The sequence below is a fragment of the Noviluteimonas lactosilytica genome (assembly GCF_020866925.1).
GTDB lineage: Bacteria > Pseudomonadota > Gammaproteobacteria > Xanthomonadales > Xanthomonadaceae > Noviluteimonas > Noviluteimonas lactosilytica.
Window position 1 is genome coordinate 451,679 of record NZ_JAJGAK010000001.1, and the last position, 55,134, is coordinate 506,812.

Annotated in this window: 61 protein-coding genes and 1 tRNA gene (1 of these 62 running past the window's edge); 34 read left to right on the forward strand and 28 right to left on the reverse strand. The window is 66.9% G+C overall.

The features are described from left to right. Positions 1-81: the end of a hypothetical protein gene (locus LK996_RS02180; protein WP_230525539.1), read on the forward strand. 1,353 nt of this gene lie to the left of the window's left edge; the window shows 81 of its 1,434 coding nt (coding positions 1,354-1,434); its start codon lies off the left edge, out of view; its stop codon occupies positions 79-81. Here LK996_RS02180 and LK996_RS02185 read toward each other — a convergent pair. From LK996_RS02185 to LK996_RS02225, 9 genes are all read right to left on the reverse strand, one after another. Next, a complete protein-coding gene (locus LK996_RS02185; RefSeq protein ID WP_230525540.1) occupies positions 78-344 on the reverse strand; it encodes a hypothetical protein in 267 nt (88 codons plus the stop codon). The two genes, LK996_RS02180 and LK996_RS02185, sit on opposite strands and share 4 nt — an antisense overlap. Positions 345-355: 11 nt before the next feature. Next, entirely contained in the window at positions 356-697 is a 342-nt protein-coding gene (locus LK996_RS02190) for a hypothetical protein (RefSeq protein WP_230525541.1), read from the reverse strand. Between the two features lie 149 nt (positions 698-846). Next, positions 847-1,308, reverse strand: a complete 462-nt coding sequence (locus tag LK996_RS02195) for an RDD family protein (RefSeq protein WP_230525542.1) — start codon at positions 1,306-1,308, stop codon at positions 847-849. A 30-nt stretch (positions 1,309-1,338) separates the two neighbouring features. Further along, positions 1,339-1,725: a hypothetical protein gene (locus LK996_RS02200; RefSeq protein ID WP_230525543.1), complete on the reverse strand. Its 387-nt coding sequence runs from the start codon at positions 1,723-1,725 to the stop codon at positions 1,339-1,341. A gap of 73 nt (positions 1,726-1,798) precedes the next feature. Then, positions 1,799-2,062: a hypothetical protein gene (locus tag LK996_RS02205; protein WP_230525544.1), complete on the reverse strand. Its 264-nt coding sequence runs from the start codon at positions 2,060-2,062 to the stop codon at positions 1,799-1,801. A 78-nt stretch (positions 2,063-2,140) separates the two neighbouring features. Further along, a complete protein-coding gene (locus tag LK996_RS02210; protein WP_230525545.1) occupies positions 2,141-2,920 on the reverse strand; it encodes a nuclease-related domain-containing protein in 780 nt (259 codons plus the stop codon). A gap of 100 nt (positions 2,921-3,020) precedes the next feature. Continuing rightward, positions 3,021-3,536, reverse strand: coding sequence for a hypothetical protein (locus LK996_RS02215; protein ID WP_230525546.1), 516 nt, complete (start codon positions 3,534-3,536; stop codon positions 3,021-3,023). 2 nt (positions 3,537-3,538) lie between these two features. Next, positions 3,539-4,300, reverse strand: coding sequence for a hypothetical protein (locus tag LK996_RS02220; RefSeq protein WP_230525547.1), 762 nt, complete (start codon positions 4,298-4,300; stop codon positions 3,539-3,541). 1 nt (position 4,301) lies between these two features. Then, entirely contained in the window at positions 4,302-5,339 is a 1,038-nt protein-coding gene (locus LK996_RS02225; protein ID WP_230525548.1) for a ComEC/Rec2 family competence protein, read from the reverse strand. A gap of 417 nt (positions 5,340-5,756) precedes the next feature. Here LK996_RS02225 and LK996_RS02230 point away from each other — a divergent pair, with 417 nt between their 5' ends. After that, positions 5,757-5,927: a hypothetical protein gene (locus tag LK996_RS02230; RefSeq protein ID WP_230525549.1), complete on the forward strand. Its 171-nt coding sequence runs from the start codon at positions 5,757-5,759 to the stop codon at positions 5,925-5,927. A gap of 10 nt (positions 5,928-5,937) precedes the next feature. On the opposite strand, the gene LK996_RS02235 is transcribed toward LK996_RS02230, so the two are convergent. Next, complete coding sequence (locus LK996_RS02235; protein ID WP_230525550.1) at positions 5,938-6,576, reverse strand: hypothetical protein; 639 nt, start codon at positions 6,574-6,576, stop codon at positions 5,938-5,940. Next, positions 6,576-6,851 (reverse strand): hypothetical protein, encoded by a 276-nt coding sequence (locus LK996_RS02240; protein ID WP_230525551.1) that lies wholly within the window; start codon positions 6,849-6,851, stop codon positions 6,576-6,578. Before LK996_RS02240 ends, LK996_RS02235 begins: the two co-directional genes overlap by 1 nt. A gap of 188 nt (positions 6,852-7,039) precedes the next feature. Here LK996_RS02240 and LK996_RS02245 point away from each other — a divergent pair, with 188 nt between their 5' ends. Next, positions 7,040-7,408, forward strand: coding sequence for a helix-turn-helix domain-containing protein (locus LK996_RS02245; RefSeq protein WP_230525552.1), 369 nt, complete (start codon positions 7,040-7,042; stop codon positions 7,406-7,408). Between the two features lie 123 nt (positions 7,409-7,531). Here LK996_RS02245 and LK996_RS02250 read toward each other — a convergent pair whose 3' ends face one another. Then, complete coding sequence (locus tag LK996_RS02250) at positions 7,532-9,736, reverse strand: putative bifunctional diguanylate cyclase/phosphodiesterase (protein ID WP_230525553.1); 2,205 nt, start codon at positions 9,734-9,736, stop codon at positions 7,532-7,534. A 99-nt stretch (positions 9,737-9,835) separates the two neighbouring features. Beyond that, positions 9,836-10,045, reverse strand: a complete 210-nt coding sequence (locus LK996_RS02255) for a twin transmembrane helix small protein (RefSeq protein WP_230525554.1) — start codon at positions 10,043-10,045, stop codon at positions 9,836-9,838. On the opposite strand from LK996_RS02255, the gene LK996_RS02260 reads away from it, so the two are divergent. Both LK996_RS02260 and LK996_RS02265 read left to right on the forward strand, forming a co-directional pair. Beyond that, the gene (locus LK996_RS02260) at positions 10,044-11,573 is read left to right on the forward strand and encodes an aminotransferase-like domain-containing protein (RefSeq protein ID WP_230525555.1); all 1,530 of its coding nucleotides are present in this window, start codon (positions 10,044-10,046) and stop codon (positions 11,571-11,573) included. The genes LK996_RS02255 and LK996_RS02260 overlap by 2 nt on opposite strands. Continuing rightward, positions 11,570-11,944, forward strand: coding sequence for a hypothetical protein (locus tag LK996_RS02265; protein WP_230525556.1), 375 nt, complete (start codon positions 11,570-11,572; stop codon positions 11,942-11,944). Before LK996_RS02260 ends, LK996_RS02265 begins: the two co-directional genes overlap by 4 nt. Here LK996_RS02265 and LK996_RS02270 read toward each other — a convergent pair whose 3' ends face one another. The 4 genes from LK996_RS02270 to LK996_RS02285 form a co-directional block, all read right to left on the reverse strand. Further along, entirely contained in the window at positions 11,945-12,391 is a 447-nt protein-coding gene (locus LK996_RS02270; protein WP_230525557.1) for a hypothetical protein, read from the reverse strand. After that, positions 12,372-13,136, reverse strand: coding sequence for a hypothetical protein (locus LK996_RS02275; RefSeq protein ID WP_230525558.1), 765 nt, complete (start codon positions 13,134-13,136; stop codon positions 12,372-12,374). The genes LK996_RS02270 and LK996_RS02275 overlap by 20 nt, the downstream gene beginning before the upstream one ends. A 212-nt stretch (positions 13,137-13,348) precedes the next feature. Beyond that, positions 13,349-16,783: a methylmalonyl-CoA mutase family protein gene (locus tag LK996_RS02280; protein ID WP_230525559.1), complete on the reverse strand. Its 3,435-nt coding sequence runs from the start codon at positions 16,781-16,783 to the stop codon at positions 13,349-13,351. Between the two features lie 98 nt (positions 16,784-16,881). Next, positions 16,882-17,253 carry a hypothetical protein gene (locus LK996_RS02285; protein WP_230525560.1) on the reverse strand — a complete coding sequence of 124 codons (372 nt, stop codon included), beginning with the start codon at positions 17,251-17,253 and terminating at the stop codon, positions 16,882-16,884. A gap of 95 nt (positions 17,254-17,348) precedes the next feature. On the opposite strand from LK996_RS02285, the gene LK996_RS02290 reads away from it, so the two are divergent. Further along, a complete protein-coding gene (locus tag LK996_RS02290) occupies positions 17,349-17,684 on the forward strand; it encodes a hypothetical protein (protein WP_230525561.1) in 336 nt (111 codons plus the stop codon). Here the strand turns inward: LK996_RS02290 and LK996_RS02295 are convergent. The 3 genes from LK996_RS02295 to LK996_RS02305 are packed head-to-tail and all read right to left on the reverse strand — an operon-like array spanning position 17,654 to position 19,619. Continuing rightward, complete coding sequence (locus LK996_RS02295) at positions 17,654-18,127, reverse strand: cupin domain-containing protein (RefSeq protein WP_230525562.1); 474 nt, start codon at positions 18,125-18,127, stop codon at positions 17,654-17,656. The genes LK996_RS02290 and LK996_RS02295 overlap by 31 nt on opposite strands. Then, on the reverse strand, positions 18,124-18,930 hold the full coding sequence (locus LK996_RS02300) for an MBL fold metallo-hydrolase (RefSeq protein ID WP_230525563.1): 807 nt from the start codon (positions 18,928-18,930) through the stop codon (positions 18,124-18,126). The genes LK996_RS02295 and LK996_RS02300 overlap by 4 nt, the downstream gene beginning before the upstream one ends. Further along, entirely contained in the window at positions 18,927-19,619 is a 693-nt protein-coding gene (locus LK996_RS02305) for a glutathione binding-like protein (protein ID WP_230525564.1), read from the reverse strand. Before LK996_RS02305 ends, LK996_RS02300 begins: the two co-directional genes overlap by 4 nt. Positions 19,620-19,695: 76 nt before the next feature. Between LK996_RS02305 and pdxR the strand changes: the two genes are divergently transcribed. Beyond that, positions 19,696-21,144, forward strand: coding sequence for a MocR-like pyridoxine biosynthesis transcription factor PdxR (gene pdxR / locus LK996_RS02310; protein ID WP_230525565.1), 1,449 nt, complete (start codon positions 19,696-19,698; stop codon positions 21,142-21,144). Position 21,145: 1 nt separating this feature from the next. Here the strand turns inward: pdxR and LK996_RS02315 are convergent, their stop codons facing one another. Continuing rightward, complete coding sequence (locus LK996_RS02315) at positions 21,146-22,717, reverse strand: tetratricopeptide repeat-containing sulfotransferase family protein (protein WP_230525566.1); 1,572 nt, start codon at positions 22,715-22,717, stop codon at positions 21,146-21,148. A gap of 210 nt (positions 22,718-22,927) precedes the next feature. Here LK996_RS02315 and LK996_RS02320 point away from each other — a divergent pair, with 210 nt between their 5' ends. The 8 genes from LK996_RS02320 to LK996_RS02355 all read left to right on the forward strand — a co-directional run bounded on the left by LK996_RS02320 (position 22,928) and on the right by LK996_RS02355 (position 30,484). Further along, a complete protein-coding gene (locus LK996_RS02320; protein WP_230525567.1) occupies positions 22,928-24,028 on the forward strand; it encodes a Glu/Leu/Phe/Val dehydrogenase dimerization domain-containing protein in 1,101 nt (366 codons plus the stop codon). 137 nt (positions 24,029-24,165) lie between these two features. Next, positions 24,166-25,323 carry an isovaleryl-CoA dehydrogenase gene (locus tag LK996_RS02325; RefSeq protein ID WP_230525568.1) on the forward strand — a complete coding sequence of 386 codons (1,158 nt, stop codon included), beginning with the start codon at positions 24,166-24,168 and terminating at the stop codon, positions 25,321-25,323. A 126-nt stretch (positions 25,324-25,449) separates the two neighbouring features. Next, a complete protein-coding gene (locus tag LK996_RS02330) occupies positions 25,450-26,625 on the forward strand; it encodes a thiolase family protein (protein ID WP_230525569.1) in 1,176 nt (391 codons plus the stop codon). A gap of 122 nt (positions 26,626-26,747) precedes the next feature. Continuing rightward, the gene (locus LK996_RS02335) at positions 26,748-27,125 is read left to right on the forward strand and encodes a hypothetical protein (RefSeq protein ID WP_230525570.1); all 378 of its coding nucleotides are present in this window, start codon (positions 26,748-26,750) and stop codon (positions 27,123-27,125) included. Positions 27,126-27,320: 195 nt separating this feature from the next. Beyond that, the gene (locus LK996_RS02340; protein ID WP_230525571.1) at positions 27,321-27,701 is read left to right on the forward strand and encodes a hypothetical protein; all 381 of its coding nucleotides are present in this window, start codon (positions 27,321-27,323) and stop codon (positions 27,699-27,701) included. A 134-nt stretch (positions 27,702-27,835) separates the two neighbouring features. Beyond that, entirely contained in the window at positions 27,836-29,443 is a 1,608-nt protein-coding gene (locus LK996_RS02345) for a carboxyl transferase domain-containing protein (RefSeq protein WP_230525572.1), read from the forward strand. A gap of 158 nt (positions 29,444-29,601) precedes the next feature. Then, positions 29,602-30,123 carry a bactofilin family protein gene (locus tag LK996_RS02350; protein WP_230525573.1) on the forward strand — a complete coding sequence of 174 codons (522 nt, stop codon included), beginning with the start codon at positions 29,602-29,604 and terminating at the stop codon, positions 30,121-30,123. A 1-nt stretch (position 30,124) separates the two neighbouring features. Then, a complete protein-coding gene (locus LK996_RS02355) occupies positions 30,125-30,484 on the forward strand; it encodes a hypothetical protein (protein ID WP_230525574.1) in 360 nt (119 codons plus the stop codon). A 45-nt stretch (positions 30,485-30,529) separates the two neighbouring features. On the opposite strand, the gene LK996_RS02360 is transcribed toward LK996_RS02355, so the two are convergent. The 3 genes from LK996_RS02360 to LK996_RS02370 are packed head-to-tail and all read right to left on the reverse strand — an operon-like array spanning position 30,530 to position 32,864. Next, positions 30,530-30,769 (reverse strand): DUF6587 family protein, encoded by a 240-nt coding sequence (locus LK996_RS02360; RefSeq protein WP_230525575.1) that lies wholly within the window; start codon positions 30,767-30,769, stop codon positions 30,530-30,532. Further along, positions 30,769-32,622 (reverse strand): ferrous iron transport protein B, encoded by a 1,854-nt coding sequence (feoB, locus tag LK996_RS02365; protein WP_230525576.1) that lies wholly within the window; start codon positions 32,620-32,622, stop codon positions 30,769-30,771. The genes LK996_RS02360 and feoB overlap by 1 nt, the downstream gene beginning before the upstream one ends. Next, positions 32,619-32,864, reverse strand: coding sequence for a FeoA family protein (locus LK996_RS02370; protein WP_230526806.1), 246 nt, complete (start codon positions 32,862-32,864; stop codon positions 32,619-32,621). Before LK996_RS02370 ends, feoB begins: the two co-directional genes overlap by 4 nt. Positions 32,865-32,981: 117 nt before the next feature. On the opposite strand from LK996_RS02370, the gene LK996_RS02375 reads away from it, so the two are divergent. The 11 genes from LK996_RS02375 (at position 32,982) to LK996_RS02425 (ending at position 44,372) form a co-directional block, all read left to right on the forward strand. Then, positions 32,982-33,773, forward strand: coding sequence for an enoyl-CoA hydratase-related protein (locus LK996_RS02375; RefSeq protein ID WP_230525577.1), 792 nt, complete (start codon positions 32,982-32,984; stop codon positions 33,771-33,773). 27 nt (positions 33,774-33,800) lie between these two features. Continuing rightward, complete coding sequence (locus LK996_RS02380) at positions 33,801-35,810, forward strand: acetyl-CoA carboxylase biotin carboxylase subunit (protein ID WP_230526807.1); 2,010 nt, start codon at positions 33,801-33,803, stop codon at positions 35,808-35,810. A gap of 5 nt (positions 35,811-35,815) precedes the next feature. Then, positions 35,816-36,715, forward strand: coding sequence for a hydroxymethylglutaryl-CoA lyase (locus LK996_RS02385; protein WP_230525578.1), 900 nt, complete (start codon positions 35,816-35,818; stop codon positions 36,713-36,715). Beyond that, complete coding sequence (locus LK996_RS02390) at positions 36,712-39,195, forward strand: sensor domain-containing protein (protein ID WP_230525579.1); 2,484 nt, start codon at positions 36,712-36,714, stop codon at positions 39,193-39,195. Before LK996_RS02385 ends, LK996_RS02390 begins: the two co-directional genes overlap by 4 nt. Continuing rightward, entirely contained in the window at positions 39,188-39,691 is a 504-nt protein-coding gene (locus LK996_RS02395; protein WP_230525580.1) for a GNAT family N-acetyltransferase, read from the forward strand. The genes LK996_RS02390 and LK996_RS02395 overlap by 8 nt, the downstream gene beginning before the upstream one ends. A gap of 2 nt (positions 39,692-39,693) precedes the next feature. Beyond that, on the forward strand, positions 39,694-41,001 hold the full coding sequence (locus LK996_RS02400) for a metal-dependent hydrolase family protein (protein WP_230525581.1): 1,308 nt from the start codon (positions 39,694-39,696) through the stop codon (positions 40,999-41,001). A 39-nt stretch (positions 41,002-41,040) separates the two neighbouring features. Next, positions 41,041-41,811 carry an SDR family NAD(P)-dependent oxidoreductase gene (locus LK996_RS02405; protein ID WP_230525582.1) on the forward strand — a complete coding sequence of 257 codons (771 nt, stop codon included), beginning with the start codon at positions 41,041-41,043 and terminating at the stop codon, positions 41,809-41,811. A gap of 4 nt (positions 41,812-41,815) precedes the next feature. Further along, positions 41,816-42,382, forward strand: coding sequence for an elongation factor P-like protein YeiP (gene yeiP, locus LK996_RS02410; protein ID WP_230525583.1), 567 nt, complete (start codon positions 41,816-41,818; stop codon positions 42,380-42,382). A gap of 138 nt (positions 42,383-42,520) precedes the next feature. Continuing rightward, positions 42,521-43,255, forward strand: a complete 735-nt coding sequence (locus tag LK996_RS02415) for an energy transducer TonB (protein ID WP_230525584.1) — start codon at positions 42,521-42,523, stop codon at positions 43,253-43,255. Further along, positions 43,252-43,521 (forward strand): hypothetical protein, encoded by a 270-nt coding sequence (locus LK996_RS02420; RefSeq protein ID WP_230525585.1) that lies wholly within the window; start codon positions 43,252-43,254, stop codon positions 43,519-43,521. The genes LK996_RS02415 and LK996_RS02420 overlap by 4 nt, the downstream gene beginning before the upstream one ends. A 152-nt stretch (positions 43,522-43,673) precedes the next feature. Next, entirely contained in the window at positions 43,674-44,372 is a 699-nt protein-coding gene (locus LK996_RS02425) for a L,D-transpeptidase family protein (RefSeq protein ID WP_425493728.1), read from the forward strand. Between the two features lie 18 nt (positions 44,373-44,390). Here LK996_RS02425 and LK996_RS02430 read toward each other — a convergent pair whose 3' ends face one another. Further along, positions 44,391-44,939: an NUDIX hydrolase gene (locus LK996_RS02430; protein WP_230525587.1), complete on the reverse strand. Its 549-nt coding sequence runs from the start codon at positions 44,937-44,939 to the stop codon at positions 44,391-44,393. 156 nt (positions 44,940-45,095) lie between these two features. On the opposite strand from LK996_RS02430, the gene LK996_RS02435 reads away from it, so the two are divergent. The 4 genes from LK996_RS02435 to mtnC all read left to right on the forward strand — a co-directional run bounded on the left by LK996_RS02435 (position 45,096) and on the right by mtnC (position 48,655). Beyond that, positions 45,096-46,622 (forward strand): amino acid permease, encoded by a 1,527-nt coding sequence (locus LK996_RS02435; RefSeq protein WP_230525588.1) that lies wholly within the window; start codon positions 45,096-45,098, stop codon positions 46,620-46,622. 133 nt (positions 46,623-46,755) lie between these two features. Further along, positions 46,756-47,394, forward strand: coding sequence for a methylthioribulose 1-phosphate dehydratase (locus tag LK996_RS02440; protein ID WP_230525589.1), 639 nt, complete (start codon positions 46,756-46,758; stop codon positions 47,392-47,394). Beyond that, positions 47,391-47,954 (forward strand): 1,2-dihydroxy-3-keto-5-methylthiopentene dioxygenase, encoded by a 564-nt coding sequence (locus tag LK996_RS02445; RefSeq protein WP_230525590.1) that lies wholly within the window; start codon positions 47,391-47,393, stop codon positions 47,952-47,954. The genes LK996_RS02440 and LK996_RS02445 overlap by 4 nt, the downstream gene beginning before the upstream one ends. Beyond that, positions 47,951-48,655, forward strand: coding sequence for an acireductone synthase (mtnC, locus tag LK996_RS02450; RefSeq protein WP_230525591.1), 705 nt, complete (start codon positions 47,951-47,953; stop codon positions 48,653-48,655). Before LK996_RS02445 ends, mtnC begins: the two co-directional genes overlap by 4 nt. Positions 48,656-48,678: 23 nt before the next feature. Here mtnC and LK996_RS02455 read toward each other — a convergent pair whose 3' ends face one another. Genes LK996_RS02455 through hisS form a run of 3 tightly spaced genes read right to left on the reverse strand, consistent with a single transcriptional unit; the run spans position 48,679 to position 53,206 of the window. Continuing rightward, complete coding sequence (locus tag LK996_RS02455) at positions 48,679-49,947, reverse strand: calcineurin-like phosphoesterase C-terminal domain-containing protein (RefSeq protein ID WP_230525592.1); 1,269 nt, start codon at positions 49,945-49,947, stop codon at positions 48,679-48,681. Next, positions 49,947-51,842 carry an HAL/PAL/TAL family ammonia-lyase gene (locus tag LK996_RS02460; protein WP_230525593.1) on the reverse strand — a complete coding sequence of 632 codons (1,896 nt, stop codon included), beginning with the start codon at positions 51,840-51,842 and terminating at the stop codon, positions 49,947-49,949. Before LK996_RS02460 ends, LK996_RS02455 begins: the two co-directional genes overlap by 1 nt. Continuing rightward, positions 51,839-53,206, reverse strand: a complete 1,368-nt coding sequence (hisS, locus tag LK996_RS02465) for a histidine--tRNA ligase (protein ID WP_255656202.1) — start codon at positions 53,204-53,206, stop codon at positions 51,839-51,841. Before hisS ends, LK996_RS02460 begins: the two co-directional genes overlap by 4 nt. A 124-nt stretch (positions 53,207-53,330) precedes the next feature. Between hisS and LK996_RS02470 the strand changes: the two genes are divergently transcribed. The 4 genes from LK996_RS02470 to LK996_RS02485 all read left to right on the forward strand — a co-directional run bounded on the left by LK996_RS02470 (position 53,331) and on the right by LK996_RS02485 (position 54,976). Beyond that, positions 53,331-53,407 (forward strand) — tRNA-Pro (locus tag LK996_RS02470). A gap of 106 nt (positions 53,408-53,513) precedes the next feature. After that, the gene (locus LK996_RS02475) at positions 53,514-53,792 is read left to right on the forward strand and encodes a hypothetical protein (RefSeq protein ID WP_230525594.1); all 279 of its coding nucleotides are present in this window, start codon (positions 53,514-53,516) and stop codon (positions 53,790-53,792) included. Between the two features lie 70 nt (positions 53,793-53,862). After that, positions 53,863-54,594 (forward strand): hypothetical protein, encoded by a 732-nt coding sequence (locus tag LK996_RS02480; RefSeq protein ID WP_230525595.1) that lies wholly within the window; start codon positions 53,863-53,865, stop codon positions 54,592-54,594. A 37-nt stretch (positions 54,595-54,631) separates the two neighbouring features. Then, positions 54,632-54,976, forward strand: a complete 345-nt coding sequence (locus tag LK996_RS02485; protein WP_230525596.1) for a hypothetical protein — start codon at positions 54,632-54,634, stop codon at positions 54,974-54,976. Positions 54,977-55,134: the final 158 nt, after the last annotated feature.

The following is a 55,134-nucleotide window of genomic DNA, read 5'->3' on the forward strand; positions in this document are numbered from 1 at the left end:
GCGAAGGACGGCGCGCTGGCGAAGTCGGTGTTCGAGCGTGCGAGCGGCGTGTTCCGGCCTGCGGCGGGGTGGGACGCCTAGGCCATCCGCGTCGCCGGCTTCAACTCGCACGCCTCGACGAACGGCCCGTCGATCGACCACCGCACCGCCCCCTGCAGCGCGGCGAGGCACCCCGCTTCGTCGATCGCCGTCGCCGCGATTTCGACATCGCCCAGCGGATCGCGCAGCCAGATCATGTCGTGGTCCACATCGGGCCGCAGCACCAGGCGGCCGACGCGCACCGGACGCCCGCGCCGCAACGTGCGGCAGGCACGTGCGACATCGCAGGGGTCGAACGCATGCATCGTCGACGCCTTCAGTGCCGCTGCATCGCGACGGCGTCGAACACGTCGCCCAACAGCGCCTGTCGCGCAAGGCACAACAACAACACGCGCGATCGCGTGCGCGTATCGACTTCGCGCAGCTCGAGGTCGCGCGCGGCGATCTTCGCCATCATGCGCAGCTCCGCGGAGGCCTGCGCGTCGATCAGGCGCTCGATCCACCCCGCGCCGCCGTGATCGAGCAGCGACACGACGACGGCGACCGCATCGGCGAGCGCCTGGTCCGGCGTGCGGCCGGCGAGCATGAAGATCGCGCGCAGGCTCTTGAGGGCGTTGTCGCTCGCGAAGGCGAAATCGTGGTCGTCTTGGTCGTGCATGTCGAAACAGTTCCAGCGGTGGTGGCTGGAAGTTGCGCCTGCACGACGCGCGTGTCAGTCGTCCCTTGGGGCAAGCGACGGGGATCCGAATGAAGGTGTCTGGGTAGGAATAGTCCCCGGCCGGATGCCGATGCAATCGCCGTCCACGATCACGTGCGATCGAATGCGACTACCGCCCGCTTGCGCACGACCACCGTTCCGGCCATGTGATCGTGCCAGCCCTGCTTCTTCGGATCGAACCCGACCCAGAGGAAGCCGATGAACAAGCCGAGCATGCTCACGAAGTAACCGATGTAGCGAATGACGGCCTTGCCGACGGTGACTGGCGCGCCGGTTTCAGCATCGACGACCATCGCGCCCACCGCACGCTTGCCCGGCGTCGCCCCGCCCTGCGCAACCCAGAACCAGATCACCGCCACTGCGGGGAGGACCCAGCTGATCAGGAAGTCGGCAGGCCCCCTGACCAACGAAATGTTCTCGTCGGTGATGTATGCCGCGCCGTAGATCCAGAAAAGCAAAGGCCACGTCACGATCAGCAGCAGCACGGTATCGATGATCGACGCCACGAAACGGCGCCAGAAGCCGACGTACTCGAGTTCGGAATGCATCATTCAAAGTCCCTCGGACATGGACAGGAGTCTTTACTCTTCGCCTGCACTCAAGATCTTTTCGCGCTCTTCGAATGCAACGTAGTCGCCCGACGTGAAGTCCATCCAGAGCAAACTCCCGGTCTCTGCCTCGACGGCGAACCGATCACGCACGGGACTCGTTCCCGGATCACCCGGGCAGCCATCGCCATGCTTCTCGTGGACGGCAAAGTCGAAACGCGCGGGTGCCGCGGCGCCTTCCTGCTCCGCGGTTTCCGGGAAGATCTGGATGCATCCGTCCGGATAAAGGTTCTCCGCGGAGAGGCGCTTCTCCAGGACCGCCAAGGCAGCTTCTTCCGACGAGACACCAGGCTGTGCCGCAATCGAACATGCGGCGACGAGCAGAAGCGGCACGAAGACCGCAGGCTTGTAACCCTTCAAAGCATTCCCCTTGGTGCGCTCCCCAGCGCGACCTGCGAAACGTAACGGATGACTGCCCGTCGAGCAACGTCGATCAGCGCCCGCCGTACGCCAACCCGTCCATCATCTCGGCGAAGCGCGTCCAGTCGATGCGCTTGCGCAAGTGGCGATTCGCGCCGCGCCAGTAGATCGAACCACGCCCGACTTCGAGCTCGCCGAGCTTCTCGCGACGCACGAAGACTTCGAGCTTCAACGCCGACTTGGCCTTGACCAATTCGACGTTGGTCAACTCCGCGCGGACTTCGTGGACGCGCACCGCGGCGGCGGGCTTTCGGGTCGTACGCTTGCGGGTGGCCATGGCGCGTCCCTCCAGCGGGGGCGCGCCATGCTGAGCCCGGCAGGCGTAACTGCCGCGTGATCGTCGCCGGCGTTTCTCTCAGTCCTCGGCGACGACGTTGGGGTAGCGCTCGACCAATACGTGCGCAATGCGCTTTCGCTTCGACTCGCTGAGTTCGTCTCCAAAGTTGCGGCTCGCCATCAAACGGGGGTTATGGCAGTTATTCACGACGATCTCGGGGCGAGGCACTGTTTGCTCAACGTACCAACCCGGGAGGGCAAGCACAGGAATCACACGAACCGGTTCGCCCACGCCGCTGGACAGGAACTTCTCGAGCCACCTTGCCTGCGCGAGCGCCTGCTCGAGCGGCCTTGTCTCCGAATGACTTGGAAACTCGAGACGGCGACCGTCGTACCGCACGCGCGCCGCAGCGGACCCTCGCTCAGGTGGCTTCTTGCGCGCCTTAGTTTCGACCGAAAACACAGCGGAACGACCAATGACCACGTGGTCGATGTTGAAACCTTCCGCAGGGAAGTCGTGAAAAACACTCAACCCATCCGCCATCAATGGCATGAGCGCTTGCGCGACGGCGAGTTCTGCCGCCAACCCCTCCTTGTATCTTCGCCGCGCGGCGGCATGGCGAAACAGCCGCGCACTGGTGATCCCCAGGAAGATGGCGAGGCCGACGACGATCACGACCTCGCCGAGCCCCAATCGGACCGATCCCCAATCGATTTGCTGGATCGTCGCTAGCCATGCTGCCAACGTGATCGGCCCCACAACGACGATCAAGGTCAAGGTTTCGTCGAATGCCTCGTCGTGGCGGGCGATCGACTTCCGCAGACCTTCGCCGGGAAGGTTGATGACCTTGAAGGTCAACGGGGAGCGACGACGATCTCGCAAGATCCAGGTGCGCCGAATGATCGCAATACCGAGAACAATGAGAAAACAAGGGCCGCGGCCACGAGGATCAACGCAGTCATACCGGGATATCCCTGGTAAGGTGGTGCAACTCCTTGCTCGCTCGCAGAATATTGTCGCGAAAGGTCAGCAGGTCGTGTGGGCGGTAGTCATTGACCATCTGATCCGCAGCGGGGAGGCCAACGACGTTAACCGCCGTCCCTTCCATGGCTTTGAAGCCCCAGCGGCCATGCACAAGGCAATTGCGAATCTTGCGCAGGCCATTTACCTCGTCGATCCAGTTCGCGTATCTCTCGAATTCACTGGACGCTGACCCGAACTTGCGTTTCGCCAGGTCCCCCAATGTCGCAACGCGCGCCGCAAAGTACATGGCGGCCGCAAGTTCGGAGTTTTGCTCTTCTTCGCGCCCACCGTCCTGCCAAGCGAGGAGCATCGCGACGTCAAACTCGAGACGCGTGAAAGCAATGACAGTTGACCCGAGCGCCATGGAGATATCACGTTCGAGCTCACGCCGCGCCTTGGCAACCTCCCGACCCGTCCAGGCTTTCTCGTCGTGGGATGTGATGTCGTTCACTCCTACATCTCCGGTGTAGTCGCCTCGAGGATTCGCATCGCCTCTTCCTGTTCCTTGCGGCGGTCACGTGCCTGATCGCTCGCGCGCGCTTGCGATGCCTTGTGCTGCACCCGTGTCTCGGGCGCAATTACATTGAGGTCGCGCTTGGTCTGCAGCAACGCGCGGTCGCCCGGTTCGAGTTGGCAGTTGCGGCTGAGGACTTCGAGCTCGTCGCCACTCGTCGCAGCGCCGCTCTGCAAATTGACGACAACGGCAAGCGTATCGCCCAAAGGTTCGAGCGCCAGGCAGATCTCATCGATGGTGGCGTAGGTGCGTGCCTCGTTCCGGTCGACGATCACAAGGAGATTCGCCCGGTCTACCCACGCAACCGAGCGGACGCCGGATACGCCCCGGATCACTGCGCGCGCCTGCTCTCGATCGATCGGACGGCGGCCGTCGGCGAGCTTCATCGAGCGACGCATGTCCTCCTGCATCCCCTCCACGTTGCGCTGCAAACCTTCCTTGTCGCCAACGAGCGCTTGGCCGCGCATCGCGACGATGCGGGCGGCAGTCTTCGTCGGGTCGAGCGGTTGGCCGGCCTTCTCCGGCAAGCGCTCCAGCGTCGTCGGTTCGGTCTCGCTCGCACATCCCGCCATCGCGAGCGCGAGCAGCCCGCTCCAAACGAATTTCGGCACGTGATCGCTCCCCCTGAGCAACGGCTTGTCGCCAACGATACACAACGCCACGCGATCGATCGCGAGGACACCCGCCACCAGAAGGGGCACCCTACTCCCCGCAATCCTCCAACTGATCCTCCGCGGCCCCATCCACATGCACCGCCATCCGCCCGTCCGGATGCGCGAGCAGCACGATGTTGCCGTCCCAGCCCGTGCCGAAGATCGCGTGGTCGAGTTCGCGCGGGTGCGGCTCGCCGTGGGCCTCGGAGTATTCGTGCACGACCGCGTGCTGACGCCTGCAGGTCACGCCGAGCGTGTCGTCGGTGAGCAGCGCGAGCGCGAGATCGCGCGGGTGGCCGTAGCCCTTCGCTTTCGAACTCTCGTCGTCGCCGACGCCGATCAGCGCGATGCGCGGCGTCATCGCGCGCAGCAGGTCTTCGCTGATGCCATTGGGTGAAGCGTGGTGGCCGACTTTCCACACGTCGACGTCGAAGATCGCCAGGTCCTCGCCGTAGTAGTAGAGCATCTCCGGGATGCCGCCCTTGCCGTGTTCGTCTTCCAGGTCGCCTGTGAAGAGGAACGACGACTCGCCCCAGTCCACGCGCAACACGACCGAGTGGTCGTTGGCTTTCTTGAAGCCGCCGGTGTCGAACGACCAGCCACCGGAGACCACGCGAAAGGTCGGATCTTCGTCGTTGGCGTCGCACCCTTCGATCGGGTCGATCGTGTCGTCGGTGACGCCGTCGGTGAACTCGATGCTCTCGGTCTTCACCGAGCGCGCGGTGCCGCCATGGCGCTTCACCCACGCGCGGAACAGTCGCTGGCGATCGGCGCCTCCGTCGAGATCCTTGCCCGAGTCCACGACCGCGCCGACATCGAACTTGGGGTCGGCGCGCAGATATTCGACGCCGCGGTTGTGGTCGTCGTGCGAGTGACTGAGCACGACGACGTCGACGAAGCGTTGCCGCTCCGGCCGCGCATCGAAAAACGCATCGAGGTACGCGGCGAAACGCGCGTTGTCGCTGTCCTCGCCGCCCGCATCGACGAGCGCCGTGCCGCACGGAAACTCGAGCAGCGCGGCATCGCCCTGGCCGACGTCGATGAAGTGCAATGCCATCCAGCCGGCCGGCGGTCGCATCCCGGCCATCGCGGGCACTCCACCGGGTTGTGTCCTGCGCGAAGTGCGCGGGGCGGCGGTCGCCCTGAAGTCTGCGCCCTCGTCGGGAGCGGCTTCGGCCTCGAAGACCGCCTCTGCTTCCCGCGGAGGCGGAAGTGGAGGCGCTTCGTCGCGCACCCGCTCCTGCGCCCCCTGGCAACCCGTCAACAACACGCATGCGACCAACAACACGTGGTGGGCGCGCATCGCGGTAGCTCCTGGCGCACGTGCGCCGTGGGATGGCTACCGGCTGCTTACGAAGCGGCGGGAGCATGCAGGCCAAATGTGCGCTGGTGATCTCCGGGAGAGCGGTGTTCACGTCCGGTCGCGCGTCGCCGGATGGGTTCACCTTCCATCGATGGCAACGCGAGTGAAGTACCCCCAGGTCACTTCATCGGAGGAGCCGCCATGCGCAAGATGATGCTGTTATTTGCGATCGCCCTGCTGGCGACCGCCTGCACGCGGAAGAGCGCCGAGGACACCGCGATGACGCCGAATGCGATGACTACGACGCAGCCGGCGACGACAGGCACAGCCTCCGCACCGGCGTCGGCAAGTACGGTGGCCCCGGGCTATTGAAGCGTCGGCTTCAACGACGCCGCCACATCTCGATCATGGCCGCGGTCCTGGCCTCTTCGGCCATCAGGTCCAGGACGCGAAAATAGCCGAGCACGCATGCATCGTTTCTCAAGGCGATCTGCAGGTGCGTGTCGCTGCGAATGCCCGATGCGCGCAACACCGGTTCCCCTTCCACGAACGGGCCTCGCACGGCGTCATAGGCGGGCTTGCCCGCGTGCTCCCGGCGACGATGTAACTCGTTGAACACCTGTCGATCCAGCGAGCGCAGCATGAAGTCTGCATCATCGTCGCGGGCCCGTCGGTTCTCCTCGAGGGGAGCGCCTTCCGCAAGGAGGCTTGCGTAGGCCCGCTCGAATTCGGCGATGCCCTTCTGTGTAGACATGTCCAACCAATGGCTGACACGCAGGATGGCGCCTACAACCGCTGGGGCGTGGATCCGCTGCGTCGTCAGATTCGCCGAACGCCGGTCGCGCACCATCGACGCGAATCTGTACGCTCGAAGCCAATCACCTTCGAAGAAGTACACACCGTCGCCCAACCAATCGTAATGGTTGCCGCTGGGACGAAGCCGGGTCTTGCCTGCGAGCAGGCGCTCGCAAGTGGTGACGTCGCACCCGTGGTACGCCACCACCAAACCTGGCGCGGCCATCAGAACAGCCTTTCGCCGGCGCGTCGCTTCACGCCGAACCGCTCGCACACGTAGTCGTGCACCTCACCGGGCGCGAGGGCCTTCTCGATGCAGATGCGCTCGATCCCGCGACCGGTCTGCACATACATCACCTTGCCGATCTCGGCCGTGCGAATCATTTCCTCCATCGAGATCACGGCGCGTTTTGGCTTCTTGCCGAGGCGCTTGGAGCTATCTGTCTTTTTGGGCATCGCGGAGCACTCCGCATGAGGCCACGAATCGTGCATGTCGTCCATAACACCTCCGTTGTCAATTCATCTGCATCCCCCGAGCAACGACGTGCAGCGACATTAGCACTCGCATGCGCGTGCATCTTCGGCATTTGTCCCGATAGATGCTGCGGCGAATTCTGCTTTTCGACGGCTGGCGGAATTCGCTGCGAATCGAACGCTAGATTACGCAGGCGCCCAACGAACAGCGAAACATGACGACGCCATTTCCCGCGGCAATCACCTCCACGCACCAACACGACAACTACCTTGCGTTAATGGATTGGCTTCTGGACCGCGGCGCGATTCGCCGGCGCCACGCCTTGCACGGCCTGCTCCAGACTTCCGTCGATCTCGTTCATGACTACGAGCAGCGCCACTGGCGAATGCGCAGGGTGAGCGCTGCCGAGATGTTGCGCTTCCTGATGGAACAACATGGCCTGCAACGATGCGACCTTCGCGACGAGATCGGGCCAAGGCGCCTCGTGACGGAAATTCTCGACGACAAGCGCGAACTCACCGCGCACCAGGTGGCGGCCCTTGCGAAGCGATTCGGGGTCAGTCCTGCGGTGTTTCTCGACTAGTCCCTCTACGGACAATTACACATCCTCCCCGCCTCGCAAACAATTCCCGCGCAACGACAACCCGTAACGCGCTTAGCGTTCTCGCCCGGACACCCGAGAACTTCAACAGGCCGCCACAAAAGGTCACCCTGTGCGCTTTTCGGCATTTCCCCGAACTCCCTCGATAAGCGCAACCGCATCCACCGCCCTCCCCACCCCATACCCCTGCGCGTTCTCACACCCCGCCTCCCGCAACCAAGCCAGCGTGGCCTTATCCTCGACGCCCTCCGCGGTCACCACAGCATTCACCGCATGCGCCAGCTGGATCGTCGACCGCACAATCCGCTGATCCGCCTCGCTCCCCAGTAGCCCGGTAATGAAGCTCCGATCGATCTTCACCTCTTCCGGAGCCAGCCGACGCAGATAGGTCAACGACGCATTCCCGGTCCCGAAGTCATCGAGCGATATCCGCAGCCCACCCGCGCGCAGCCGTTCAACAGCAGCAAACGCCGTCTCCGGATCCCGCATCACCGCGGTCTCCGTCACCTCCAGCATCAACTGCCCGCGCACATCCCGCGCGGCCTGCACGATGTGATCGACCACCGCCGCATCCGACAAATCGTTGACGGACACGTTCACCGACAACGTCAGGTCCAACTCCTGCGCCTGCCAATCGCGGCAATGCGCGATCGCCTGCTCCACCAGGTACGTCGTCATTTCGCCGATCACGCCGGTGCGTTCGGCCAGCGGCACGAAGTCGCCGGGCGGGAGGTCGCCGTGTTGCGGGTGTTTCCAGCGCACGAGCATTTCCGCGCCGCAGATCTTCCCGGTGCGCAGGTCGAGTTTCGGTTGCAGTGCGTGGCCGAGGGTGCGGTCGCGGATGGCGGCGCGCAGGTCGGTGAGCAGCGTGAGGCGACTTGCGTCGGGCGCGAGCGATTGGTGGTAGAGCACCGCGGCGCCGGGGCGTTGCATCGCTTCTTCGGTCGCGAGGTTGGCGGCGCGCATCAGCAGGTCGGGGGTGTCGCCGTGCGCGGGGTACATCGCGGCGCCGGCGCTGGCGACGAGTTCCATCGGCACGCCGGCGACTTCGATGCGGGCCTTGATGGTGTCGAGCAGGTGGTGCATCAGGTTCTGCGCGAGCTCGGCGTTGTTCGGCGCGCCCGCGCCGGAGGTCGGGCATTGCACCGCGACCTGGAAGCCGCGGTCGTCGACCTTCGCGACGTGCGTGGACTCGGCCTTCAATCGATCGGCGAGGCCGCGCAGGAGGTCGTCGACGAACGCGGGGCCGGCCATCGCGTCGACGGCGCCGATTTCCTGCAGGTCCAGGCGCACGACGGCGAACGGTTTGCGTTGCAGGATCAGTTCGCCGAGGCGCCTGCGGAAGCCGCGGCGGTTGAGGACCTGGGTGACGGGGTCGAAGTATTCGAGGTTGATCGAGCGTCGGCGCGCGCGGCGCCACCACACGAGCAGGACGATCGCCATCGCGGTCAGCGGCACCACCGCCCACGCGGCGCGGAACAGGCCGGAGCGGAAGGTCTCCTGCGTGGGTGTCAGGTTCGCGAGGTAGTTGATGTAGATGCGTTGCTGGTCGCCGCTGCGCATGGCTTCGCGCAGGCCGGCGTTGAGTTTCGGCACGAGGTCGGGGCGGTCCTGCGCGACGGCGAAGGCGTAACTTGTTTCATAGAACGCGGGGCTGAGCGCAACGATGTCGCGCAGGCGCAGGCGGCGTTGCGCTTCGTAGCCGATGTAGGTCGGCACGATCGCGTAGTCGGCTTGGCCGGCAGCGACGGCGCGTAACGCGTCGGGCTCGTTGTCGACTTCGACGATGCGCACGCCCGGCGTGTTGTGCAGGTACTCCCACGCCATGCCGGCGCGCTGCACGGCCACGCGCGCGCCGGCGAGTTCGCCGAGGGTGCCGACGTACTTGCCGCCCTTCGGGCCGAACGCCAGGTGGTAGAAGCGCAGGTAGGGTTCGCTGAAGAGCAGGTGTCGCTTGCGTGCGTCGGTGACGAGCATCGGCACGACGTCGAGTTCGCCGGCGTCGAGGTCGTTGCGCACGCGTTGCCACGTGCCGAGGCGGATGTCGGGATCCAGGCCCGCGTGCGCGGCGACCGACTTGAACAGTTCGACGTCGTAACCGTTGGGCTCGCCTTTCGCGTCGAGGCGGCTGAAAGGCGCGTAGTCCATGTCGGCGCCGAAGCGCACGGTGTGCGCGGGCTGCGCCTGCGAATCCTGCGGCGGCGCTGCCTGCGTGCGGCGAAGCGCGACCGTCGCGGCCATCGCCACGAGCAGCCCCGCGACCAACACGATTGTCCACGTGCGCAATCCGATCGCGCGTTGCGCTGCCATGCGCATGCCACTCCACCCCTGCCTTCCGGCGTTATGACGGGTGTGGCGGCCGAGTGTCAATGATGCGCGTGGTGAAGAATGTGAACCGCGGTAGCGGCTTTAGCCTTGGTGCACGCCGTGGAATTCGATCAGGCCGGTGTAGGCGGCGAAAACGACGCCGAGGATCAGGATGACCGACAATGCGACGCGCCGCGTCAGCGCCTGCACCGTGCGCTTGCTCGAGGCGTCGTCGACGAGCATGTAGTACAGCCCGGCGCCGAGGTTGTAGAGGATCGTGCCCAGGAACGCGAGGATCAGGAGAGTCTTCATGGCGCGCAAGGCTACGAACGGCAAGCCCCGCCGTGCAGGTGCAGATGCGGTCGATTCGACCGGATCAGATGGCGGCAGTCAGGCGCCGCACGAGACCCTGTACGAGCACCTGGCGGCGGATATCGCGGCGTCGATCGAAAGCGGCACGCTGCGGCCCGGCGATCGCCTGCCTTCGGTGCGCTCGCTGACGGCCACGCGCGGCGTCAGCCCGGCGACCGTGTTCGAGGCCTATTACCTGCTGGAAGCGCGCGGGCTGGTGCGTGCGCGGCCGCGTTCGGGCTATTACGTCGCGGCCGAGCCGACTTACCGCAGCGCCGAGCCGGTCGAGATGTCGACGCCCGACTCCGCCCCGCGCGAGGTGCGGATCAGCGACATCATCTACGAGACGCTGCAGGCGACCGCCTCGCGACATGTCGTGCCGCTCGGGTCCGCGTTCCCGAGTCCCGCGTTGTTCCCGTGGCAGCAACTCGCGCGCACGCTGGCGCAGGCGGTGACGAAGCTCGATCCATGGGCCACCGTCGAATCGCTGACGCCCGGCCATGAAGGCCTGCGTCGGCAGATCGCGATGCGTTACCTCGTCGACGGCGTGCGCGCCGACATCGGCGAGATCATCGTGACCAACGGCGCGATGGAAGCGTTGAACCTCGCGCTCGCGGCGGTGAGCAAGCCCGGCGATGCGGTGGTGGTGGAAGCGCCGTGCTTCTACGCGTGCCTGCAGGCGATCGAACGCCTGGGCCTGCGCGCGATCGAAGTGCCCACCTGTCCGCGCACCGGCATCGAACTCGATGCGCTCGAGCAGGCGATCGTCACGCACAAGCCCGCGGCGTTGTGGCTGATGACGAACTTCCAGAATCCGCTGACCTCGTCGATGCCGCTGGAGAAGAAGCGCGACCTCGTGGCGCTGCTGCACAAGCATCGGCTGCCGATGATCGAGGACGACGCGTACCACGAGTTGTTCGCGAGCGAAGGCCGGCCGCCGTCGACGAAGATGTTCGACGACGAGGGCTGGGTGCTGCATTGCTCGTCGTTCTCCAAGACGCTGGCGCCGGGGTTTCGCGTGGGCTGGGTGTCGGCGGGGCGCTTCACCAAGGAAGTCGCGCAGCAGAAGCTTGCGGCGTCGCTCGCGACGTCGGTGCCCGTGCAGGCGGCGTTGGCGACTTACTTGTCTCGCGGCCATTACGAACGACATCTGCGCGCGTTGCGTGCGCGCCTGCGTTCGCTGCGCGATCAGTACGCGGAGTTGATCGCAGCGTCGTTCCCCGCGGGCACGCGCATCAGCCGGCCTGCGGGCGGCTACTTCCTGTGGATCGAAATGCCCGCGGGCGTCGATGCGTTGTTGCTGGGGCGCGAGGCCATGGCGGCGGGCATTTCGCTTGCGCCGGGGCCGTTGTTCTCCGCGTCGCGCGGCTTCGCGAATTGCGTGCGCATCAACTGCGGACATCCGTTGACCGACGAGATCGCCAACGCAGTGCGCCATGTCGGGGCACTCGCGGCGCGGCATGTCGCTTCGGTAACATCGGCCGGATGAGCATCGAGTTCCGCCTCTCCCGCGACGCCCGGTTGTTCGAAGTGCGCTACATCGGCGCGCTCGACTTCGCGATGCGCGAACGCGCGGTGATCGCGACGGAGCAGCGGTTGAAGGACTGCTGGGTGAAGGCGTTGCTGGTCGACTTCAGCCAGGCTTGGGCGGTGGAAGGCGACGAGGACGCCGACGCGATGGCGGCGTTCCGGCACACGCTGTCGCACGCGACCTTCCCTCGGGGCATGCGCGTTGCGTTCCTCAATCCGCCTGGGCGACTGGATGGGCCGGCGCGATCGATGCAGCGGTCGTTGCACTTCACGGCTCGGCGGTTCCATGATCGGAGCCATGCGTTGGCGTGGTTGCGTGGGCGGCTTTGATTACGCCGCGCCGTCCCCCGCCGGCGGAAACTCCGCAGGAAGTGCAGCTTTCAACCTGATCATGAAAGTGTTGATCTCGGCCACTCGTTTCAGGTGGGTCGTGACCAGCGTTGGCAGAACCTCGCCGTCCAGATCGTAATCCGCGCGCTTCCTCCGCGTCATCGCCACTCGATACTGCTTGGCGACGACCGCGGGATTGCCAGCGCGGTTCGCGGCTTTGCTCCAGTTGCTTGGGATCCTCCACTCCTTCAGGCGATCTGCAACCTGTCGATGAGGCATGCGATCTGCAACGTTGTGACCCGCCGCTGGCGGGAGCTTCTCCACGACCGGCAACGCGGCATGGTATGCGCAGTAGTACGCACTGCTGATTGCTGCGCGACAACTGGCTTCGTCGTTGCAATCCAGCTTCCTCGCAAAGCGGAGCAGTTCAACGGGGCGAATCGGCATGGGTGCGCTCCTCCGGTAGCACTTCGATGAAGAATGTCACGGCGCCTGCATCCTCGGCCGCCACACGGGCGTTCGCGAGATGCTCGAAGAGCGCACGCTCCAGCAAGTGCGCGGCCGTGGCATCGGCCTTGACATGAAATCCGTATGCGAGCTCCCCGGGCCCACCCTCGTCGTCTTCGATGTACTCGCAGGAGAATCTCGGGCGCACTACGCCGTTGTCGGCGAGGAACCGCCTTGCACAAACCACGGCTGCGGACAGGTCGTCCTCGGTGAAGCCGCGCGCGGACAGCACGGCATCGACACAGTTCGCTTCGTCATTGTCTACGCGCTCGCTGCAGAACTTCGCCGCGAACCGCGTCGCAGACTGCAGCAGGCCCAATTCGATCAACGCGTTCATGGCCGCGGCATGCGCATGAGGATTGGCAGGAAAGCGCGCCCCGATCTTGAAGGCAAGATCGCGAACGCGCGCCGAGTCGCCCAGAATCATCAGCGAGACGAGGTAGTTGCACCAGGCGTCAAGCCGCATTGGCGAGACGTGAATGGATGCTTCGTGATTCAGCGTCGCCGCCTCGGCATCGCCCTTCGCTGCCGCGCACGCGCCCAACAACATGTACCCATCCAATGGCTCGGCTGCGCTGATCCCGCGCGCCATGCGCTCCATGCGCGCCAGGCCGACGAGATCTTTGGCCGCGAATGCCGCGACAAGTTCGTCGAGCATCGACGTATCGAATTTGGGTTGCGGCATGAGTCCTCCGTTTGCAATCGCCTGAGCGACGGAGCCTGGCACACCGTTTGGTCGAAATAACCGGCATCCAACCGCGAGAGAACCATGCCCTCGAGATTGGGGCAGAACCGGCGTCGAATCGTGACGTGTTCCGATAAGTGCACCAACGAAAACGGCGACCTCGCGGTCGCCGTTCGTCTGCCTGGACCCGCTTTCGCGGGGATGACGGCCCGTTACATATTGCGACGATACTCCCCGCCCACGTCATACAACGCGTGGCTGATCTGCCCCAGCGAGTGCGTCTTCACCGCCTCCATCAGCGACGCGAACACATTCTTGCGATCGCGCGCCGTCTTCTGCAGGAACCCAAGTCCAGCGTCGCCGTTACGCAGCTGCTGGTAGTTGCCGACATTCTCGATCTGCTGGCCTTTCTCGCTCTCGGTCGAGCGGATCAACTCGATCTCGGTGACGATGTCGCCGCCGTGGTCCTTCGGCAGGAAGGTGTTGACGCCGATCAGCGGCAGCGAGCCGTCGTGCTTCTTGTGTTCGTAGTACAGCGACTCTTCCTGGATCTTGCCGCGCTGGTACATCGTGTCCATCGCGCCGAGCACGCCGCCGCGCTCGCTGATCGCCTCGAACTCCTTGTAGACGGCTTCTTCGACGATGTCGGTGAGCTTGTCGACGATGAAGCTGCCCTGCCACGGGTTCTCGTTGAAGTTCAGGCCCAGTTCTTTGTTGATGATCATCTGGATCGCGACGGCGCGGCGCACGCTTTCTTCGGTCGGCGTGGTGATCGCTTCGTCGTAGGCGTTGGTGTGCAGCGAGTTGCAGTTGTCGAACAGCGCGTACAGCGCCTGCAGCGTCGTGCGGATGTCGTTGAACTGGATTTCCTGCGCGTGCAGCGAACGGCCCGACGTCTGGATGTGGTACTTCATCATCTGCGAACGCGGGCCGGCGCCGTAGCGCTCGCGCATCGCGCGCGCCCAGATGCGGCGGGCGACGCGGCCGATCACCGTGTATTCCGGATCCATGCCGTTGCTGAAGAAGAACGACAGGTTCGGCGCGAAGTCGTCGATCTTCATGCCGCGCGCGAGGTAGTACTCGACGATGGTGAAGCCGTTCGACAGCGTGAACGCGAGCTGCGAAATCGGATTCGCGCCCGCTTCGGCGATGTGGTAACCGGAGATCGACACCGAGTAGAAGTTGCGGACCTGCTTGTCCACGAAGTACTGCTGGATGTCGCCCATCATGCGCAGGGCGAACTCGGTGCTGAAGATGCAGGTGTTCTGCGCCTGGTCTTCCTTGAGGATGTCGGCCTGCACCGTGCCGCGCACGGTCTTGAGCGTGTCTTCCTTGATGCGCGCGTACGTGTCGGCGTCGATGATCTGGTCGCCGGTGACGCCGAGCAGGCCGAGGCCGAGGCCGTCGTTCGTTTCCGGCAGCATGCCGCCGTACTCCGGACGCTTGCGACCTTCGAACATGCTTTCGATCTTGGCGTGCGCCTCGTCCCAGCGCGACTGATCCTCGCGCAGGTACTTCTCGACCTGCTGGTCGATCGCGGTGTTCATGAACATCGCGAGGATGATCGGCGCCGGGCCGTTGATCGTCATCGACACCGACGTCGTCGGCGCGCACAGGTCGAAGCCGGAATACAGCTTCTTCATGTCGTCGAGCGTGGCGATGTTGACGCCCGAGTTGCCGATCTTGCCGTAGATGTCCGGGCGCACGGCGGGGTCTTCGCCGTACAGCGTGACGCTGTCGAACGCGGTCGACAGGCGCGCGGCCGGCTGGCCGACGCTCAGGTAATGGAAGCGGCGATTGGTGCGTTCCGGCGTGCCTTCGCCGGCGAACATGCGGATCGGATCCTCGCCGGTGCGGCGATACGGATACACGCCGCCGGTGTACGGGTAGTAGCCCGGCAGGTTTTCCTTCTGCAGGAAGGTCAGCAACTCGCCCCAGCTGCGGTACGTCGGCGCGGCGATCTTCGGGACCTTCTGGTGCGACAGCGATTCGCGGTAGTTCTCGACGCGAATGACCTTGTCGCGCACCTTGTATTCGTTGACGTCGTCGGTGATCGACTTCAGGCGCGCGGGCCATTCGCGCAGGAGCTTCAGCGCTTCGGAATCGAGCGCGTGGATCGCATCCTGGTAACGCTGGCGCAGCGTGGTCAGCGACTTGTCGCCCGGCTCCACCACGTCGTCGGTGCCGTAGAGATCCAGCGCCTTCGGCAGCTTCGCGTCATCGAGGTCGCGCAGCGACTGCCAGTAACTCTGCGCGCGGTCGGCGATTTCGCTCTGCGATTCGATGCGCGTGTTGATGCCGCGGCCCTGCTCGGCGATCTCGGCGAGGTAACGCACGCGCGCGCCGGGGATCAGCACGGTGGCGCGCGGTTCCTTCAGCGTGGTGTCGATGTGCGGCGTCCACGCATCGATCGGCAGCTGCAGCTTCTCGCGCAGCAGGCGCGTCAGGTTCGCGAACATCCAGCTGATGCCGGGATCGCTGAACTGGCTCGCGATGGTCGGATAGACCGGCACGTCCTCGTCCTTCGTCTGGAAGGCGACGCGGTTGCGCTTCCACTGCTTGCGCACGTCGCGCAGCGCGTCTTCGGCGCCGCGCTTGTCGAACTTGTTGAGCACGACGAGCTCGGCGAAGTCGAGCATGTCGATCTTCTCCAGCTGGCTCGGCGCGCCGAAGTCGCTGGTCATCACGTACATCGGGAAGTCGACGAGGTCGACGATCTCCGAATCGCTCTGGCCGATGCCCGCGGTCTCGACGATCACCATGTCGTAGCCGAGCGACTTCAGGAACGCGATGCAGTCCTTCAGCACGATGTTCGTCGCCATGTGCTGTCGGCGCGTGGCCATCGAACGCATGAAGACGCGCTTGCTGCGCAGCGAGTTCATGCGGATGCGATCGCCGAGCAGCGCGCCGCCGGTGCGGCGACGGGTCGGGTCGACCGAGATCACGGCGATGCGCATCTCGGGGAACGACGCAAGGAAACGGTTCAGCAGTTCGTCGGTGACCGACGACTTGCCGGCGCCGCCGGTGCCGGTGATGCCGATGACGGGCGTCTTGCCGCCGGCGAGCTGCCATTGCTTGCGCAGGTGCGTGAGTTCGGATTCCTCGAGCGCGCTTTCTTCGATCGCGCTGAGCATGCGGCCGATCGCGATTTCGTCGGACAGATCCACGAGGTGCGGTTTCTCGACCGGCATGCGCGCGGCTTCGGCGCGGCGCACGACGTCCTCGATCATCGCGACCAGGCCCATGTGCATGCCGTCGTTCGGATGGTAGATACGCTCGACGCCGTAGTCCTGCAGTTCGCGGATCTCTTCCGGCGTGATCGTGCCGCCGCCACCGCCGAACACGCGGATGTGCGACGCACCGCGCTCGCGCAGCATATCGACCATGTACTTGAAGTATTCGACGTGGCCGCCCTGGTAGGACGACAGCGCGATCGCATCGGCGTCTTCCTGCAGCGCCGCGCGCACGACGTCTTCGACCGAACGGTTGTGCCCGAGGTGGATCACTTCCGCGCCCTGCCCCTGGATCAGGCGCCGCATGATGTTGATCGCGGCGTCGTGGCCGTCGAACAGGCTGGCGGCGGTGACGAAGCGCAGCGGGCTCGTCTCGGTCTGCGGCTGGGGAACGCTGGCGGCGGGGGTGCTCATGGGGCGGCGCGCTCAATACGGTGAAGACGAATCCCGAATTGTAGCGCCTCGGCCGTTAAAGGCCCTGCCCGGGGCTGCCTGCCTGCGGCCGGACGCGCTCAAGCGCACTTGCTCACGCTGCACAACAGGAGCATCCCGCCGACGGCGAACACCGGCACGATCACGACCCACGCCGCCGCGCTGAGTACGAACATCTGCAGAAACGAGGCGCCCCGCGAGACGAGCCAAGCCAGTAACAGGGCCTGCGCGACGAGCAGCCCCGCGCCCCACGCGGCCCACAGGTGGATGTCACGGCCGCCGGCCACGATGGCCAGCAGCACGACGCCGACGCCCACGACAGCCAGCGCCCACTTCAGGAACCGGCGCGCTTCGAATTCCGGCGCGAAGGACCTCGCGATGGCAAGCAGCGCGGCCCATATCACGGCGAGCCCCAGGCCGAGCGACGACGTGAACAATTGTGCGAGCAGCATCCCTGCAATCCCGATGGCCTCGAACAGCCAACGAGGCGCGCGGCCACCTTCGGTCACCTCCTCGTGCGGCGCGGCGGATCGTGCAAGATGGCGCCATGAGCCCCGCACCCGACTACTTCCATCGCGCGCAGCTGCTGTTCCTCGGCGAGTTCGTCGCGTTCGTTACGCTCAGCATGCTCGCGCACGAATTCGGCCGTGCCGGTGCGGCGGACTACGTGTTTGCCGGCGTGCTGGTGTTCCACCTCGTCACTGCCTGGCATTTCGCGCTGGCGGCGAAGCAGATGGGCCGTTCGCCGTGGGCGTGGGGCCTGCTCGCCAGCGTTCCGCCGGGCGCCATGCTGGCGTGGTTGCAGCTTCGGATGTCGCAACTCGCCATCGACGACGATCGCCGGGGCCTGCGTCAGCCTTCGCGCAGGTCGCGCATCGACTGACCGTGCTCCTGGCACCAGCGCGCGTACTCCGCACGCTGCGTCTGCACGTTCGCGACGCCGAGCACTTCGCCGCCGGGGCCGATGAACTCGACGTCGCCCGTCACCACGACGAACGCCACCATGTCTTCGTCGCCGACGATCTTCCACCAGTCGACGTGGCCCGCGGGCTCGAACACGTAGTCGCCAGCACCGAGGATTTCGCCGGTGCACAACTGGCGCTGGCCCGCGAGTTGATGCACGTGCACGTCGCCGGTGTGGCGATGCAGCGGCATCACCGTGCCCGGCGCCATGCGCAGGAGTTCGACGAAGCCGCGCTCGCCGAGGAAGCGCAGCGGCTTCGCCCATTTGCCCGGCGTCGACGCGGGAATCCACGGCAGGTCTTCGGCCGCGACCACACGCGTCGGCAGTTTGCCGTGCATCGCGTCGTGCAGGAACGCGTTCACGCCGCGACCCTGCGCAGGTAATTGTCGAACGAGGCTTCGACCTGCGCGCGCCCGTTGCCGAGGATGTTGCGCCCCCACGAGAAGCCGAACACATCCTCGTAGTCGAACGGCGCGAGCAGCGCGCGCATGCGACGCACGGCCGACGGCGCCATCGGCGTTAAGTTCGGCACGCTGTGCATGAACGTCACCTGCTTGCGGTCCTGCGTCACGTGCGGCGAGTCGCCGGGGAACAGCGTCTGGCCGCGCGGGCCCTGCTTCCAGTGCAGCGCGGTACTGCTGTCGAAGTGGCCGGCGGTGTTGATCAGCGTGACGTCGTCGGACAGCGCGAGCGTGTCGCCTTCCCAGAAACGGATGTTCGGCGACGGGCGATGCACCCACGATTCGTCGCCCGCGTGCAGCAGGATTTCGACGCCGCCGAGCGCCTCGCTCCACTCCACCATCGACGAATAGAAATGCGGATGCGAGAGGATGATGCGATCGGCGCCGCCCGCCTTGCGCAGCGCGTCGACGCCTTCGTCGGTGACCAGGCTGATCGATTCCCACAGAATGTTGCCGGCATCGGTGCGCAGGTGCAGCACGCGCTGCGGGATCGCGAACATGCCGTCGATGGCGATCGACAACAGGCCCGCGTCGTCGCCGATGCGCAGCTTGAAACGCTTCGCGAGCTCGGCGTGCGTGGTCCATTGCTGGCCGTTCCAGTCGACGTACTGGCGGTCGTCTTCGCAAACCGGGCACGACGCGGGCGGTGCGTCGGACGGCGCGTACTGCGTGCCGCAGGCGTTGCAGATGTAAGCGGTGCTCATGCGGTGATCTCCTCGTCCTTGTGGATGCCGTACTTCGAATGCAGGTACGGGTCCTGGTAATCGGCAAACGCGCGTTGCGTGGCCAGGCGGTTGCGGATCGTGTCGAACCAGCGCGCGAGATTCGGGAAATCCGCGAGCGATTGGCCGTGGCCCTTGTGCGAAACGATCCACGGATAGCAGGCGATGTCGGCGATCGAATACGCGTCGCCCGCGATGAACGTGCGGCCTTCGAGGCGACGATCGAGCACGCCGTACAGGCGACGCGTTTCGCGCGTGTAGCGGTCGATGGCGAACAGGTCTTCCTGCGTCGCGAGCCTGCGGAACCAGCCGCTCTGCCCCGCCATCGGACCGAGACCCGCGACCTGCCACGTGAGCCATTGCAGCGTGTCCCACTTCGCGCGCGGATCGCGCGGCACCAGGTGGCCCGTCTTATCCGCGAGGTACTGCAGGATCGCGCCGGATTCGAAGATCGGCAGCGGCGCGCCGCCGTCGGCGGGGGCGTTGTCGACGATCGCGGGAATCTTGTTGTTCGGCGAGATCGCGAGGAATTCGGGCGTGTGTTGCTCGCCCGCCGACAGCTGCACGACGTGCCAGCGGTGCGCCGGTGCGTCGCCGAGCTCGGCAAGTTCTTCCATGAAGAGCTTCAACTTCATGCCGTTGGGGGTGCGGGCGAAGTAGAGGTCGAGCATCGGGGGCTCCGGGGTGTCCATGGGGCGATGTTGCGCGTAATCTGGCTCCTCGTTCAGGCCAGTTCCGGGAGATTCCATGGAGCCAGTCCTGCCCTTCGCGCCGGACCTGTCGGGCGCCGCGGGCCATCTCGCGGGATCGCTGCACCAGCAGTTGCGCGCCGCGATCCTCGACGGGCGCATCGCGGCCGGCGCCGCGCTCCCCTCGTCGCGCAACCTCGCGGCCGAACTCGGGATCGCGCGCAACACGGTGGTCGGTGCGTACGACCTGCTCGTTGCGGAGGGCTACGTGTTGCCGCGTCGCGGTGCGAAGGCGGTCGTCGCCGACCTGCGCGCGCGACAGGCGACGCGCGGACCCGCGACCGCGCCGCCGATCGAAGACCCGCGCCTCGCCCCGTTCTGGCGCACGCCGTTCCTGCGGCCCGCGCCGCGCCCGTTGCCGGAGACCAGCTTCCGCGTCGGCGTGCCCGACTGGCGCCACTTCCCGCACGAAACCTGGCGCAAGTTGACGGCGCAGGCGTTGCGCCACTTCTCGAAGACGCCGTTCGGTTACCCGGCGTCGGAAGGCTTGCCGGAATTGCGCGCGGCGATCGCGCAGCACGTCGCGTTCGCACGCGCGGTCGCATGCACGCAGGAAGACGTGATCGTGACGTCGGGCGCGCAGCAGGCGTTCGACTTGCTCGCGCGGTTACTCGTGACCCCTGGCGTCACGCGCGTGGCGGTCGAAAATCCCGGCTATCCGCCGTTGCGCGCGGCCTTCGCCGCGGCGGGCGCCCAACTCGTGCCGGTGCCGGTCGACGATGAAGGCCTGTGCGTCGAATGCCTGCCCGACGACGTGCAGATCGTCATCGTCACGCCGTCGCACCAGTCGCCGACGGGCGCGGCGCTGTCGTTGCGCCGACGCGTGCCGTTGCTCGAATACGCGCGCACGCGCAACGCGGTGGTGATCGAGGACGACTACGACGGCGAGTTTCGTTTCGGCGGCCGGCCGCTGGATGCGTTGCAGACGGTGGATCGCGACGGCCTCGTGTTTTACGTCGGCACGTTCTCCAAGAGCCTGTATCCGGCGTTGCGCAAGGGCTTCGTCGTCGCGCCTGCATGGGCACGCGAACCGCTCGCCGCGGTGAAGCATTGCGCGGATTCGCACAGCGACGCGGTGACGCAGGCGGTGCTCGCGGCCTTCATTCGCGAAGGGCATCTCGCGCGACACGTGCGTCGCATGCGCGGGATCTACGCCGAACGGCGCGAGGCGTTGATGGAAGGCTTCGATGCGCTGGGCGAATGGCTCGAGCCCATTCCGTCGGAAGCAGGCCTGCACGCGGCCGCGCGCATCCGCGACCCGGATCAGGCGCAACGCATCCTGGCGTTGGTGCGCGAACACGCACCCGGTGCGCAGTCCACGAACGAATACGCGATGGCGCCGCTGAAGCAACCCGCCATCGCGTTCGGTTACGGCGTGATCGACGCGGCCGAGATCCGAACGCGGTTCGGAGCGCTCGGCCGCGCGTTGCGGCGCGTGCCGGAATGAATCAGCTGCGCGCGGAGTAACCGTAGGAGCCGAGGCGTTCCTTCATCGGCGCGAGCTGCTGTTCGTAGCGGCGCCACTGTTCCTTCGAGCGCTGGTGGATCGGCTCGCGCACCTGCGTGGCGCTGGCGGTCGCGACCGAACCGGTGCGGGCCGCGGGATCGAGCACCGCGTCCTCGAACGGCAGGCCGAGGAACTCGCACACTTCGGTCATCACGTTCTTCGTGTCGACCGTGAGTTCGCCGTAGCGCACGTCGAGGATGCGATCCGGATACAGGCGGCGCCAATGCGCCATCAACTGGCGATAGCCCTTGTAGTAGTCCGCCATCTCGGCCTGGTCGTAGGTGTGGCCGTAGAAGCCGGCGAAGTGCTCCTTGAGGTTGGAGAAGCACGTGTCCATCGGATCGCGCATGACGTGGATGAACTTCGCGTGCGGCAACGCGCGCGCGATGTAGCCGACGTTGAGGAAGTTCGCCGGCATCTTGTCGGTGAAGAACGCCTTGTCCTGCGTGCGCCAGCGTGTGTGGTCGAGGTAGCGGCGACCGAGTTCGGCGAAGTCGACGGCGTCGGCCTTCTTCGCGAGCGCGAGATCGAGTTGCACCGGCCCCTGCAGGTTCGCCATGTAGCGCAGCTGGCGGGTGAAGTCGTGCAATTCGCCGGCATCGGCGACTTGCGTGTGTGCGCCGAGCATGTGTTCGAGCAGCGTGGTGCCCGAGCGCGGCATGCCGACGATGAAGATCGGCGTGGCGTCGCCGTCGCGCTTCGCGAAGTCGGAGTCGCCACCCTTGTATGCGCCGAGATGGTCGAACAGCGCCTGCGCGTTCGCGGCGTCGAACGGCACCATGCGGCGACGCAGGCGCATCGCGGTTTCGAGCACGGGCCAGGCTTCGTCGGCGCGGCCGAGGTCGTCGAGTTCCTTGAACAGCGCGTAGTGGAACAGCGCCGATTCCTGCTTGTTTTCGCCGACGCGCGCGATGTCGGCGCGCAGGCGTTCGACGTGGTTGTTCGATGCGGTCCACGTGCGCAGCTTGGCGAGCGACCACGCGGCGTGCGCGAAGTCGGGTTCCAGGCGCAGCGCGTCCTCGAGTTCGTGTTCGGCGCGGTCGATCTCGCCCGTCTGCATCAGCGAGAGGCCGAGCAGGTAGCGGATCGGACCGTTGTCGAGGCCGATCTCCATCGCGCGGCGCAGCAGGACCAGCGCCTGTTCGGGGAGCATGGCGTCGGACATCAGCTTCGCGAGCTCGGCGTGGATGACCGGATTGCGCGAGGTCAGTACGGCGTCGTACGTCGACACGCCCGCGGCGAGTTCGAGTTCGCCGACCGAGAACAGGCGCTTGGCGATCATGTCGAGCAGGTCGGCGTCGGTCTGGCGCGCTTCCCACGCCTTCACGGCGTGCTGCGTCGCTTCCTGCAGGCGACCCTGGCGGCCCGCGATCAGCGACAGGCGCAGGTGCGCCATCGGGGCGAGCTCGCGGTCTTCGATAAGGGTGGCGTAGGCGGCGCTCGCCTGGTCGAACTGTTGCGCGTTCAGCAGGCGCTCGGCGCTCTGCCAGGCCTGCAGGGACTGCGATTGCATGGAGGTATCCGTCGGGTCGAACCCGGGATTGTAGCCATGCCTACACGGGACCGAACCGAGGGATTGGAGTACCATGCGCCGCCTGCGGAGGCCCCATGGCCGCGTACCTCGTCCGCAGTCTCCAGGAATCTCAACGACTTACCTCGACTTGTCGGCGTCGCCTGTGATGCGCATTCCCGCGCATCGGCGCGATGGCGACCGGAGCTCCCGATGATTTTCGAAACGCTCGACACCTACGGCCACGAACAGGTCGTGTTCTGCCACAACAAGGATGCGGGCCTGAAGGCCATCATCGCCATCCACAACACCGTGCTCGGCCCCGCGCTGGGCGGCACGCGCATGTGGCCGTACAAGACCGAGGCCGACGCGCTCAACGACGTGCTGCGCCTCTCGCGCGGCATGACGTACAAGAACGCGGTCGCGGGCCTGAACATCGGCGGCGGCAAGGCCGTGATCATCGGCGATCCGGCGAAGGACAAGTCCGAAGCGCTGTTCCGCGCCTTCGGCCAGTTCGTCGAATCGCTGGGCGGTCGCTACATCACCGCCGAAGACGTCGGCATCGACGTCAACGACATGGAATACGTGTACCGCGAGACCGAGTACGTGACCGGCGTGCACCAGGTGCATGGCGGCTCGGGCGATCCCTCGCCGTTCACCGCCTACGGCACGCTGCAGGGCCTGATGGCGACGCTCAACAAGAAGTACGGCGACGAGGAAGTCGGCAAGTACTCCTACGCCGTGCAGGGCCTGGGCCACGTCGGCATGGAGTTCGTGAAGCTGCTGCGCGAGCGCGGCGCCAAGATCTTCGTCACCGACATCAACAAGGCGCTGGTCGACAAGGCCGTCAACGAATACGGCGCCGAAGCCGTGGGCCTGGACGAGATCTACGACGTGCCGGTCGACGTCTACTCGCCGTGCGCGCTCGGCGCGACGGTCAACGAGCAGACCCTGCCCCGCCTGAAGGCCAAGGTCATCTGCGGCGCGGCGAACAACCAGCTCGCCAACACGCAGATCGGCGACGAAGTCGAGAAGCGCGGCATCCTCTACGCGCCGGACTACGCGGTGAACGCGGGCGGCGTGATGAACGTGTCGCTCGAGATCGACGGCTACAACCGCGAACGCGCGATGCGCATGATGCGCACGATCTACCACAACCTCGCGCGCATCTATGAAATCAGCGAGCGCGACGCGATCCCGACGTACAAGGCCGCCGACCGCCTCGCCGAAGAGCGCATCACCGCGATCGGCAAGCTGAAGCTGCCGCTGGGTCGCGCGCAGCCGCGCTTCCAGGGTCGTATCCGCGGGCATTGATTCCTGCGGAATCAATGCCGCCCAAAGTTTGCGGCGCAAACTTTGGGCCCCCGGGGCATGCTGCCAAAACCCCGCCGCTATCGCGGCGCCCCCTTTACTAAAGGGGGCTGAGGCACCAGACACAACGAGGTTGTTACATGCGCGCTTTTCCGCTGGGTGAAGACATCGATGCACTGCGCGACGCGGTCCGCCGCTTCGCCGATGCCGAAATCGCGCCGCGCGCGGCGCAGATCGACCACGACAACGTCTTTCCGCAGGACCTGTGGCCGAAGCTCGGCGAGATGGGCCTGCTCGGCATGACGGTGCCCGGCGAGTTCGGCGGCAGCGACATGGGGTACCTCGCGCACCTCGTCGCGATGGAAGAGATCTCGCGTGCGTCGGGTTCGGTCGGCCTGTCGTACGGCGCGCATTCCAACCTGTGCGTCAGCAACCTCTACGCCAACGGCACGCAGGCGCAGCGCGCGAAGTACCTGCCGAAGTTGTGCAGCGGCGAGTGGAAGGGCGCGCTTGCGATGAGCGAGCCCGGCGCCGGTTCCGACGTCGTGGGTTCCATGGGTTGCCGCGCCGAACTGCGCGGCGACAAATGGGTCGCCAACGGCAACAAGATGTGGATCACCAACGGCCCCGAGGCCGACGTGCTGATCGTCTACATGCGCACCGCCGGCAAGGATGCGGGTTCGTCGTGCATGACGGCCTTCCTCGTCGAGAAGGGCATGCAGGGATTCAGCACCGCGCAGAAGCTCGACAAGCTCGGCATGCGCGGTTCCAACACGTGCGAGCTGGTGTTCGAGAACTGCGAGATTCCGCAGGAAAACGTCCTCGGTGAAGTGCACAAGGGCGTCAAGGTCCTGATGTCCGGCCTGAACACCGAGCGACTCGTGCTCACCGGCGGTCCGATCGGTCTGATGCAGGCCGCGATGGACATCGCCCTGCCCTACGTGCGCGAGCGCAAGCAGTTCGACGCGCCGATCGGCACGTTCGGGATCATGCAGGCGAAGATCGCCGACATGTACACGCAGCTGCAGTCCTCGCGCGCGTTCGCCTACCAGGTGGGCCGCGATTACGACGCCGGCAACAAGTCGCGCATCGATGCGGCCTCGTGCCTGCTGCATGCCTCCGAAGCGGCCGTGCAGGTGGCGCTCGAAGCCATCCAGACGCTCGGCGGCAACGGCTACATCAACGAGTACCCGACCGGCCGGATCCTGCGCGACGCCAAGCTGTACGCGATCGGCGCGGGCACCAACGAAATCCGCCGGATGCTGATCGGCCGCGAATTGTTCGACGGCAAGAGTTGAGGTCTGCGGTCCCCGCCTCCGCGGGGATGAGGCGTGAGGTTTGCGGCGGTGCAACATGCCGCCCTAGAATCGGGATTCTTCCGGCACCACCTTGCCGGTCTGACACATCCCGAGGCTTAGACCCCCATGTCCGACATCGTCATCGTCGGTGCCAAGCGCACCGCCATCGGCTCCCTGCTGGGCCAGTTCACCGGCGTTCCCACCCCGACGCTCGGCGCCACCGCCATCGCGGGCGCGCTCGACCATGCCGGCGTCGCGCCGGACCAGGTCGATGAAGTGATCATGGGCTGCGTGCTCCCCGCCGGCCTCGGCCAGGCGCCGGCGCGCCAGGCCGCCATCGGCGCGAAGATCCCGACCGCCGCCGGCGCCACGACCATCAACAAGGTCTGCGGCTCGGGCATGAAGGCGGTGATGCTCGCGCACGACCTGATCAAGGCCGGTTCGGCGAACGTCGTCGTCGCCGGCGGCATGGAATCGATGACCAACGCGCCGCACCTGCTCAACGGTTCGCGCACGGGCATCAAGTACGGCTCGACCGAAATGCTCGACCACATGGCGTGGGACGGCCTGACCAACCCCTACGACAAGCAGGCGATGGGCGTGTTCGGCGAATCGTGCGTGTCGAAGTATTCGTTCACGCGCGAAGAGCAGGACGCGTATGCGGCCGAGAGCGTGCGCCGCGCGCAGGCGGCCGTCGCCGACGGTGCGTTCAAGGCCGAAATCGTTCCGGTCGTCGTCAGCGGCCGCAAGGGCGACGTGAGCATCGACACCGACGAACAGCCGGGCCGCTGCGACATCGCGAAGATCCCGTCGCTCAAGCCGGCGTTCAAGAAAGACGGCACGATCACCGCCGCTTCCTCCTCCAGCATCAACGACGGCGCGGCCGCGACGGTCGTCATGTCTTCTTCAGAAGCCGTTAAACGCGGCCTCACGCCGCTCGCACGTATCGTCGCGCACGCTACGCACTCGCAGGCGCCGGAGTGGTTCACCACCGCGCCGGTCACTGCGATCGCGAACGTGCTGGACAAGGCCGGCTGGAAAGCCGAGGAGGTGGACCTGTTCGAAGTGAATGAAGCTTTCGCGTGCGTGGCGATGGCGCCGATGCGCGAACTCGGCATTCCGCACGAAAAGCTCAACGTCAACGGTGGTGCGTGCGCACTCGGTCATCCGATCGGTTCCAGCGGCGCCCGCCTGATCGTCACCTTGCTCCACGCGCTCAAGGCGCGCGGTGGCAAGCGTGGTGTCGCAGCCCTGTGCATCGGTGGCGGCGAAGCCACGGCGATCGCCGTCGAGCTCGCGTGAAGCCTGCAACGACGAAGCTGAAGTTTTCCGGCCAAGCCACTTGACACGCGACAACTGCCGGTTGAGATTGTTATTGGCGCGCAGTTGCGCGTTGCCAATCCTAACGACGAGGAATGACGACTATGTCCATCAATAAGGCTCTGCTCGCCGCCGCCCTGGGTCTCGCCCTGGCCGCTTGCACCAACTCGCAGCAGGCTGCCGATTCGGCCGCCGAAGCCACTGAAGCCGCGGGCGAAGCCCAGCAGGCCGCCGACAACGCCGCCGCCACGGGCGACGCCGCGTCCGCCGACGCTGCGCAGGCCGCTGCCGACACGGCCGCTGCTGCTGCCGACGCCGCCGCCACCTCCGCCGACGCCGCGACCGCCAACGCTGGCACGACGGAAGCCGACGACGCGGCCGACGCCGCCGAGAACGCCGCCGACGCCGCCGAACAGGCGCAGGACTCGGCTGAAGAAGCGGCTGCCGCTTCGGATGCCAAGACCAACAACGACGGCAAGTAATCCAATTCAGGTAGCCTCTTCACGGCGCTGAATTGTGGTTACAATGAGAGGCCGCCGGTTCACGCCGGCGGCTTTTCTCGTTTCAAAGCTCGACAGTGAACGAATGAAGCCCGCCGGAACTCAGCGGGACTGCCACGGCCACTGGCGTTGCCTGACCCGCTAGCATCCTTCAGACAACTCCTCCGGAGAGATCAAATGAACACGAAGCTCTACGTCCTCCTCGTCGCCGGCGTCCTCGCTCTCGCGGCCTGCCAGAACGAAACCGCCACCGCCCAGACCGAAGCCGCCCAGGCTGCTGACGCCGCCGCTGCTGCCGGCGACCAGGCCGCCGCCGCTGCCGACGCCGCTGGCACCGCCGCCGCCGAAGGCGTCGACGCCGCTGCCGCCGCCACGGGCGAAGCCGCTGCCGAAACCGGCGCCGCCGTGAGCGAAGCCACCGACGCCGCCGCCGCTGCCGCCACGGAAGCGACCGCCGACGCCGCCGCTGCCGCCGCCGACGCTTCGGCCCAGGCTGCCGACGCCGCCGCCGCGACCGCCGACAAGGCCGACGCCGCTGCCGAAGAAGCGAAGAAGTAATCCTTCTGCTTCTTGCGTGACCCGGAAGACCCGCCCTCGTGGCGGGTCTTCTTTTTTTGCGCATCCGATCGAGCGCTGCGCGGCCTGCTGAGCCGCGCGTTATCCTTCGCGCCATTCATCACGACGCGCCGCACATGCCCGCACTCGCTTCCAGCCTCGACCCGCGCTCGCAAGACTTCCAGGACAACGCGGCATACCACCGCGCACTCGTGGAGGAACTCGATGCGCGCCTGCAGCGCGCGGCGGAAGGCGGTGGGCAGAAGGCGCGCGACAAGCACACCGAGCGCGGCAAGCTGCTCGTGCGCGATCGCATCACCGCCCTGCTCGACCCGGGCTCGCCGTTCCTCGAAATCGCACCGCTCGCCGCCGAAGGCATGTACGACAACGCCGCGCCCGCCGCGGGCATCGTCGCCGGCATCGGCCGCGTGCATGGACAGGAAGTGGTGATCGTCGCCAACGACGCGACGGTCAAGGGCGGCACGTACTTCCCGATGACGGTGAAGAAGCATTTGCGCGCGCAGGAAGTCGCGCGCGAAAACAAGCTGCCTTGCGTCTACCTCGTCGACTCCGGCGGCGCGTTCCTGCCGTTGCAGGACGAGGTGTTCCCGGACAAGGAACACTTCGGCCGCATCTTCTACAACCAGGCGCGGCTGAGCGCGGAAAACATCCCGCAGATTGCCGTCGTCATGGGCTCGTGCACCGCGGGCGGCGCGTACGTGCCGGCGATGTGCGACGAATCGATCATCGTGCGCGAGCAAGGCACGATCTTCCTCGGCGGCCCGCCGCTGGTGAAGGCGGCGACCGGCGAAGTCGTCGACGCCGAATCGCTCGGCGGCGCCGACGTGCACACCAGCGTGTCGGGCGTCGCCGACCACTTCGCCGAAGACGATCGCGACGCGCTGCAGATCGCGCGCAACCTCGTCTCGCACCTCAACCGCACGAAGACCGTGCCGGTGACCACGCAAGCTTCGCGCGACCCGTTGTTCGCGGCCGAGGAGTTGTACGGCATCGTGCCGAAGGACACGCGGCGCCCGTTCGACATCCGCGAAGTGATCGCGCGCATCGTCGACGGCAGCGAGTTCCAGGAATTCAAGGCGCGCTACGGCAAGACGCTGGTGTGCGGCTTCGCGCACATCCATGGTTACCCGGTCGGCATCGTCGCCAACAACGGCATCCTGTTCTCGGAGAGCGCGCTCAAGGGTGCGCACTTCATCGAGTTGTGCAACCAGCGCGACATCCCGCTGGTGTTCCTGCAGAACATCACGGGCTTCATGGTCGGTCGCAAGTACGAGAACGCGGGCATCGCGAAGGACGGCGCGAAGATGGTGACCGCGGTGGCGTGCTCGCACGTGCCGAAGTTCACCGTCGTCATCGGCGGCTCGTTCGGCGCGGGCAACTACGCGATGTGCGGCCGCGCCTACGGCGGTCGTTTCCTGTGGATGTGGCCGAACGCGCGCATCAGCGTGATGGGCGGCGAACAAGCCGCGAGCGTGTTGTCGACGGTGAAGCGCGACGGCATCGAAGCGTCGGGCAAGTCGTGGTCGGCGGACGAAGAAGAAGCCTTCAAGAGCCCGATCCGCGATCAATACGAATCGCAGGGCAATCCGTATTACGCGAGCGCGCGCTTGTGGGACGACGGCATCATCGATCCCGCCGATACGCGTCGCGTGCTGGGCCTCGGCCTTGCTGCATCACTCAATGCGCCGATCGAAAAGGGACGCTTCGGCATCTTCCGCATGTGATGTCGCGTTGCGCGCGAGTGTGACCGCGCGCACCGATGAATGCGCAGCGTGCGCGAAGTTCCTGTCCGTTTGCTGAAGGCGTTGCACGTTCGGGCAGCATCAACACTGCGTGACGAGTGCTAGCCTCGGGTTTCCACCACGCAGCAGGACGTTTCGACATGGCTCTCTGGAAAGACCAGTCTCCCGCCAAGCCCGCCGGCAATGCGCCTTCGCCCACGCAGGAGCCCGCGCGCTTCCAGCCCGAGACCATGGCGCCGCCGACTGCGCCCGCGCCTGTCGCCGCGGCACCTGCCGCAGCGCCCGCGCCGGCCGCGAAGCCCGCGCGCCAGGTGAGCGAATCGATCATCGCCGCCGATCTCACCATCGAAGGCAAGATCCACGGCACCGGCCACGTGCGCATCGCCGGCCAGTTCAAGGGCGACGTCAACGTCGAAGGCGATCTCACCATCGAGAAGGGCGCGAAGCTTACCGGCGGCGTGCGCGCGGCGAAGATCACCATCGCGGGCGAACTCGAAGGCAATGTCGATTTCGCGCAACGCGTCGACCTGCTCGACAGCGGCGTGCTCAACGGCGACCTCAAGGCCAACCAGTTCACCGTCGCGGCGGGTTCGCGCATGCGCGGTTCGGTCGAATTCGGCGGCGACGACAAGTCGGGCCGCAAGTCGGGCAACGACGCCTGACATGAGCGTCCGCCCGGGACAGGCAGGCGCCACGCGCACCTGCCCCCATTGCAAGGCGACGATCCTCGAAAGCGCCAGCGTGTGCCCCGCGTGCCGGGGCCACCTGCGCTACGACGACGCGGCGATCGCGCGCGCGAAAACCGCGATCCACCCGCTGCAGATCGAAGGCACGATCACGCCGCCCGACGGCGACATCGTCTACGAGTACTCGATGGTGTTGTCGATCAAGAACGACCGCGGCGAAGAAATCGTCCGCCAGGTCGTCGGCGTCGGCGCATTGCAGCCCGACGAGAAGCGCACGTTCGCCGTGCAGGTCGAACTCACCGAAGCGACGGGCGCCAAGGCCAAGCGCCGCCACTGACGCGAACCACGCGAAGCGAGTTTTGGGTTCGCACTAGCCCACGGGCTAATGCGAGCAGCCCCCGCAGCTGTCGTTCCCGCATGCCGCCGCGTTCATCGCGGCGGGCGCGATCCACTTCCCCACCGCACGCACCCACTTCGGCCGCGTCTCGCGCACCAGCGGCAGGGCGCACGCAATGCGCAAGCGACGCACGCCCGCAGGCCAGCGCGAATTCAGCACGAACGCCGCGCTCGCGACGACCGCGATGGCGATGACGACGTACTGCGCGACCAGGCCGACGTGCATCAGCCGCCTCCCATCGCGACGGCGACCTGGTAGGTCACCAGCGACGCGAGGTACGCCAGCGCGAACAGGTAGCCCGCGCTGATCGCCATCTGCTTCCACGAATTGGTTTCGCGCTTGATCGTCGCGAGCGTGGAGAGGCACTGCGGCGCGTAGATGTACCAGACCAGTAGCGACAGCGCGGTCGCGAGCGACCAGCCGCTGGCGATGATCGGCTCGAGCGCCTGCGAAGCCGCCGCGTCATCCGCGGCCTGCAGCGCGTACACCGTCGCGAGCGACGACACCGCGACTTCGCGCGCGGCCAGCCCCGGGATCAGCGCAATGCAGATCTGCCAGTTGAAGCCGATCGGCGCGAAGATCGTTTGCATCGCGCGACCGATCTGGCCCGCGAAACTCTGCGTCACGTCGCCGCCGCCGTTCGGGAAATACAGCAGCACCCACAGCAGCACCGTCATCGCGAGGATGATGCCGCCCACGCGCTTGAGGAAGATCATCGCGCGCTCCCACAGGCCGAGCAGCAGGTCGCGCGGATGCGGCATGCGATACGACGGCAGCTCGAGCATCAGCGGATGCTCGCTCTTGTCGCGGCGCCACTTCTTCATCACCCACGCCACCGCGAGCGCACTGAGGATGCCGGCCGCGTACAGCGCGAACAGCACCAGGCCCTGCAGGTTGAACCAGCCAACCGGTCGCGCAGGAATGAAGGCGGCGATCAGCAGCGTGTAAACCGGCAGGCGCGCTGAACACGTCATCAGCGGCGCAACGATGATCGTCGCGAGGCGATCGCGCGGATCCTGGATCGAGCGCGTCGCCATGATCCCGGGGATCGCGCACGCGAAGGACGACAGCAGCGGAATGAAGGAGCGCCCCGACAGCCCGGCGGACGCCATCAGGCGATCGAGCAGGAACGCCGCGCGCGGCAGGTAACCCGATTCCTCGAGCGCGAGGATGAAGAGAAACAACACCAGGATCTGCGGCAGGAAAACGATCACGCCGCCTGTGCCTGAAATGATGCCGTCGGCGAGCAGGCTGGTGAGCGGACCCGCTGGCAACGTCGCCTTGGTCCATTCGGCGAGCCATGCGGTGCCCGCATCGATCAGGTCCATCACGGGAGTCGCCCACGAAAACACAGCCTGGAAGATCAGGAACATCACGACCAGCAGTGCGGCCAGCCCCAGGACCGGATTGAGCAACCACCGATCGAGCGTGTCGTCGATCTCCGCCGTGCGACGCGGCATCGTCACCGCGACCGACAGCAGGCGCCGCGTTTCCGCATGCAGCGCATCCGGATCGATGTCGAACGGCGTCGACACCGGCGCCTGCGCGGCGGGCTGCATCGAATCGAGCATCGCGACGAGTTCGCGCGCACCGTGGCGATGCACCGCGATCGTCGGCACGACCGGCACGCCGAGTTCGCGCGACAGCACCGAGAGGTCGACGTCGATGCCGCGGCGCTTCGCCACATCCATCATGTTGACCGCGAGCACCATCGGCCGGCCGAGCGCGCGCACTTCGAGCGCGAAGCGCAGGTGCAGGCGCAGGTTGGTCGCATCGACGACGCACACGATCACGTCGGGAGCCGGTTCGCCGGGATAGAAGCCGCGGCACAGGTCGCGCGTGATCGCTTCGTCCAGGCTCGCCGCATGCAGGCTGTACGCGCCGGGCAGATCGAGCAACGCGTAGCTGCGGCCCGACGGCGCATGGAAGCGGCCTTCCTTGCGTTCGACCGTCACGCCCGCGTAGTTCGCGACTTTCTGGCGGCTGCCCGTCAGCAGGTTGAACAACGCGGTCTTGCCGCAGTTCGGATTGCCGACGAGGGCGATGCGCAAGGTGTCGGGTGCGGCGGCGGCGCTCATGCGGCGGCCCCCGCACGCACGACGACGCGCTGCGCTTCGGCGCGGCGCAACGCAAAGCGGGTGAAGCCGATCTGCACCAGCAGCGGTTCGGCGCCGAGCGGTCCGGCCGCGAGCACTTCCACCTGCTCACCGGCGACGAAGCCGAGTTCGCGCAGGCGACGCGCGATCGCGTCGTTGGGCATGTGGTCTTCCACGCGCTCGACGGCGGCCGCCATGCGGCGCGGCAGGTCGCTGAGCTTCAGGGTCGGCAGGTCGGTCAGCCTCACGGGCGGGGGTCCGGACAAATAAGAACTGTTCTCAAGAATACCACCGCGGCGGGCCGGCTTATTATTCGGCTCCTTTCCCTGACGGACGGCCCGATGCGCGACAGCCTGCAGTTGCACCGCGAGGGCGCCCTCGCCCGCCTGCGCCTGGCCCGGCCGCAGCTGCACAACGCCTTCGATGCCGCGCTGATCGCCGATCTCACGCAGGCGCTCGACGGCCTCGCGGCCGACCCTGCCGTGCGCGTGGTGGTGCTCGAAGGCGACGGCCCCTCCTTCTCCGCCGGCGCCGACCTCAACTGGATGCGCGGCATGGCCGCCGCGGGCGAGGCCGAGAACCGCGAGGACTCGCTGCGACTGGCACGCCTGATGCGCACGCTCGATGAACTCCCGAAGCCGACCATCGCCCGCGTGCATGGCGCGGCCTTCGGCGGCGGCGTGGGGCTGGTCGCCTGCTGCGACATCGCCATCGCGAGTTCGAACGCGACCTTCGGCCTCACCGAAGCCCGCCTCGGCCTGCTGCCCGCGGTCATCTCGCCCTACGTGATCGCGGCGATCGGCGCCCGCCAGGCGCGGCGCTGGTTCGCCACCGCCGAGCGCTTCGACGCGTACGAAGCGCTGCGCATCGGCCTGATCCATCGCCTCGTCGACGACGAAGCCAAGCTCGACGAAGCCGTCGCCGAACAAGTGAAGCTGCTGTTGCAGGCCGGCCCCGTCGCGGCAGCAACCGCGAAGTCGCTCGTGCGCCGCATTGCAAACGCGGGCGACGCCACCACCATCGACAACGACAACGCCACGCTGATCGCCTGGTTGCGCGTGTCGCCCGAAGGCCAGGAAGGTTTGGCCGCATTCCTCGACAAGCGCCGCCCGAAGTGGACGGAGAACACCTGAGTGTCCCCGATGCCCCGCACGACCAAGATGTTCGACACCGTCCTCATCGCCAATCGCGGTGAGATCGCGTGTCGCGTGATCCGCACCTGCCGCCGGCTCGGCATCCGCACCGTTGCGGTGTATTCCGACGCCGACGCCGACGCGCAGCACGTGCGCCTGGCCGACGCGGCGCACCACATCGGCGGTTCGCGCCCGCAGGAGAGCTACCTGCGCGGCGACGCGATCATCGAAGCCGCGAAGCAATCCGGCGCGCAGGCGATCCACCCCGGCTATGGCTTCCTCAGCGAGAACGCCGACTTCGCCGACGCGGTGGAAGCGGCGGGCATCGTCTTCATCGGCCCGCACGCGGCGTCGATGCGCAAGATGGGCAGCAAGGCCGGCGCGAAGGAACTGATGCAGGCCGCGGGCGTGCCCGTCGTCCCCGGGTACACCGGCGCCGATCAATCACCGAACGTGCTCGCGCACGAAGCCGCGCGGATCGGGTTCCCGCTGATGATCAAGGCCGCACACGGCGGCGGCGGCAAGGGCATGCGCATCGTGCGCGTGCTCGACGAATTCATGGCGAACCTCGAGTCCTGCCAGCGCGAAGCGCGCAACGCGTTCGGTCGCGACCGCGTGTTGCTCGAGCGTTACGTGAGCCGTCCGCGCCACGTCGAGATCCAGGTGTTCGCCGATACCCACGGCAACGCGATCCACCTCAACGAGCGCGAGTGCTCCGCGCAGCGCCGCTATCAGAAAGTGCTCGAGGAATCGCCGTCGGTCGTGCTCACGCCGGAGCTGCGCAAGCAGATGGGCGAAGCCGCGGTCGCCGCCGCGCGCGCGATCGACTACGTCAACGCCGGCACCTGCGAGTTCATCGTAGAGTCGAACGAAGACGGTGTGCCTACCGGCTTCTACTTCATGGAAATCAATACGCGCCTGCAGGTCGAACATCCGGTGACCGAAATGGTCACGGGCCTCGACCTCGTCGAATGGCAGCTGCGCATCGCGGCCGGCGAAGCGCTGCCGCTCGCGCAGGAGCAGGTCCGCCAGGACGGCCACGCGATCGAAGTGCGCCTGTATGCCGAAGATCCGGAAGCGGGCTTCCTGCCGGGTTCGGGCAAGCTCGAACGCCTGCACCTCCCGCAGTCGGACCAACACGTGCGCATCGATTCGGGCGTCGTCGCCGGCGACACGGTGACGATCTTCTACGACCCGATGATCGCCAAGCTCATCGTGCACGACATCGATCGCCCGACCGCGCTGGCCCGCATGCGCGACGCGCTGGCGCAGTGCGAGATCGGCGGACCGAAGTCGAACATCGAATTCCTCGAACGTCTCGTGCGCCATCCGGCGATCGTGCAAGGCACGATCGACACCGCATACCTCGATCGCCACCTCGATGAGTTCATGCCCGACGCGCAGATCGATCGCGGCCTGCTCGTCGCCGCCTCCACCGCGCAACTGCTCGCGCAGGAACAGGCCGCGCGCGATGTCGCCGCCGCATCGACCGACCCGACGTCGCCGTGGGCGATCGCCGACGGCTGGCGACTCGGCCATGCCGGCAAGCGCGACCTCGCGTTCCTGCATCGCGGCGAGCGCCTGCTGGTGTCGGCGCACGGCAGCGGCGGCGATTACCGTGTCGACGTCGACGGCGCGACCGTCGAGGTCGCCGGCGCGCGCATGGCCGACGGCACGCTCAGCGCACGCTTCGACGGCGAAGGGCGCAGGTTCGCGGTCGATCTCGACCCGCAACGCACCGTCGCCCACGATGGTCGTCGTCGACTGCGCCTTGAGCCGGTCGGGGTGTATCGTCGCGATGCAGGCGCCGCGGGCGACGGCGGCAACCGCATCCTCGCGCCGATGCCCGGCCGCGTCGTGGTGGTGAAGAAGGCCGCCGGCGACGACGTGCAGGCCGGCGAGGAGGTCCTGGTGATCGAAGCGATGAAGATGGAACTCAGCCTCAAGGCGCCGCGCGATGGCCGCATCGCGGAAGTGCGCGCGACCGCGGGCGACTTCGTCGATGCCGACGCCGTGCTGGTCCTGCTGGAAAGCTGATCGCCATGTCCACTTCGGATTTCGTACGCATCGTGGAAGTCGGCCCGCGCGACGGGCTGCAGAACGAAAAGACGCTGGTACCCACGCCGGCGAAGATCGAACTGATCGATCGCCTTGCCGCGACGGGCCTGTCGACGATCGAAGCCACCAGCTTCGTCAGCCCGAAGTGGGTGCCGCAACTTGCCGACGCCGCCGACGTGTTTACCGGCATCACGCGCAAGCCAGGCGTGCGTTACCCGGTACTCGTGCCCAACGAACAGGGCTACGACCGCGCGCGCGCCGTCGGCGTGGACGAAGTCGCGGTGTTCACCGCGGCTTCGGAAGCCTTCAACCAGAAGAACATCAACGCGACGATCGACGAATCGATCGAGCGTTTCCGCCCCGTCGTCGAACGCGCGCGCGCCGACGGCGTGCGCGTGCGCGGTTACGTGTCCACCGTGCTCGGCTGCCCGTACCAGGGCGAGGTGGCGGTGTCCGACGTCGTGCGCGTCGCGAAACGCATGCACGACCTGGGCTGCTACGAAGTCTCCCTCGGCGACACCATCGGCGTCGGCACGCCGGCGAAAGCGCGCGCGATGCTGCGCGCGGTCGCCGGCGAAGTGCCGATGTCCGCGCTCGCCGTGCATTTCCACGATACGTACGGCCAAGCGTTGCCCAATCTACTCGCGTGCCTGGAAGAAGGCGTGCGCGTCGCCGACGCCTCGGTGTCGGGCACCGGCGGCTGTCCGTATGCGAAGGGCGCGAGCGGCAACGTCGCGAGCGAAGACGTCGTGTACATGCTGCACGGCATGGGCATGCAGACCGGCATCGATCTCGATCGCCTCGTCGAAACAGGCCGATGGCTCGCCGCGCTGCTCGGGCGCGCCACCGGCAGCAAGGTCACGCAGGCCACGGCGGCGGCGTGAGCGACGAGGCGCTCCGCCGCAAGCTCGCCGAAGCGCAAGCCGCGCTGCAGGCCGCCACGGCCGCGCTCGAAACCGAACGCCACCGCTTCCGCGTCCTCTTCGATGCGGTCCCCGACCCGGTCAGCATCATCGACTGGGACGGCACCGTGCTCGACCTCAACAAGGCCGGCATGGCCGCGTACAGCCGCCCGCGCGAAGACATCATCGGCAAGGGCATCGAGACGCTCAACCCCGACCTGCCGCGCGACCACCTCGCGCCGGTGTGGGAAGTGCTCAATCGCGGCGGCACGTACGTCGTCGAAGTGACGAACATGCGCGCCGACGGCACGCGCTTCCCGGTCGAAGTGCATTCGGCCGGGTTCGACGACGAAGGGCGCCGCTGCATCGTCGCCGTCGCGCGCGATCTCAGCCGCCGCCATGAAGCGGAGGTGCGTTACCGCGAACTGATGGAAGTGATCGACAAGGGCATCCTGGTGCGCGGCGCCGATGGCCGCGTCACCTACGCCAATCCCGCGGCGATGCGCATCCTCAAGATGCCGCCGGGCGCGAGCCTCGCCGAAGAATTCGCGCCCGGTCGCTACCTGGTGTTCGACGAGCACGGCAAGGAACTGCCCGACCAGGAACTCCCGAGCTTCCGCGCGTTGCGCACGGGCATGACGTCGCCGAGCACCGTGCTGGGGTTCTTCAACCTCACCACGAAGCGCCTGACGTGGCTGTCGATCACGTCCGTGCCGCAGTTCGCGCCGGGCGCGGACAAGCCGCACCAGGTGTTGTCGATGTTCTCGGACGTCACCGCGTTCAAGCGCGACATCACGCTGTTCGATCGCGTGCAGGATCTCGCGCACATCGGCGGCTGGGAATGGGACGCCAACAGCGAGCTCGTCTATCTCACCAACGAAGCGCAACGCATGCTCGGCCTGGCGCGCGCGACCGCGAGCATGGGCGAGTTGCAGGCGTGCCTGCGCGAAACCGAACGCAAGCGCTTCCACGAGGCGCTCATGCGCGCGGTGGAACACGGCGAAGGCTTCGAGATGGACCTCCAGGGCATCGGCGCCGACGGCCACACGCTGTGGATCCGCATCATCGGCGAATCCGAGGCCGCCGATCCCACCGGCACGCGCCTGACCGGCACGTTCCAGGACATCACGGAAACCAAGCAGGCCGAGGAAACGCTGCGCGTGCAGGCGCGCACCGACCCGCTGACGATGCTGCTCAACCGCGACGCGGTGCTCGAGGAACTCGAAGCGCGCCTCTCGGATCCCTCGCACGCCGATGTCGCCGTGCTGTACATCGACCTCGACCGTTTCAAGATCGTCAACGACGTGCTCGGCCACGCCGCTGGCGACCAGGTGATCGCGAGCGCGGCGCGCCGCATCCAGCGCGCGGTAGCGACCGAAGGCCTGATCGCACGTTTCGGCGGCGACGAGTTCCTGGTCGTTTGTTCGACCAGCGACGACGCCGCACGTCCACAACGCCTCGCCGCCGCGATCCTCGCCGCGTTCGGCGACGCATTCCGCATGGCCGGCGAAGAATTCACCATCACCGCGAGCATCGGCATCGCACGCGCGCCGGACCATGGCGACCGCCCGCAGGTGCTGATCCAGAACGCCGACGTCGCGATGTACGACAGCAAGCGTCGCGCGCGCAACGGTTGGCAGGACTTCAGCCCTGCCCTCGCCGAACAGCAGTTGCAGCGCCTGCAACTGGAAACGCACCTGCGCCGCGCGGTCGACAACCGCGAACTCAAGCTCGTCTACCAACCGCAGGTCGAACTCGCGACGGGCCGCGTGTTCGCCGCCGAAGCGCTGATCCGCTGGCGCAACGACACGTTGGGCGAAATGCGCCCCGATCATTTCATCGGCCACGCCGAAACCACCGGCGACATCGTGCGCATCGGCGGCTGGGTCTTGCGCGAAGCGTGCCAGCAGATGCGTCGCTGGCGCGATGCGGGCCTGCCGATCGAACGCATCGCGGTGAACGTGTCGTATCGCCAGTTCCTCGCCGAGGATCTGTCCGAGACGGTCGCCGAAGCGCTCGCGAGCGCGGGCTTGCCGGGCGATGCGCTCGAACTCGAATTCACCGAACGCGTGCTGATCGAAGACGCGCCCGACACGCTGTCGACGTTCGCCGCATTGCGCATGCTCGGCGTGCTGCTGAGCATCGACGATTTCGGCGAAGGCTACAGCGCGCTCAACTACCTGCGCCGCTTGCCGATCCACGGATTGAAGCTGAGCCAGCAGTTTCTGTCCGGCGTGCCGCACAACACGTCCGACGTCGCGATTTGCCAAGCCGTCGCCGGTATTGCGCAGAGCCTCGGCCTCGGCCTCGTCGCCGAAGGCGTCGAGAACGATGCGCAGCGGCAGTTCCTCATCCGCCTTGGCGTGAAGCTCGGCCAGGGATTCCTGTATGCGCCGGGCCTCACGCCCGACGAATTCGCCATGCGCGTCACGCGCCAGATCACCAAAGAAGCACATGCCTGAAACCACCGCGTCTTCCCGCGTCGCCATCCGTCCCATCGAAGCGCGCGACGACGCGCGCATGGCCCAGATCATCCGCACCGTGATGCCCGAGTTCGGCGCGAGCGGCGCAGGTTTCGCGATCAACGATCCGGAAGTCGACTGGATGAGCCGCGCGTATTCGCAGCCGCGTTGCGCGTACTGGGTGGTCGAACACGACGGCGTCGTGGAAGGTGGCGGCGGTGTCGCGCCGCTCGAAGGCGGCGATCCCGATACGTGCGAACTGCGCAAGATGTACTTCCTGGCGTCGGTGCGCGGCCTCGGTGCGGGCGCGCAAGTGATGCGGCTCGCGCTCGACGCGGCGCGCACGTTCGGCTTCAAGCGCTGTTATCTCGAAACGCTGAGCGGCATGGACGCGGCGATGCGCCTGTACGAGCGCAGCGGCTTCCGCCGCATCGACAAGCCGATGGGCGATACCGGCCACGGCGGTTGCAACACCTTCTACCTCATGGAGTTGTGACCATGCGCGTGCTCGCGTTGTTGCTGTGCCTGTTCGCTTCGCAAGCGCTGGCCGCCGACGCGAAGCCGGCCGCACCGAAGGGCACGTTCCTGCTGCAACCGGATCGCGTGTGGACCGGCGACGGCGCGTCGCATGCCGGCTGGGTCGTGCTCGTGCGCGACGGCGCGATCGTCGCGGTCGGCGATGCGAACACCGTCGACGCGCCCCCTGATGCGCAACGCATTGCCCTGCCCGGCGCGACGCTCGTGCCCGGCCTGATCGACCTGCACTCGCACGTCTTCCTGCACCCGTACAACGAGACGCTCTGGAACGATCAGGTGCTGAAAGAGCCGCAGGCCGAACGCGTGCTGCGCGCAGCGCGCCACGCGCACGACACGCTGCAGGCAGGCTTCACCACGCTGCGCGATCTCGGCACCGAAGGCGCGGGCTTCGACGACGTCGCGATCAAGAAGGCGATCGACACGGGGATGATCGACGGGCCGCGCTTGTTCGTCGCGACGAAAGCGATCGTCGCGACATCGAGCTACGGGCCCGGCCCGAAAGACTTCCGCGACGATCTCGCTTTGGTGCGCGGCGCACAGGAAGTCAGCGGCGTCGAAGCCGGCATCGCCGCGGTGCGCGACCAGGCCGGCCACGGCGCCGACTGGATCAAGCTCTACACCGACTTCCCCATCGGCGCGGATGGCAGCGTGCAGCCGACTTTCAGCGCGGAAGAATTGAAGGCGATGGTCGACACCGCGCATCGCAGCGGCCGCCCCGTCGCCGCGCACGCGATGAGCGACGCAGGTGTGCGCATGGCGGTCGATGCGGGCGTCGACACCATCGAGCACGGCTACAACGTCTCCGACGCAACATTCCGCCGCATGCGCGAGAAAGGCATCGCGTGGTTGCCCACGCTCACCGCCGCAGAAGCCTACGGCGTGTACTTCGAAAACTACGTGCCCGGCCAATCGCAACCGACGCAGGACATGCAGGATGTCGCCGCAGCCTTCTCCCGCGCGCGTAAAGCCGGCACGACGATCGCGTGCGGCAGCGACGTCGGCGTGTTCACGCACGGCGACAACTGGCGCGAACCCGAATGGCTGGTGCGCCTGGGCATGACGCCGGTCGAAGCGATGCAGGCATGCACGACGGTCGCGGCGAAAGTGTTGAAGCAGCAAGGGACGTTCGGGTCCGTCGCAACCGGCCTGCGCGCCGACCTGGCCGCTTTCACGGGCGACCCGACGACGGATATCGCCGCGCTCCGCCACCCGGTGTTCGTGATGAAGGACGGCGTCGTGGCCCGCCAGCCGCCTGCCTCCGGTCCCTGAGCTAAAATCCCGGGTCTTTCCGCCCCGCAGGGACCCCCCATGCAATTGTCCGCAACCCGCGCCATCGTCACCGGCGGCGTCTCCGGCCTCGGCTTCGCCGTCGCCCAGCACCTGGTCGCCAATGGCGCGAAGGTCGCGCTGTTCGACGTCAACGAAGAAAAGGGCGCGGCCGCCGTCGCGCAACTCGGCGCCGGCAACGCGACGTTCTTCAAGACCGACGTCAGCGATGAAGCGAGCGTGGTCGCCAATGTCGCCGCCGCGAAGGAATTCCTCGGTGGCCTCAATGCCGCGATCAACTGCGCGGGCATCCTCGGCGCGGGCCGCGTGCTCGGCAAGGAAGCGCCGATGCCGCTGTCGCTGTTCAGCACGACGGTGATGGTCAACCTCGTCGGCAGCTTCAACGTCGCCAAGGCCGCGGCCAACCTCATGCAGCACAACGACGCGGGCGTCGACGGCGAGCGCGGCGTGATCGTCAACACCGCATCGGTCGCGGCGTACGAAGGCCAGATCGGCCAGGCCGCGTATTCGGCATCGAAGGGCGGCGTGGTCGCGATGACGTTGCCGATGGCGCGCGAACTCTCGCGCTTCGGCATCCGCGTCATGACCATCGCGCCGGGCATCTTCTGGACGCCGATGGTCGATGGGATGCCGGAAAACGTGCAGCAGTCGCTCGCAGCGTCGATCCCCTTCCCATCCCGCCTCGGCAAGCCGGAAGAGTTCGCCGACCTCGTCGCGTACATCCTCGGCAACACCTACCTCAACGGCGAAACCATCCGCCTCGACGGCGCCACGCGCCTCGCACCGAAGTGATCCCATGAAGGCTTACGACATCAAGAAAGGCAACGTCGTCGAACACAACGGCGGCGTGTACCAGGTCCGCGACATCGAACGCAGCTCGCCGCAGGGCCGCGGCGGCAACGTGCGCTTCCGCTTCGTCATGTACAGCATCCCCGGCGGCACCAAGCTCGATTCGAGCTTCGACGGCGACGACGACCTGCGCGAAGTCGACATGAGCCGCCGCCAGGCGACGTACTCGTACAAGGACGGCGACGCGTTCGTGTTCCTCGACGACGAGGACTACACGCCGTACACGCTCGACGCCGATGCGATCGGCGACGCCGCCGGCTACATCGTCGACGACCTCACGGGCATCTACGTGCAGCTGATCGAAGACGCGCCGGTGGCGATCCAGTTGCCGCAGAGCGTCGCGATCGAAATCGTCGAGACGCCCCCGGAACTCAAGGGCGGCACCGCGACCAAGCGCCCGAAGCCGGCGAAGCTCGCCACGGGCATCGAGATCATGGTGCCGGAGTACATCGGCAACGGCGAGAAGGTGTGGGTGAACACCACGACCGGCGAGTTCGCCGGACGCGCCGACTGAACGCAGACGGCGGCCGAAAGGCCGCCGTTCCTGCATCTGATCCGGTCATTCCCGCGACATCTGCATCTGATCGCCGCGAAGTGCCGCTCGTAACCTGCGTGCGCCCGCCCTGAGGGCGTCGTTACGAAAGGACTCGCCATGCAGCACCTTCGCCTGGTTCGAGCGGGGCTCGCCGTCCTGCTCGCATGGGCTGCCTTCCCCGCGTCGGCCGAGAAGCTCGCGCGCGATATCGATATCGCAAGCGAGGGCGGAATCGCCACCGATTGGCGCGTTGCCGACGGCAGCCGGATCGTCGCGCCACCGTATCCCGCGGAATACGACGGCGACGCACGCCCCGACGCGTGCATCGCGATGCAGTACACGATCTTCCCCGATGGCACGACCGGCGATTTCCGCGTGCTTCGCGCATGGAAGAGCGGACCGCCCGTGCACGGCGCGTTGTCGCCGTTCTGGATCCGTTTCGCACGCGCCGGCGTCGCGGCGGTGGGACAGTGGAAATTCGAGCCCCGGGATCCCGCCCACGTTCGTCCGGTGACCACGGTCGCCACGCTGTCCTTCTTCGGCGAGACCGCGTGGGACGCCGCGGAACTGCGGGCGCACTGCAAGATCACGGATCTCGCGGTGTTGATTCGCGACTTGCAGCGTCGCGACACGCTTGACCTCGAAGCTCATCGAGGGCGAGAACCGCAAAGCGAACGCTGCGATTCGCGCCCGGGTGGGCTCCAACTAGATTTTCGAAAGATGCGCAAGCGTGCGGTTTGCCGCGTTTTCACAGTCCATCAACATATCCGAGCGTCAACTGAATGCCTGTCATGGCACCGGCCAAAAGGCCGCTATATTCCCGCGACACCCGACGAAGGAGGATTGGAATGATTCCGACCAAGCAACAGATGACAACCGCGCGTACCCTCGGCGTGGCGCTCGTCGCCGCCCTGGGTCTTGCCAGCTGCGCTTCGTACGATGACGAGTTCGCGACGATCAACTCGCGCCTCGACCAACTCGACACGAAGGTGCAGGGCGCGGCCCAGAGCGCCGAAGCCGCCAACCAATCCGCGCAGCAGGCCAACCAGCGCCTGGATGCATTGGAAGGCCGCGTCCAGCAGCTCGAAACGGCACCGCCCCGCAAGCCGCGCGGTTAGTCGCTCTTGCACTGACGAGGTGTGTGAACCCGGGACCCGGTGGCCTTTGCTGGCCACGGGTCTCTTTGCTTGACCCAAACATCGTTCAAAGGAATCGCCCCATCCGCATGTGCATCTCCCCTGCGATCAAGACCGCTTGTGGCGCGCTGGTGTTGACGCTGGCGTTCGCAAGCGTCGGCGTGGCCCGCGCCCAGGATGCCGCCACGCAACCCGTGGCCTCCGCCGAACCCGTGGTCGCCGTCGACCTGCTTCCGGAAGGCCAGCAAGTCTCCGACACGGTGATCCAGCTCGCGGGCTGGGTGGTCGCGAGCCGCGACAGCGAAGGCTATCCGTTCGCGATCATGGACAAGGCCGCTGCACAGATCCTGGTGTTCGGCGGCGACGGCCGGCTTCGCGGCGCGGCACCGGTGCTCATTGGCTCGGCGACCGGCGATCACATTGCCCCCGGCATTGCCGGACTCGCGCTTCGCGAGATCCCGGGCCGCGATCGCACGACGCCGGCGGGTCGCTTCGTGGGCGGATTCGGCCCGTCGACCGATGCCGGGCGCGTGCTGTGGGTGGACTACGACTCCGCGATCTCCATCCACCCGACCGCCACTGGCGTGCCGGCGGAGAAACGCCCCGAACGTCTTGCATCGCCTTCGCCGGACGACAACCGCGTCACGCATGGCTGCATCAACGTCGCGCCCGAGTTCTACGAGCAGATCCTGCGTTCGACGTTCGAGCGCGGCGGGGTGTTCTACGTCTTGCCGGATGAGGCGACGCTGGCGGAGACATTCCCGGAGTTCGCGCAAAGTCGCGCGCATGCGGAACCCGAGGATGGAGCAGGCGCACGGCCCGACCGCCAGTGAAGGGCGCGTCGGCCTGGATCAGCGCGACAACCACTTCGCCGCCATCCGCCGCAACGACGGATCGGCGTCTGCGTCATCGACGAGCGCATCGATCTCGCGCCACGCCAACGCGTGCGATTCGTCGCTGACGACGAAGTCTTCGTTCGCTCCCGCACGCACGACGAAGCGCACGTCGTAATGGATGTGCGCGGGCACGCCCTTGTGTTCGGGAATGTCGTGCGCGTCGAGGTCGAAGATCTCCGCGTCGACCGTGAGATCGGTCAGGCCTGACTCTTCTTCCGCTTCGGTCAACGCCACGCGCGCGAAGTCGCGCACGCCATCGGCGTGGCCACCGAGTTGCAACCAGCGGCCCAGCTTCCGGTGATGCGTGAGCAGCACGCGCGTGCCGCTTCGATCCACGAGCCACGCCGACGCGGTGAAGTGACCGGCCAGGCGCTCGCGCAGGAACGGGTCCTGCGTGTCGTCGAGCAGGTCGGCGAAGCGCCCGATCGTCGCCGCTTCGGCCGGCCAGCGCGCGAGGTAATCGGCGAAGAGCGCGCGGTGGGAAGCGGGGTCCGTCCTGTTCATTCGGGGGTTCCTGACGAGTGGGCGCGCATTATCCCCGCATCCCAACCTGCGGACCTTGTGCCGTGAAGGCGGCGCAATGTAAGGTCGTCCGGTTCGCGGTGGCCCCACCCACCACGTCTGTGGCCATGGCCTACCGCATCCCCGGGGATTGACACGATGCTCTTTGAACGCAGGAAACCGCTGGACCTGATTCTGGAGACCGCCGCCAAGCGGTCGTTGACGCGCCAGCTCGGCGCATTCGACCTCACGATGCTCGGCATCGGCGCGGTCATCGGCACGGGCATCTTCGTGCTCACCGCCGTCGCCGCCAACAAGGCCGGCCCCGGCATGATGTATTCGTTCGTCATCGCCGGCTTCGTCTGCGCGCTGACGGCGCTGATCTACTCCGAGATCGCGGCGATGGTGCCGGTCTCCGGTTCCGCCTACACCTACTCCTACGCCGTCCTCGGCGAACTCATCGCGTGGATGGTGGGCTGGGCGCTGATCCTCGAATACGCGGTCGCCGCAGGCGCGGTCGCCGTCGGTTGGTCGGGATACGCCAACGGCTTTCTCAACGCGATGGGCATGCCATTACCGATCGCACTGACCGCCGGTCCCGGCGATACGGTCACGCTGGCGGACGGCACGGTCGCGAAGGGCACGTTCAACCTCATCGCCTTCCTGCTCTCGCTGCTCATCACCTGGCTGCTGGTGATCGGCACGTCGAAGTCGGCGAAGTTCACCGCGATGCTGGTGATCGTCAAGATCGTCGCGCTCACCGCCTTCATCATCCTGGCCATTCCGATGGTCGAGCACTCGAACTTCGTGCCGATGATGCCGAACGGCTGGGGCACCCCGCTCTCGGGCGTCGGCGTGCTCGGCGCGGCGGCTTCGATCTTCTTCGCGTACGTCGGCTTCGACGCCGTGTCGACCGCCGCGGAAGAAACCAAGAACCCGAACCGCAACATCCCGATCGGCCTGATCGGCTCGCTCGCGATCTGCACCGTGTTCTACCTGCTGGTGGCCTACGCCGCGGTCGGCGCCGTCGGCGCGCAGCCGGGTGGCGCGCTGTCGCACAGCAAGGAACCGCTGGCGTTCGTGCTGCGCGAAATCGGCTGGCCGAAGGTCGGCAACGCGGTCGCGATCGCCGCGATCGTCGCGCTGCCGTCGGTGGTGCTGATGATGATCTTCGGCCAGACGCGCATCCTGTTCACGATGGCGCGCGACGGCCTGCTGCCGGAGAAGCTCTCCGCCGTGCACCCGCGCTTCCACACGCCGCACGTCGTGACCTGGATCACCGGCATCTTCGTGTCGCTGTTCGCCGCGATGTTCCCGGTCGGCATGCTGGCCGACATCTCGAACTCGGGCACGCTGTTCGCGTTCTTCATGGTCGCCGCCGGCGTGATGGTGCTGCGCAAGACCGAGCCGAACCGTCCGCGTCCGTTCCGCACGCCGCTGGTCTGGCTGGTCGGCCCGCTCGCGATGGCCGGTTGCGTCCTGCTGTTCTTCAGCCTCGGCTGGAACCCGACGATCAAGTACTTCTGCATCTGGGCGGTGATCGGCCTGGTCGTGTACTTCATCTACGCCCGCCGTCGCAGCCACCTGGCCCCGGGCAACGAGGCGAAGCTGCACGGCCTCGCCGCCGCGCCGTCGCCGCTGACGGCCGATCCGCTGGTGCAGGAAGGCCCGAACACCGGCCCGTAACCGGCACGGCACACGCTTCACCTGGAACGGCGCGGGCAACCGCGCCGTTTCCTTTTGCGGGGCACGATCTTCTTGCGGGCACGTTTCCAAGACGTTTGCGGCGGCTGAACACGCACCGGGTAAACTCCGCTGCATGAACGCCCCCCTCCCCTACGACCGCGACGCGCTGCGCATCGCGGCCGCCGAAATCATCGGCAACGTGCGCGAGCTCGCCGCCGCCGGATGGACGCCGGCGACCAGCAGCAACTTCTCGCGCCGGATCGACGACCAGCACGCCGCGATCACTGTGTCGGGTCGCGACAAGGGCCGACTCACCGAAGACGACATCATGGTCGTAGACCTCGACGGCAACCCGGTCGCCACCGACCACCGGCCTTCCGCCGAAACGCTGCTGCACACGCAGCTTTACAAGCGCTTCGACGATGTCGGCTGCATCCTGCACACGCACTCGCGCAACCAGACCATCGCCTCGCGCCTGTACGCGGGCGCCGGATCCCTGCGACTGGAAGGCTACGAGCTGTTGAAGGCCTTCCACGGCAACCACACGCACGAGACCGAGATCGTCGTGCCCGTGCTGCCCAACTCGCAGGACATGCACACGCTCGCCGCGCAGGTCGATTGCCTGCTCGATCGCCAGCCGATGTGGGGCTACCTCATCGACGGGCACGGGCTGTACGCGTGGGGCCGCGACATGGCCGAAGCGCGCCGCCACCTGGAGGCATTCGAATTCCTGCTCGACTGCGAACTGGAACTGAGGAAGCTGCAACGATGAGCCGCCTGCGCATTTTCGAGGAAGAACATCCCGACCAGCCGGTCGTCGTCGCGCGCACGCTGGAGGAGATCTCGCGCGAGTTGCAGCCGATCGGCGTCGCGTTCGAACGCTGGGACGCCGCGCAGCAGGTGAAGGCCGGCGATGCGCCGGAAGCGATCATGGCCGCGTACAAGGCCGACATCGATCGCCTCGTCGCCGATCGCGGCTTCCGCACCGTCGATGTCGTGAGCATCGCGCCCGACAATCCGAACCGCGCGGAGATGCGCAAGAAGTTCCTCGACGAACACTTCCACAAGGAAGACGAGGTGCGCTTCTTCGTCGACGGCTCGGGGTTGTTCACGCTGCACGTCGACGGTCGCGTCTACGAGATGCTGTGCGAAGCCGGCGATCTCATCGCCGTGCCCGACGGCATGACGCACTGGTTCGACATGGGGCCGGACCCGAGCTTCGTCGCGATCCGCTTCTTCACCGAACCGGACGGCTGGGTCGGCCACTTCACCGGCACGGACATCGCGCAGCGATTCCCGCGCTTCGAAGTCGGCCAGGCGCGCGACGCATGACGGTCCGCATCCTCACCGACATCGAAGGCACCACCAGCAGCATCTCCTTCGTGCGCGACGTGCTGTTCCCGTACGCGCGCCGCGCGCTGCCGGGCTTCGTGCGCGAACGCGGGAACGATCCCGAAGTGCGTCGCTGGCTCGACCAGGTGGCCCTCGAGAACGGCGGCGTATGCAGCGACGACATGATCGTCGAGACGCTGCAGGGCTGGATCGACGAAGACCGCAAGCACACCGCGCTGAAGGCGCTGCAAGGCATGGTGTGGGACGCGGGCTACCGCAACGCCGACTTCACCGCGCCGCTGTACGCGGATGTCGCACCCGCGTTGCGCGCGTGGCGCGATGCGGGGCATCCGCTCGCGGTGTACTCGTCGGGCTCGGTGCCCGCGCAGAAGTTGTTGTTCGGACACACGGATGCGGGTGACCTGACGTCGATGTTCTCGGCGTGGTTCGACACGGCGGTCGGCCACAAGCGCGATGCCGACAGCTATCGCCGCATCGCCGCGGAGTACGGCGGCAACGCGGGCGACATCCTGTTTCTGTCGGACATCGTGGAAGAGCTCGATGCCGCGCGCGATGCGGGCATGCGCACGGTGTTGCTCGACCGCCGCGAGGATTACCCGTCGCCGCGCACCGGCGATGCGACGCATGGGCATGTGCGCGTGGAGACGTTCGCAGGGATTCCGGACGATCTGCTGACCTGATTGCGCTGCACGCTGCGCATGGGTCAGCGCGCCTCGAGGCGATAGGTCGTCTTCGCAGTCGCTTCGCCGCGCCATTCGTCGAAGGCACGCACTTCGACCGTGTGTTCGCCGGCCGCGAGCTTCGTCGGCAGCGTGCCTCGCCACAGGTGCGTCGACGGCGTCGCCTCCGGCGAGCGATCGAACCCGCGCAATGTGTCCGCCGCGTCGTCGCGCGCGTTCTCCGCGAGCAATCGCGGATCCGGCTCCACGACGCGGCGCATCGGCATCCAGTCGCCATCGTCGATGCGATATTCCACTCGCGTGCCGGCGTGGCCCATGAAGACGTTCGCGTACACGCCGAATGCGGGGTACGCATCGCGGCGCAGGACCTTCGGTGCGTGCAACGCGATCTGCGTCCCCGCCGCATCGCGCGCGGGATACCAGGCGAGCGCGTATGTGCCGTCGCGCTGCACATCGAGCGTCGCGTAACCGTTGGGCGTGCCGTCGCTCATCGTCGCATCGGGAATGCCCGCCGCATCCGCCACGCCCGACCAGAACGCACCGCACGCGGCGCCGACGTTGTATTCGTGCAGCGGCGCGGCGCCTTTCCAGCTTTCCTTCTCGCCGTGGAAGTAATGGCGCTGGTTGTGCGTGTGCGCGCTCAGCAGGAGCACGTGCGGAAAGGGTTGGAGCAGCGCGAACAGGCGCTCGCGATCCACGGCGCGGAACGACTCCTTCCCCTGCACCGTCGACGTATCGAAGAACGGGATGTGCGCGCCCACGACGAGCAGCTTGTCGCGCGGCAAATCCTTCAACCATCGTTGGATCTTCGCGAACTGATCCTCGCGCAACCCGCCGACGTATCCCGGCGTCTGCCCGGGCAGCACGACCACGTCGTCGAGCACGAGCACGTTCGCGTTGTCGTACTTACGCAGGAACGTGTCGTCGCCGAACGCCTTGCGGAAGCTGCGCAGCGAATCGGCGTCCGACTGCGCGCCGGCGTCCACGTCGTGGTTGCCGGGCGCGAACAGCATCGGAATGCCGAGGCGCTTCGTCGCGGCCTTCACGCCGGGATAGAGCGCGGGCTCGTCGTCGACGATGTCGCCGAGGACGATCGCGGCGGCGCTCTGCTTCGCCAGCGGCATCGCGGGTTCGATGATGTCGCGCAGGAAGTAGTCGACGTCCGCCGTGGACTTGGGTTGCGGGTCGCCGATGACGAGGAAGCGTTGCGCGCCTGTCGCGCCCTCTTCCGCGTGCAGCGGCGAGAACGCGGCCGCGGCGACCAGCAGCGCCGCGCACCAGCGCGCGCGCATCAGCCGACCAACGCCGCGTGCGCGGCGTCGAGCACGATGTTCTCGCTCACCAGGCGCACGGCCATCGCGACATCGCCGTCGAGCGCGCGATCGCGTCGCATCGGATCGATGTGCGCGCGAATCGCGGCGTGCGCGGCCTGCACCGCGAGGCCCGGGTGGAACGCATCGGCGGCGGCGAGTTCGGCGCGCAAACCGTCGACTTCGGCGAGGAAGCGCGCGCGCTCGTTGTCGTCGCGCATCGGGCCGCCGTGCACCTTGGCGGCGAACGCATCGGCGTCGACGTTGTCGGCCAGCGCGCGCGCCGCGTTGATCATGTCGCGACGCAGGTCGAGCGCCTGCGCGGCCGTCATCAATTCCAGGCCCAGCACCTTGCCGAGATCGCTGACCATCGCGAGCACGTGGCGCGCTTCGTTCGCGCCCATCGACACGTGGTCTTCGGCGTTCGCGCTGGTGGGGATCGAATAGACCGACGCCGGCATCGCGCGGCTCGCGAGATCGTTGACGATGGCCGCGGCGGTGTACTGCACGATCATCAGGCCCGACTCGGTGCCGTCTTCGTTGCCGATGAGGAACGGCGGCAGGCCGTCGCTGGTCGCCGGATCGACGAGCTTGTTGAGGCGGCGTTCGCTGATCGATGCGAGCACCGGGATCGCGGCCTTCACGTAGCTCATCGCGAGCGCGAGCGGCATGCCGTGGAAATGGCCGGCGGAGATCACCTGCTCTTCCACGTGCTCGGCCTGCGCGTCGGGGAACACGAGCGGGTTGTCGGTCACCGAGTTCAGTTCAACGTCGAACACGCGGCGCGCCTGTTCGAGCGCATCGCGCACCGCGCCGTGCACCTGCGGAATGCAGCGCAGCGAATAGCTGTCCTGCGGCTGGTGCTTCTTGCCACCGCGGAACGGGCGGAAACGGTTGTAGAACTTCTCGCGCCCGTGGCGCTGGGTGAACGGCACCCAGTCCCAACCGATATCGAAAGGCACCTCGCCCGCGCCGTCATCCCACGCACCCGGCGACCACGTGCGGAACTTCGGCACGAGGTGATACGGAATGTCGGCGAGCGTCGAACCGGCGAGCAACGCGCGCAGTTGCGCAGCCGCCTGCACCTGGCCCGGATGCGGGCGCAGCGCATGCACTTCTTCGGCGAAGGCGCCGAGGCGGCCGGCGAACGCATCGATCGTCATCGCCGCGGCGATGTCCGCGGTGTCGATCAACTCGCCGAGGCGCTGCAACGCGAGCGCACCGGTCGCGAGCATCTGCGCGGTGCCGTTGTTGAGCGCGAGGCCTTCCTTGTACGACAGCGACACCGGGTGCAGGCCCTTGCGACGCAGCGCTTCGGCGCCCGGCACGCGTTCGCCGTCGACGAAGGCTTCGCCGCCGCCGAGCAGCACGATCGCAAGATGCGACAGCGGCGCGAGGTCGCCGGACGCGCCGACCGACCCGAGCTGCGGCACGATCGGCACGATGCCGGCATTGAGCATCGCCGCCATCGATTGCAGCGTTTCGACGCGAATGCCCGAATGTCCGCGCAGCAACGTGTTGATGCGGATGCACAACATCGCGCGCACGACTTCCGGCGCGAAGGGTTCGCCGACGCACACCGCGTGCGTGACGATCAGGTTGTCCTGCAGTTCGCGATGCAGCGAACGACCGGAGGGCGCGGCGCCCGCCACGTCGTCGCGCAGCGGACGCGCGCCGAGCAGCTTGTCGGCGTTGCTGCCGAAGCCCGTCGACACACCGTAGATCGGTTCTTCGCGCGCGACCTGCTCGGCGAGGAATTCGGCGGCCCGCGCGACGGCCTTCAGCGCGGTCGCGTCGAGTTCGACCGGCGCGCCGTGCGCGACTTCGACCAGCGTGCGCTGGGTCAGGGAAACGCCATCGAGGCGAACGGGTCTCATCGGGCGGTCTCCTGCAACTTCGCGGGCAAGTCGGCTTCGGCGAGTTCGAGCTGTTCGCCGCTGCGCATGTCCTTCACGGCGACCACGCCACGCGTGGCTTCGTCTTCTCCACGGATCGCGACGAAGCGGATGCCGGCGCGATCGGCGTACTGCAATTGCTTGGCGAGCTTGCGCGGCTCCAGCTGCGTTTCGACGTTGAGGCCCGCCGCGCGCAGGCGCTGCGAGAGCGCGAGCGCATCGGGCAGCATCGCGTCGTCCATCAACGCGACCAGCACGTCGACGGAGCTGGCGGCGGTCGACACCAGGCCCGCCTTCTGCAACTGGTAGAACAAACGCGTCAAGCCGATCGAGATGCCGACGCCGGGCAGCTTCGACTTCGTGTAGTGGCTCGCCAGATTGTCGTAGCGCCCACCCGAGCAGATCGAACCAATCTGCGGGTGCGCATCGAGGAAGGTCTCGTACACGATGCCGGTGTAGTAATCGAGGCCGCGCGCGATCGACAGGTTGAGCGCGTAGCGCGATTCGTCGACGCCGAGCGCCTTCAGTTGCGCGAGCACGGCGCGCAGTTCGGCGCGACCTTCTTCGAACAAGGGCGTGCCCTGCGCGAAAGCATCGAGCTTCGCCAGCGCGTCGGCGTGGCTGGTCGAACGCACCTGCGAGAACGCCATCAACTGGTCGACGACGTCCTGCGCGAGGTTGTAGCCCTCGCCCAGCAGCGTCGCGCGCACCGCGTCGGCGCCGCGCTTGTCGAGCTTGTCGAGTTCGCGCAGCACGGCGGTCTGCTGTTCGCCGTCGCCGATGCCGAGGCCTTCGAAGTAGCCGCGCAGCAACTTGCGATGGTTGAAGTGGATCGTGAAGTCGCCGATCGCCAGGCGCTCGAACACCGCCGCGATCACCGCCGGGATCTCGGCGTCGAAACGCGGCGACAGCGCATCCTTGCCGATCACGTCGATGTCGCACTGGTAGAACTCGCGATAACGGCCGCTTTGCGCGCGTTCGCCGCGGTAGACGCGCTGCATCTGGTAGCGGCGGAACGGAAATGCGAGGTCGTGTTCATGTTCGGCCACGTAGCGCGCGAGCGGCACCGTGAGGTCGAAGCGCAGCGCCATTTCCGGGCGGCCTTCCTTCCCCGCGTTGTCGAGCGCGCCGGTGGACTGCACGAAATACACCTGCCGCTCGGTGTCGCCGCCCGACTTGGTCAGCAGCACCTCCGACAGCTCCATCACCGGCGTTTCCACCGGCAGGAAGCCGAACTGCTCGAACGTGTGGCGGATCGTGTCCAGCATGCGCTGGAAGGCGATCTGATCGCGCGGCAGCAGTTCCATGACGCCCGACGGCGTGCGGGGCTTGATCGGCGTGCTCAAAGTGCGAGGCTCCAGGGTCGAAATCGCCGGCACGCATCCCAATCCGTGCGCCCGGCCGCAGGTCGCATAGTCTAGAGGCTTGCCTCTCGTCGGCGCACCCCGCTAGAATTCGCGGCTCGGCTGTCGGGGTGTAGCTCAGTCTGGTAGAGCGCTACGTTCGGGACGTAGAGGTCGCAGGTTCGAATCCTGTCTCCCCGACCAAATCTTGCCGATCATGAAAAGCCCGCCTCGCGCGGGCTTTTTCGTGCGTGAAATCCACGGGCCACCCCCTTGGTAAGCTCGGCCTCACAACTCACGGGGGCGGGTCATGGAAGCACTGCGTCGCAACGTCGCCGAACTGACCGAGCGCATGGCGCGGCTCGACGTGGTTACTTCCCGGGCGCTGGGGCACAACGACGCCGTGCAGACGCTGATGGTGAGCGTCATCGAGACGCATCCGGACCTGGATGCGCTGGAGGCCTCGCTCCAGGTGCACCGCCCGAGCCATCCGACCATCAACGAAGCGCATGCACGCGAACTGGTGCGCACACTCGACTTGTTCGAGGCCGTGATCGAGCGCGAGCGGCACCGGCGCACCGGTCGCTGACCTTTCGAACCCGCTGCGTCACCCGACCCGGGGATGGCCGGCATCGGCGCGGCTCGGCTCGAATGCGGGAATGGCCAACCACATTGTGCCGCTCGCGAACGAGGTCATCGAGCGTTACGGCGGCCTCGATCGATGGAACCGGTTCGACACCGCGACCGCGCACCTGCGCGCCGGCGGCGCGCTATGGCCGCTCAAGCAACAGGCGGGCGTCCTCGACGATGTGTTCGTGCGCGTGCAGCTGCGCGAACCGCGCGCGTCGCACGCTCCCTTCACGGCGCCGCACCTGCGAACGTCTTTCGAGCCGCATCGCGTCGCGATCGAAGACGCCGACGGCAACGTGACGTCCGAACTCCTGCAACCCCGCGATTCGTTCCAGGGGCATGGACTCGACACGCCCTGGACGCCGCTGCAACTTGCGTACTTCGCCGGCTACGCGATGTGGACCTACCTCAACGCGCCCTTCCTGTTCGCATTGAACGGCGTGGTCACCGAAGAACTCGCGCCCTGGCAGGAGGACGGCGAAACCTGGCGTCGCCTGCAGGTCACCCTGCCCGCGGATCTGCCCAGTCACAGCACGGTGCAGACGTTCTACTTCGATGCCGACCGACTGCTCCGTCGCCATGACTACGACGTCGATATCGTGGGCGGCGTGCCCGCGGCCCACTACGTCTCCGACCATGTCGCGGTGTCGGGGATCGCGGTGCCGACGAAGCGCTGGGTGTTGCGACGCAAGCCCGACGGAAGCACCGAACCCGAGCCGACGATCGTGTCGATCGCCCTGGGCGAAATCGCGTTCCGCTAGCGCATACTCCCGGCAAACCGGCATGGGAGGGGCTTCGATGCGCGCAGCTTGCCTGGCTTTGATCGGCGCGGCCGCCCTGCTCGGCGCGTGCGCGCCGAGGGATGGTTACCTCACCTTGCGTGGCGAGATCCTCGAGCCCGCGCCCGGCCGCGCGAACTGCACCGTCGCGCTTCCGCAATTCAAGGACGCACCGAACGCCGCGGACTTCACGCGCAAGGTGCAGGGCCACTTCCAGGAATCGTTCTCCGTGACGCAACGCGCGGCGGCGTACGACGTACTGGTCGCGTGCGAGGGCTATGCGCCGCTCGCCAAGAACGTGCCGCTCGACCAGGGCGAGTTCGCGATCGACCTCGGCAAGGTGATGCTCTCGCCCGCGCCCTGATTGGCCTGGATGGTGGTGGCCAAGCGTCCCTGAATTGACCGATCCCGAGCGAGCGCCCCGGGGGGAGGGCTCCCGGGGAAGCGCTCCTGCGCGGCCGCTCCTGCGGAGCTCTTCCCTCTCTTGACGGCACGCCGCTCCCGCTTGTCTTTTCGTTTCAG

Bases quoted from the DNA above. Each gene is read 5' to 3' on its own strand.
- LK996_RS02185 (WP_230525540.1), bottom strand. From the start codon at position 344: ATGCATGCGTTCGACCCCTGCGATGTCGCACGTGCCTGCCGCACGTTG.
- LK996_RS02190 (WP_230525541.1), bottom strand. From the start codon at position 697: ATGCACGACCAAGACGACCACGATTTCGCCTTCGCGAGCGACAACGCC.
- LK996_RS02195 (WP_230525542.1), bottom strand. From the start codon at position 1,308: ATGATGCATTCCGAACTCGAGTACGTCGGCTTCTGGCGCCGTTTCGTG.
- LK996_RS02205 (WP_230525544.1), bottom strand. From the start codon at position 2,062: ATGGCCACCCGCAAGCGTACGACCCGAAAGCCCGCCGCCGCGGTGCGC.
- LK996_RS02225 (WP_230525548.1), bottom strand. From the start codon at position 5,339: ATGGCCGGGATGCGACCGCCGGCCGGCTGGATGGCATTGCACTTCATC.
- LK996_RS02230 (WP_230525549.1), top strand. From the start codon at position 5,757: ATGCGCAAGATGATGCTGTTATTTGCGATCGCCCTGCTGGCGACCGCC.
- LK996_RS02235 (WP_230525550.1), bottom strand. From the start codon at position 6,576: ATGGCCGCGCCAGGTTTGGTGGTGGCGTACCACGGGTGCGACGTCACC.
- LK996_RS02240 (WP_230525551.1), bottom strand. From the start codon at position 6,851: ATGGACGACATGCACGATTCGTGGCCTCATGCGGAGTGCTCCGCGATG.
- LK996_RS02245 (WP_230525552.1), top strand. From the start codon at position 7,040: ATGACGACGCCATTTCCCGCGGCAATCACCTCCACGCACCAACACGAC.
- LK996_RS02250 (WP_230525553.1), bottom strand. From the start codon at position 9,736: ATGGCAGCGCAACGCGCGATCGGATTGCGCACGTGGACAATCGTGTTG.
- LK996_RS02260 (WP_230525555.1), top strand. From the start codon at position 10,044: ATGGCGCGCAAGGCTACGAACGGCAAGCCCCGCCGTGCAGGTGCAGAT.
- LK996_RS02255 (WP_230525554.1), bottom strand. From the start codon at position 10,045: ATGAAGACTCTCCTGATCCTCGCGTTCCTGGGCACGATCCTCTACAAC.
- LK996_RS02265 (WP_230525556.1), top strand. From the start codon at position 11,570: ATGAGCATCGAGTTCCGCCTCTCCCGCGACGCCCGGTTGTTCGAAGTG.
- LK996_RS02270 (WP_230525557.1), bottom strand. From the start codon at position 12,391: ATGCCGATTCGCCCCGTTGAACTGCTCCGCTTTGCGAGGAAGCTGGAT.
- LK996_RS02275 (WP_230525558.1), bottom strand. From the start codon at position 13,136: ATGCCGCAACCCAAATTCGATACGTCGATGCTCGACGAACTTGTCGCG.
- LK996_RS02280 (WP_230525559.1), bottom strand. From the start codon at position 16,783: ATGAGCACCCCCGCCGCCAGCGTTCCCCAGCCGCAGACCGAGACGAGC.
- LK996_RS02285 (WP_230525560.1), bottom strand. From the start codon at position 17,253: ATGCTGCTCGCACAATTGTTCACGTCGTCGCTCGGCCTGGGGCTCGCC.
- LK996_RS02290 (WP_230525561.1), top strand. From the start codon at position 17,349: ATGAGCCCCGCACCCGACTACTTCCATCGCGCGCAGCTGCTGTTCCTC.
- LK996_RS02300 (WP_230525563.1), bottom strand. From the start codon at position 18,930: ATGAGCACCGCTTACATCTGCAACGCCTGCGGCACGCAGTACGCGCCG.
- LK996_RS02305 (WP_230525564.1), bottom strand. From the start codon at position 19,619: ATGCTCGACCTCTACTTCGCCCGCACCCCCAACGGCATGAAGTTGAAG.
- pdxR (WP_230525565.1), top strand. From the start codon at position 19,696: ATGGAGCCAGTCCTGCCCTTCGCGCCGGACCTGTCGGGCGCCGCGGGC.
- LK996_RS02315 (WP_230525566.1), bottom strand. From the start codon at position 22,717: ATGCAATCGCAGTCCCTGCAGGCCTGGCAGAGCGCCGAGCGCCTGCTG.
- LK996_RS02320 (WP_230525567.1), top strand. From the start codon at position 22,928: ATGATTTTCGAAACGCTCGACACCTACGGCCACGAACAGGTCGTGTTC.
- LK996_RS02325 (WP_230525568.1), top strand. From the start codon at position 24,166: ATGCGCGCTTTTCCGCTGGGTGAAGACATCGATGCACTGCGCGACGCG.
- LK996_RS02330 (WP_230525569.1), top strand. From the start codon at position 25,450: ATGTCCGACATCGTCATCGTCGGTGCCAAGCGCACCGCCATCGGCTCC.
- LK996_RS02335 (WP_230525570.1), top strand. From the start codon at position 26,748: ATGTCCATCAATAAGGCTCTGCTCGCCGCCGCCCTGGGTCTCGCCCTG.
- LK996_RS02340 (WP_230525571.1), top strand. From the start codon at position 27,321: ATGAACACGAAGCTCTACGTCCTCCTCGTCGCCGGCGTCCTCGCTCTC.
- LK996_RS02345 (WP_230525572.1), top strand. From the start codon at position 27,836: ATGCCCGCACTCGCTTCCAGCCTCGACCCGCGCTCGCAAGACTTCCAG.
- LK996_RS02350 (WP_230525573.1), top strand. From the start codon at position 29,602: ATGGCTCTCTGGAAAGACCAGTCTCCCGCCAAGCCCGCCGGCAATGCG.
- LK996_RS02355 (WP_230525574.1), top strand. From the start codon at position 30,125: ATGAGCGTCCGCCCGGGACAGGCAGGCGCCACGCGCACCTGCCCCCAT.
- LK996_RS02360 (WP_230525575.1), bottom strand. From the start codon at position 30,769: ATGCACGTCGGCCTGGTCGCGCAGTACGTCGTCATCGCCATCGCGGTC.
- feoB (WP_230525576.1), bottom strand. From the start codon at position 32,622: ATGAGCGCCGCCGCCGCACCCGACACCTTGCGCATCGCCCTCGTCGGC.
- LK996_RS02375 (WP_230525577.1), top strand. From the start codon at position 32,982: ATGCGCGACAGCCTGCAGTTGCACCGCGAGGGCGCCCTCGCCCGCCTG.
- LK996_RS02380 (WP_230526807.1), top strand. From the start codon at position 33,801: ATGTTCGACACCGTCCTCATCGCCAATCGCGGTGAGATCGCGTGTCGC.
- LK996_RS02385 (WP_230525578.1), top strand. From the start codon at position 35,816: ATGTCCACTTCGGATTTCGTACGCATCGTGGAAGTCGGCCCGCGCGAC.
- LK996_RS02395 (WP_230525580.1), top strand. From the start codon at position 39,188: ATGCCTGAAACCACCGCGTCTTCCCGCGTCGCCATCCGTCCCATCGAA.
- LK996_RS02400 (WP_230525581.1), top strand. From the start codon at position 39,694: ATGCGCGTGCTCGCGTTGTTGCTGTGCCTGTTCGCTTCGCAAGCGCTG.
- LK996_RS02405 (WP_230525582.1), top strand. From the start codon at position 41,041: ATGCAATTGTCCGCAACCCGCGCCATCGTCACCGGCGGCGTCTCCGGC.
- yeiP (WP_230525583.1), top strand. From the start codon at position 41,816: ATGAAGGCTTACGACATCAAGAAAGGCAACGTCGTCGAACACAACGGC.
- LK996_RS02415 (WP_230525584.1), top strand. From the start codon at position 42,521: ATGCAGCACCTTCGCCTGGTTCGAGCGGGGCTCGCCGTCCTGCTCGCA.
- LK996_RS02420 (WP_230525585.1), top strand. From the start codon at position 43,252: ATGATTCCGACCAAGCAACAGATGACAACCGCGCGTACCCTCGGCGTG.
- LK996_RS02430 (WP_230525587.1), bottom strand. From the start codon at position 44,939: ATGAACAGGACGGACCCCGCTTCCCACCGCGCGCTCTTCGCCGATTAC.
- LK996_RS02435 (WP_230525588.1), top strand. From the start codon at position 45,096: ATGCTCTTTGAACGCAGGAAACCGCTGGACCTGATTCTGGAGACCGCC.
- LK996_RS02440 (WP_230525589.1), top strand. From the start codon at position 46,756: ATGAACGCCCCCCTCCCCTACGACCGCGACGCGCTGCGCATCGCGGCC.
- LK996_RS02445 (WP_230525590.1), top strand. From the start codon at position 47,391: ATGAGCCGCCTGCGCATTTTCGAGGAAGAACATCCCGACCAGCCGGTC.
- mtnC (WP_230525591.1), top strand. From the start codon at position 47,951: ATGACGGTCCGCATCCTCACCGACATCGAAGGCACCACCAGCAGCATC.
- LK996_RS02455 (WP_230525592.1), bottom strand. From the start codon at position 49,947: ATGCGCGCGCGCTGGTGCGCGGCGCTGCTGGTCGCCGCGGCCGCGTTC.
- LK996_RS02460 (WP_230525593.1), bottom strand. From the start codon at position 51,842: ATGAGACCCGTTCGCCTCGATGGCGTTTCCCTGACCCAGCGCACGCTG.
- LK996_RS02475 (WP_230525594.1), top strand. From the start codon at position 53,514: ATGGAAGCACTGCGTCGCAACGTCGCCGAACTGACCGAGCGCATGGCG.
- LK996_RS02480 (WP_230525595.1), top strand. From the start codon at position 53,863: ATGGCCAACCACATTGTGCCGCTCGCGAACGAGGTCATCGAGCGTTAC.
- LK996_RS02485 (WP_230525596.1), top strand. From the start codon at position 54,632: ATGCGCGCAGCTTGCCTGGCTTTGATCGGCGCGGCCGCCCTGCTCGGC.